Below are 55972 nucleotides of genomic sequence, written 5' to 3' on the forward strand. Positions count from 1 at the left end.
TTCGGCAGGCTCAAGGATTGGAGACGCGTGGCAACCCGCTACGACCGATGCCCGAAGGTCTTCCTGTCAGCCATCGCTCTCGCCGCACTCGTCATTTACTGGCTATGAGTCCTGACCCTAGCATTGCCCAACCTTTTGCTGACCTATTTTGACCCAACTCATCTTCGACAAATCTGTTGAAGTCGCGAAAGAAAGCGTCAGCGAACGCATCATTGTCAGGCGAAAACTTCCGATGTGCGTTCCAGCCTACTAGGAACAAAAAAAGCGCATCAATTGATCTACTCCCAATCACATTCGCAGGGCGAACTTTAAGAAGTTGCAAAGTCTCGTATAGGTTAAGCATACGCTACCTTATTTCAATATCGATACCTGGGTAGCCCTCCCCGATATCTATTCGCCAAGAACCAGCAGGCAGTCCGCCAGGAAAGTTGTTGTCGAAAATAGTGTCGCCAACCTGCACCGCCTCATGAACACCTGTTTTCGATACTATCCCCAACTGTTCTGATTCTAGAAACGGAGCAATGCGATTGCGCACGTAGACTTCATCGAAGTCAATACCTGCTTCACGAAGCCTCTCTCAATTCACGAGCAAAATCATGGCATTGGAATGGTTGCGCCGCGCATTGGGCTGCTAGATCGCGCGCGATATCAGCTGGATTCGGTGGCTCATTCTCAGGTTGCTGACCACCATCTCCACCATCTCCACCGTCACCATCGCCGCCCGGATCATCCGTTCCGTCCCCATCACCCCATCCGCCTGATTGAGCACCGCGTCCAACGCAGTATAGCTGGTCATGTAGCTGGCGATCGCAGTGGCCACGCCCAGCACTCCCATGCCGATGTTTCTGATGGCATTGGCGTCCATCGCGCGGGTTCCGGCACTCAAAACGCTCCCGTCCACTGCCATCAACCCGCTCGGATCCGTCCAGTTGTTGGGATCGTTCTCCACATAGGCGTAGAGGTTCAGGTCGCCGCTCGCGAAGCCGATGGGATCGCGCTGCAGGAACTGGCCGGTGAGCGGGTCATAGGCCCGCGCGCGGTAGTGGATCAGTCCCGTCAGCGCATCGTGCTCGCGGGAGGTGAAGCCGTAGCGGACCTCCTCCGTCCCCTGCACAAGTGTCCGCTGCCCGAAGCTGTCGTAGTCGTACTCCGCCGCCACCGCCCCGGTCGCAACCGACATCGCCAAGATCACCGAGCCCAGGCGGTTGCGGAACAGCTCCAGCGCCGTGCCGGAGGCACGCTTTTCTATCTTGGAAGCAGACCCTGGCGCAGGCGCAGCGAAATGGCGCACCGTCCCGCAGAGTTTGAGTTCGACATAACACGGATTTTGCATTCATGACGAATGTCAGCAATGCGGGCTGCGGGTGCAGCATCTCGGCTATGTGATAAACGGTAGCTTCGGGCCGAGCACTCCGAACCTGTGGCCTCCAAGGTTGCTCACCCCACCCTCTTTTTAAGGCCTCAATGGAAATCGCGGCTCGGGAACAGGCGTTTGGCCTGCTCGCGGGGATGGTGAGCTGTGGGGCGCGGACGGGGCGTGTCGTCGGCTTGTGGCATGGTAATGCCCACCGCGCCATCAAGCGGGTGGCCAAGATCCGAGAGGCGCTGCGAGAGGTCGTCGATCCGTTCGGCAATGAGATGCACAACGATCCCCTCGCGTTCAAGCCGCCCCGTCACGCGCAAGAGCCGCCCGCCCATCACCGCGCGGCGGAATCGCTCGTAGATCTTTGGCCAGACCACGATATTCGACACGCCGGTTTCATCCTCCAGCGTGAGAAATATCACCCCCGAAGCAGTGCCGGGGCGCTGGCGCGTGATGACTAGGCCACAAACAGATGTGCGTTTGAGGGGGGCGGTGACAAGCTGATCGTGGCAGGTCAGACCGGGGATGGAGGGGCGCAACAGTTCCATTGGATGCGCGCGCAGGGTCAGGCGCATCGCGACGTAATCCTCGACCACCTCTTCGCCCAGGTGCATGGCTGGCAGGGTAACGGCAGGCTCGCGCAACCCCTCCCCATCCAGCGGATCGGCAAAAAGCGGCAGCGGTGCGGGGGCGCGAATGGCCCGCACCGCCCAAAGGGCCGCCCGCCGCGTCAAGCTCTGGCCGGTAAAGGCATCGGCTTCGGCCAGCCGCTCAAGCGTGGCGGGCGCGATACCCGCACGCAGCCACAGGCTCTCGGGATCGGGGTAGCCATTGCCACGCGCCGCTACGATCCAGCCCGCATCCTCTGCGCGAAACCCCTTGATCTGCCGGAACCCGAGCCGCAGCGCGTGTCCACCGTCAGCGCGGCGTTCAAGCGTATTGTCCCACTCCGAGCAGTTCACGCAAATGGGCCGAACCTCCACCCCATGTTCGCGCGCATCGCGCACGATCTGCGCAGGCGCATAAAACCCCATCGGTTGGCTGTTGAGCAATGCGCAGGCAAAGACCGCCGGATGATGACATTTAAGCCAGGACGACACATAGGTCAGCATCGCGAATGCGGCGGCGTGGCTTTCTGGGAAACCGTAATCGGCGAAGCCCTCGATCTGGGCGAAACAGGCCTCAGCCAGCGCCTGCGTATAGCCGTTGGCCAGCATTCCCGCCACAAAGCGGTCGCGATGCGCGCCGATCGTGCCCATACGCCGGAAAGAGGCAAGCGAGCGGCGGAGCTGGTCGGCCTCTTCCGCCGAATAGCCCGCGCCCACCACGGCGATCTGCATCGCCTGTTCCTGAAACAGCGGCACTCCGAGGGTCTTGGCCGTGACCGCGGCCAGCGCGGGGCCGAAGGGCTCGGGCGCTTCCAGCCCCTGTCGACGGCGGATATAGGGCTTGACCATGCCGCCCTGAATGGGACCAGGGCGCACGATGGCGACCTCGATCACAAGATCGTAGAAGGTGGCGGGCTTCATCCGGGGCAGGAAGTTCATCTGCGCACGGCTTTCGACCTGAAACACGCCGACCGCATCGGCGCGTTGCAGCATGTCATAGGTGGCTGTGTCCTCTTGAGGCACGCTGTCGAGGGTGAGCCGCGGGCCTTCATGAGCCTCCAGCAGATCGAAGCTCTTGCGTAGGCAGGTGAGCATTCCAAGGCTCAGGATGTCGACCTTGAGAATGCCAAGCGCATCGATGTCGTCCTTGTCCCATTCGATGCAGGTGCGCCCCTCCATCGCGGCATTTTCGATCGGGCACAGCGCGTCTAGCCGCCCGCGCGTGATGATGAAGCCTCCGACATGTTGGCTTAGGTGGCGCGGAAAGCCGATGATTTCGCGGATGAGGCGGATCGTCAGCGACAGCCGTGGATCCTCGGGGTTGAGGCCCATCTCGCGCATCCGAACGGGATCGGCCCCCTTGTTCGACATGCCCCAGATCTGGCCGGAAAGGGCTGCGGTCACATCGGCCGACAGACCCATCACCTTGCCCACCTCACGGATGGCGGAGCGGGTGCGGAAATGGATCACGGTGGCGCAAAGCCCCGCCCGCTCGCGGCCGTATTTTTCGTAGATCCATTGGATCACCTCCTCGCGCCGTTCGTGCTCGAAATCGACGTCGATATCGGGCGGTTCGCCGCGATGGCGCGAAAGGAAACGCTCGAACACCATGCCGATCATGTCGGGCGATACATCCGTGATGCCAAGCAGGTAGCACAGGATCGAATTGGCGGCCGAACCACGCCCCTGACACAAGATGTCGCGCGAACGGGCCTCGGCCACGATGTCGTAGACGGTCAGAAAATAGGGCGCGTAGCCGAGTTCCGCGACCAGCTCGAGTTCCTTCGACATCAGCTTGTAGACCCGCTCCGAAGCGCCCTGAGGATAGCGTTGCGTCAACCCCTCGCGCGCCAGCCGGTCGAGCCGCACCTGAGGAGCTTCGCCCTCGGTGCTTTCGTCGGGATATTCGTAGCTGAGCTCCGACAGGTCAAAACTGCACCGCGCGGCGATCTCCAACGTGCGCCGCAGCGCTGCCGGATGATTGCAGAAAAGCCGCGCCATATCGGGCCTGCCCTTTAGCCGCCGCTCGGCATTGGGCAGTGCGCGGGTGCCGATGGCGTCAATCGTGATCCCCTCGCGCAGACAGGTCAGCACATCGGCAAGCGGGCGGCGCGCGGCGCGGTGCATCAGCACATCGCCCAACGCGACCATGGGGGTGGAACATCGCAACGCCAGAGCCGCACAGGCAGAAAACCACGCCTGATCGGAGCCGTCATAGCGCGGTGCCGCCCCCAGAAACACATGACCCGGATAGCGCCGTGCAAGGCGCTGGAGAGGGGCTTGCGCCTTGTCCAGCGCGGGTGGCATGGCAATCAGAATCATGCCCTTACAGCCCGCCTCCAGATCTGCCAGATCAAAGTGACATTCAGCCTTGCCTGCGCGACGTTTACCAAGGGTCAAAAGCTGTGAAAGGCGTTCATAGGCGTCGCGGTCGGTGGGCAGCGCGACCCACTCGACCGGGCAATCGCGCAGCACAAGGCGCGCCCCCACGATCAGTTTGGGGAGCCCGTTACCACTGGGGCGATGCAGCGTTTCGGGAGGGGCGGTTTCTCGCTGCGAACTGAGGTCGCGCTGCTGCGTGGAGCGTATCGGTACGCCTGCCTGCGCCTCTTTGCGCAAGCTGCGTAAAGCCGACCACGCCCGCATCACGCCAGCCAGCGAGTTCCGGTCGGTGATGGCGATGGCCGCAAGCCCAAGTTCCGCGGCGCGCAGCACGAGTTCCTCAGGATGCGACGCGCCGGTGAGAAAGGTGAAATTCGAGGTCACGCAAAGCTCGGCATAGCTCATGCGAATTCCCCCTGCACGAACCAGCCGGGGTTTTGCGGCGTATAAAACAGCCACAGCCGCCGCCCCTCGCATGTGTCGATCTTCCAGTAATCGCGCAGTCCCCTGCGCCATGCCTCGTCGGGCAACCACCACTCGGGGGCGATCCGCTCGGGGCCAGTGGCGCGCTCGGTGGTCAGGTCCATACGCCGCCAGCGGAAGCGTTCTGGCGGGGTGGGACCGGCGGCAAGGATCGGTTCGGGCGTGAACAGCCGGATCGGGCGCGGGCGCGCCGCATGAAAGCCGCTCTGCGGCTCGCTGAATGCGGCGGGCGCGATCAGAAAGCTGCGCTCGGGAATATGGCTGTCGGCGGGTAAAAACCGCTGGATGTTTTCAAGTCCGATCCGTGTACCTATGCGAGTGATCAGGTCCGCCAATTGCTCCGGGCGGTTGGCCTGGTTGCCCATTTGCTGCACGGGTGAGTGTTCGACCTGCGTCGCCTCCAGCCGGATCTGGTCGATGCCAAAGCCGGCATCCACCTCGGATACGCCTCGCTGGAAAAGCGGCAGAATGCGCGCGGGCTCGCGCATCGGCGCGGCAAGGCGCAGTTCAACCTGCTGGCTTGCCTGATCGACGCGGCGCAGCGTGAGGCATAACTGTCGCGCGCCCATTTCCTGCGCGGCGAGCTTGGCGCAGAGAGACGAAAGCAAGCGCTCGGTTGCCGCCATCACATCGGCCTCAAGGCCGATGGGCTCCGGCAGGCTCAGGCGCACGCTGAACTGCGGCGGCTCGACCTCGGGGGTCACAGGTTCGGGCTGGGCGCCAAGGGCTTGATCGAGCCGCAGGAGAAGATCGGGGCCGAAACGGCGCGCCAACGGCGCGCGGGGACTTGTCGCGAGCTCACCGATAGAGCCCAGGCCCAGACGTTGCAGCGCGGTGACGGTCTCGGGCGCAAGGCGCAGCGCGGCCACGGGAAGCGCAAACAGCGCTTCCTCTATGCCGCCAAAATGCGCGAGCGCCCATGCGGCCCCCCGCGTGCTCGCCGCTGCCAGCCGCACCGAGAGATGCGCCCGCTCCAACCGTGTGCGCATATCGGTCAGCATCGCCGCCTCGCCGCCCCAAAGGTGTGCCGATCCCGTGATGTCGAGCACCAGACCATCGGTGTCCTCGACCCCCACCCAGGGGCAGAACCGTTCCGCCCACCGTCGGAGGCTGCGCTGAAACCGCGCATCGCGGCGCGGATCGGCGGGACGGCTGATCAGATCTGGGCAAAAGCTGCGTGCATCGGCCATGCGCATCCCACGATGCAGACCTGCGCGCTCGGCGGCGGTGTTCAGGCAGTGGATCAGCTCGGTGCTGCCCGCCCGCGCAGCAATGACAAAGGGCGCCTCACTCGGGTCTCTGCGCAGAACCCGGTCGCTCGCCAACCGGGGGAACCACATGCAAACGATGCGTCTGTGCGTTCCAGAAAACATGCAATCCGCCAGTTGTTCCTGATTTGTTCTTAATAATTTCCCACCGCATCAGAGTCGAGTCATCTCGCGCCGGATCATAGACTGGCCCGGCCCGCCAGCGCGTTTCAGTCGCGTTCGAGCCCATGCCCTCTGGAATGATACACAGCCCCGTCGTCTGGCCCGCGCGTGCCGCAAGCTGCAACCGCCGCCCTTCGCGCAGATAGAGGGGGCGCGTCACCTCAAGCACGACAACAGGAAGGCTGCCGTCTTTGAGCGCCTCTTCGGCAACCGCCAGAGTGTCGATCTGATTTTGCGTTCTGGCCAGCAACAGGTTGGCAGGTTCGATGAACGGCATCATACCCTCAGGGATCAGCATATCCACAAGCCACGCTTCCTGAACCCAAAGCGCCCGCGCTCCCGCAACCGCCGCGGCAATGGCAGCAAACCCCGTCGAGGCAGCGCCGCAGACCTCATGCACGCGCCCCGCGCGCAGGGGAAAGAATGAAGGCAGATGAAGCGACATCCCCGAAACCTATCGCATTGTCGGGCGGTTTCAAATGGCTCCCGCGAGTCGTGAGTCATCTCAACGCTCTACAGATCCATGGCTTCAGCAATGGCCAGCGCATCTTCCAGATCGACGCCCGGATACCGCACCGTCTATCCATCCTTGTATGGCCAAATAGCAGTTGCACAGCCCGCAGGCTCACGGTTTGCGATATATCTGAGCGACCTTGGTGCATCGCATGGAATGCGTACCATAAGCGCTTGGTTCCAGCCCGATTGACAACACCCAATCGCGCACATACGCGCATATTGCCGTGTCGAGATGTGCAGCCGTTCATGAAAACGACCCGGCCAGAGATGCTCTAACCCAATCACAAACGGGTCCTCTAACCGCCGGCGCAAAAACTCACGTATCCCTTTGGTGATCTCAAACCAGACCGGCTTTCTTGGTTTGCTTTGCATGATCGAGGCGTACTGCTTCACCTGACCCGCAGCAAAAACGTCTGCGACCTTGAGCCTGACGAGATCGCAGCCCCGCAGCTTGCAGTCGATTGCCATATTGAAGAGCGCCAGATCACGCGGCTTCGCATCAATCTCAAGCTGGACACGGATCGCCCGGATATGTTTGGCCAGCAAAGGACGCTTCTGGTCGATAATTCACCCCTTGATCAAGACGGGGCGACGGGCACGAATGGCCAGTAAGTTTTCTATATGCATGAAGGTTCCTCCGATCCGCCACGCCCGGCCACAACGTCAACATGCGTCGACGTATCAACCTACCACAGCAGCGGCCAGCACCGTGAATACAGGAGGCCATCAGACGTTGATGATCTGCGCAGATACCATAGAGCAGCCGAACTTGATGAACGCCGGCAAATGGCAGGCCTAGTCAGACAGGCACAGCTTGTTCCTATCCAAGTCCCTGACATAGGCGGAAAAGCGGGGGCCGCGTTGTTTCGGCTCGCCCTCGCATGTGCCGCCGAGGCGGATCGCCAAGGCGTGAAGTCTTTTGACCTCTTCGGGTGACCCAACACAGAAACCAACCATGGTTCCGTTGCCGTTGGTGGCGGGTTTCTCATCGAACGGGATAGCGGTCGCGAACGCAAAGTCGGTGCCAAGCCAATAAGTCATTCTATCGGTCGGTGAGATGCGGTTCACAGCTGATTGCGCAAAGAGTTGGTCATAGAACGGCATGGCGGCGTCCATATCGTTTGTCCCGACAACGAAATAGTTCATCTTCATGGTGCGTATCCCTTATGAATAGGCGTTTGGTTGAGTTTCCACGGTCGGCGTCATTGGCCCGTAGGCCTGAAGAACTCGATCAATTGGCCTTTAGGATTGGTGGTATTGAGCAAATGGAGCAGCGGCCTTGTCACATCGGTGGGGCGACGGTATCGAGCAGATTGCGATAGAAGGCTTCGGACCCTTCCATATTGTCGACAGTGACATAGGCGCTACGGCCGAGACCGGCGCAGATACTGGTTGTACCACCGTCTCGGCTGCCAGACTCATCGGCGGCAAAACAGCGATGGCAGTATTGGGTCCCATGATCTGATCTCCGTTCCGGTGGCTTTCTTTCTTCTATCGTCGCTATGCTGACAGCGTGGTGTCAGCATGCTGTCATTATGAACGCGATCGTTGAAAGGGGACCCCATGCGACGTGGTGACAGGCTGTTTGAGGTCATCGAGATACTGAGGCGCGCCAAGGCACCTATCTCGGCCCAGGCCATCGGAGCCGAACTGGGTGTTACCAAGCGCACGGTCTATCGCGACGTCGCGGCGCTGATCGGCCAGGGCGTGCCCATCAACGGCGAGGCCGGGGTTGGCTATGTCCTTGAACCCGGGTTTCACATGCCGCCGCTGATGTTGACCCCCGACGAAATTGAGGCGGTCATGCTCGGCAGCCTGTGGGCGCAAACACGGGGTGAGCCCGAACTGGCGCTGGCCGCCGAAAAGCTCATCACCAAGCTGGAAGCCGTCGCGCCCGAGAGGTACCGGATCTCATTCCTGGAACCGGTGGTCAGTGTCGAGCCGGTCAATCCGCCAAAAGAGGTGCTTGGTGCGTCTTCCATTCGCCTCGCCATTCGGCGCCGCAAAAAGATTGCCCTGACCTACGCAGATCACTTCGGTCAGAAAACGTCCCGGGTGATCTGGCCCATCATGCTTGGCTACAGGGACACGAGCCGCATTATCGCCGCTTGGTGCGAGCTGCGCGAGGGGTTTCGCTATTTCCGAACCGAGCGGATCGTCAAGGCCGAGGTGCTGGATGTTCCCATCCCGCGTCGGATGGACCTCCTGCGTGCCGAGTTGCGCGACGCCACCAACGCTGCACGGAAGCGCTATGAAAATGGGCTATGAAACGAGGTTCTGCTCGCAACGCGGCCCTTTATTGGCTGCACTAACTCGCGCGATGTCACGCCTGTGCCTTGCGATAGCTGGTTGGTGTCGTCCCAAACCGCCCATTTCTGCTACATTTTTTGTTGCGCAATCCGCAACACACGAAAATCCCGCGTCCAGCAAATTCAAACACTTAAGCATAAGATATTAAACACATTTCGGACTGTCTCTCCGCCACTTCTCTTTGACTGCATTCGGAAATCTGAAAATTCGCCGAGTTTAGCAAAAACCTGCCATCGCAATCAGGTTGGTTTTTCGCCGTCTTCCGGCCCCGGAGAATACCCGCAGGGACGCAAACGGTCTGACCTGCCGGCATCAATGCGACAGTTGGGATTAGGACCGTCACATTGCCGGAGGCAGAATGCGGCATCGAATTGCCGCATGTCGGGCTATTCCAAGCCGCGCGGCACCCCCCTCAGCGCCGCCAGATACTTCCGCGACCACCAGGTGATATCCTGCGTGAGCAGCCCCTCCATCAGCGCCTCGTGCCGCGCGCGGCGCTCGCCCTTGGGCATCTTCAGGGCCCGCGCGAGCGCCTCGGCGACCTGATCCAGATCGAACGGGTTCACCAAGAGCGCATCTTCCATCTGTTCGGCCGCCCCCGCGAAATCGGACAGAACCAGGACGCCCGGATCTTCGGTGTTCTGTGCGGCCACGTACTCCTTGGCCACGAGGTTCATACCATCGGCGAGCGGCGTGACCAGACCGACGGCCGCCTGCCGGTAAAGCCCCGCCAGCCGAGCCCTTGGCACCGCGCGGTGGATATACCGGATCGGGGTCCAGGTCAGATCGGCATAGGCGCCGTTGATCTGGCCCGAAAGCTGTTCCAGCTCGCTGCGGATATCCTGATAGGCTGCCACCTCTTCGCGCGTGGGGGGCGCGATCTGGAGCAGGCTGACCAATCCGTTCAACTCGGGATGAACCTCAAGAAGGCGCCTGAAAGCTTTGAAACGATTGGGGATTCCCTTTGAGTAATCGAGCCTGTCAACGCCGATGATCAGCCGCTCACCAGGTTCCAGCGGAACCCGCGGCTGCACTTCGAACGCCTTGGCCGCTTCCCGCGCGAAGGCGGCCGCATCGATACCGATCGGAAAGCTTCTGGCCTCCACCCGCTGCTCGCCCAGTTTCGCCGATCCGTCCGGCATCAGTTCCACATCCGGGCGCGACCGGAAAGCTTCCAGCAGCCGGGCCACATCGCGCCGCGCCTGAAGGCCCACCAGATCGTAAGCCGCAAGCCAGCCTATGAATTCCTCCGAATTGGGCAGTGCCATGATGTCGTAGAGCGCCGGGAACGGAATGTGCAGGAAAAAGCCGATCCGGTTGCTGACCCCCGTGGCCCGCAAGGCCTGCGCCAGCGGCAGAAGGTGATAGTCCTGCACCCAGATCACATCGTCCCGATGAACGACGCCGGCCAGCATCTGGGCCAGCCGTGCATTGACCGCGCGATAATCCGCGAGGAACCGGCTGCGGGTCTCCATCAGGTCCGCGCGCCCGTGAAACAGCGGCCAGAGCACAGAGTTCGAGTAGCCCAGATAGTAATGCTCGTATTCGGTCTTGGTCAGATCGAAGCTCAGCCGGTCGAACGGAAGCCCCGGATGGCTGTCGAACCGGGTTTTCGGGGTCTCGCTCTGGCGCCCCGACGTGCCGACCCAGATGCCGCCGGCCTCGTCGAACGCATCCCTCAAGGCCACCACCAGCCCGCCGGACGGATTGGGCCCGAGCGGGAGCCGGTTCGACACCACGACCAGTCGGCCCTTGCCCATCACGCCCTGCCCCATGTGCTGAGAACCTGCCGCACCCGGGACGGGTCCGCGAGACGGTGACGGGCGGCGGTCCTGCCGGACCCCACCTTAACCGAAACGCCCCCCCGCCGATTGGCGAGGGCAAAGGCGGGCTCATCGGTCAGATCGTCGCCGAACACCACCGGTTTTCGTCCGCGAAAGGGCGGCTCCGTCAGCAATGCGGCAACAGCCTGCCCCTTGCCGACGCCGTCGGGCCGCAATTCGATCAGCTGCTTGGACGGGTGCAAATGAAATCCGGGCGCGTCCTCGGCTATTCCGGACATCGCGTGCCCGGCCTTTTCGGCAAGCGACGGATCGGCGCGGTAATGCAGACCCACGGCAACCGGTTTGACCTCCACCAGAAAGCCCGGCGCAGTCCGGGCCACATCCGTCACCCGCTCGATTGCGCGGTCCAGAACGGTGCGATCGATATCGAGCCGCTCTACCCGCCCGCGCCGCCAGAGCCGTTCGGCCCCATGACTGCCGATCATCGGCACCACAAGGCCGGGGAGCATGCCCACCAGATCGGCGATCGCGCGGCCGGACACCAATGCCAGCGCACCGCCCGCGCGCCGGTGCAACCTGTTCAGGAGCGCCACAAGCCCGACCGGGACCACGACCGCATCGGGCTGGCGCGCAAGCGCAACAAGGCAGCCGTCGAAATCTAGGAAATAGGCCGCGCGGGCCGGGTGTGGGGGCATGGATAAGATCGGTCTTTGTCGCTGGATCGCAAGTCGTGGGGCCGTTCGATCAAGAGGTATCATACCCGCCTGCGGTGCACCACCGGCCCCGGGGCGATCATCTCTGGCGGCGCACGGCGTCGTTCCGCCATGCCGACAAGGCCGGGTTCTCATCCCGCACCGGATGCAGCATCGGCTCGAAGCTCGGCTCGGGCGCGCGCGGGCTGCGGAAGTAATGCAGTTCCCGAGCGCCGAAATAGAAGCTGACAATCGCGCCCAATAGCCACCATAGCGGCTCCGGCACCTCGGCAAGACCGACCATCCGCTCCGCAAAGCTGAACGGGTCGATCATCGCGTATATGAACAAGCCGAGCGTCCCGAGCGCCAGCATCGGGCGGGGCAACCGGTTCAGCCCGTTCACGAAACGGTCGAACAGACCCGGCCGCACGTATTGAAACTCTTCCGAATGACTGTCGAGAGCCGCGCGGTGCGCCTCCGCGCTCAACTCCATCCGCCGGGTGGCATTGGGCACAAAGACTTCCGCCACGCCTTCGGCGGCCTCCCCAAGGGCGCGCGCGGCCGCCGCGCCGCCAATGGCCCGACGGATCAATCCCATGCCGCCACCCGCGCCCGATGTTCCGCGGCACTCAGATGATAGCGGGGCGAGATGAACTCCTCAGCCCGGGTGATCCAGCCCCCTTTGCCACCATCGCGCCTGCGGGCATATTTGCGGCTGGCGGGCCGATGATCGGCCAGCCGGTAGTAATAATTCCGGCGGGCAATTCCATAGGCATCCACCAGATGCTCGGGCGCGTCCCGCTCTGCGGCGAAGGCGGCGCGTATGGTCTGCGGCCCGATCACCCCGTCAACGACAATATCGAGCCCCATGTCGCGCAGCAATCGTTGCAGGAGCGTCACCGCGTTCGACCCCGCATTGACATACATGTCGAACACCGTTGCATGCAGCGCCTCGGGCAGCATGTCGATAGACGGCCGCTCGAAATAGTGCTCAACGAAGATGTCACGGGCCTGGTCGCGGTTCAGCGCCCGCACATCCTCGACCGAGACTTCGCCATCGCCGGTCAGATCCAGCCCAAGACGCCGCATCGTATGTATGGTGACGCCGAAATTCGTGGCGCCGCCCGGGTCATCCGGATCATTCACAAAGCCGCCTTCGCGGTCGAGGATTTCGGATGCAATCTGGTGAACCGACTGCATGGGTTCGCCCTCCATGCTCAGTGGTTCAACTGAGCTGAGGTAAACACAAAATTCCTAAAACTTGATTAAAAGCTGCCCGCGGAGTCCGTTTCGGCATCGCAGCCGGGCCTCACACGGCAGAAAACGCGCGCCTTCGACGCGGTCAGCTTGATCCCGGATCTCGGTAGACACCCTGGTCCTGCAATGCCTCGATCACCTCGGCAGGCATGTAGGTCTCGTCATGACGCGCGAGGATCTCGGTCGCCTGAAACACGCCATCCACATAGGATCCGGTGCCGACCATCCCCTCGCCCTCGCCGAAAAGGTCTGGCAGAACTCCGGTATAGGCTACCGCGACCGAGGCACCGCCATCTGTCACGTTGAAGGTGATCGTTTCACCCTGTCCGCGGACCAGCGTGCCCTCCTCGACCAGCCCGCCGATGCGGAACACCTCTTCGGGCGGCGGGGGCGCCGCCACCACGTCGGATGGCGGGCGGAAGAAATTGATCCCGTCGCGAAATCCGTAGCCGATAAGTGCGGCCGCCCCGGCCAGGCAGACCGTCGCCAGCATGATCACCTGAATACGGCGTTGTTTTTTCAGGCCTCTCATGGCCTCATCCTCCGTTTCACGGAAACAGCGGCGCCATGGTCAGGCCCGTCGTCTCCTCGATCCCCAGCATCAGATTGGCGTTCTGTGTCGCCTGCCCCGAGGATCCCTTGGTCAGATTGTCGAGCGCCACAAAGACCTGTGCCCGCCCCTCTCGCCGATCCGCCGCCACACCGACATGAACATAATTGGAGCCTCGCACGTCATGTGTCGAGGGGGCTGCGCCAAAAGGCAGCATCTGAATGAAGGGTTCCCCGGCATAGGCCGCGCTCAATGTGTCGTAAACGGTCTGCCCGTCGCCCCTGACATAGACGGTGGCGAGGATGCCCCGGTTCATCGGCGCGAGGTGGGGCGTGAACTGAACCTCTACGGGTCGTCCGGCCAACTTGCTGAATTCCTGGTCGAATTCTCCCAGATGCCGATGGGTGCCACCGATCGCATAGGCATTCGTACCTTCGGACAGTTCCGCGTGAAGCAGGTTTTCCTTCAGGCTCCGCCCCGCGCCAGATACGCCGGTGATCAGGTTGATGATGATCTCGTCGACATCGATCACCGAAGCCTTGATCAGCGGCACCAGTGCATATTGCCCCGTGGCCGCGTTGCAGCCAGTGCCGGCCACCAAACGGGCGCGACGGATCTGATCGCGGTAGAACTCGGTCAGGCCATAGACCGCCTCGGCCTGCAACTCCGGCGCGTCATGGGGTTTGCCGTACCATTTCCGATAGGCGTCCGCATCGCGGAGCCTGAAATCAGCTGACAGATCTACAACTTTAAGGTCAGACGGCAACGCTCTGATAACGCTTTGCGACGTGGCATGTGGCAAGGCGCAGAACGCCAAGTCTATCCCGCCGAAATCGACCTCATCGATCCTTTGGAGGAGAGGCAGGTCCAGATGCCGCAGGAACGGGAACACCTCCGCCATCGCCATTCCGGCCTTGCGGTCGCCGGTCAAGGTCTTGATCTCCATGTCGGGATGGGTGGAGAGCACCCGGACAAGCTCCGCCCCGGTATAGCCCGACGCTCCGAGGATCGCGATGGAATGGGTCATGGTTCTCGCCTCGCAAGTCTGCCTGCGCGGCTTAGGCGAAATGCGGAGAGGTTTCAAATCAAGATCGCTACTGAAACCTCACCAATCTTCATGGATGCCGGTCGCGCTTCCGTATCATGGGGGCTCACCGTCGCGCAGGTCATTCCGCAGGTTGGAACGGGATTTCACGCCGCAGAAACCGCGTGGCCTTCGCGCCCACCGTCTTGGGGTTACCGGTGGTCAGAAACCTGCTCTCCACCCCCGCTCCAAGCTTGTCAGGATGCCGGTCCAGATAGTCGGCGAGGCTCTCCGCCACCAGATTGGCCTGGGAATAGACGGCAACATCGGGCCCGAGCGCGTCGCGAAAAATCTCTTCCATGATCGGATAATGGGTACAGCCCAGGATCGCCGCTTGCGGCTTTGGCATCCGCCGTTGCAGCGCCTCTACATGGGAGCGCACCAGGGCCTCGGCCAGGATCATGTCGCCATCCTCGATCGCATCCACAACCCCGCCGCAAGGCTGAGCTTCAACGTCTACCCCTATGGCACGAAACGCCAATTCCCGCTGAAAGGCGCGGCTGGACACCGTTGCCGGGGTCGCAAACAGAGCCACATGCTTCACCGCCACTTCGCGCGGCGGAGAGTTGTCACCCCAATTGCGTTCGGTCAGCGCCTCGATCAGGGGCACGAACACGCCAAGTACGCGTTTGTCCGCCGGCACCCAGCCCTCCTGCATCCGGCGAAGCGCCGCCGCACTGGCTGTATTGCAGGCAAGGATCACCAGATCGCAGCCCGCATTGAACAGTTGCTGCACGCCTGCGGTCGTCAGGTTGTAGATATCGTCGGCGTCGCGCACGCCATAGGGGGTATGCGCATTGTCGCCGAAATAGACAAACGGCACCTCCGGCAGCCGTTTGCTCGCCGCGTCCAGAACGGTCAGGCCGCCCAATCCGCTGTCGAAAATCCCGACTGCCATCTGTTTGTCAGTACCTTTCCCGGGGACCGTCCCGATGCCGTTCCTCGAACTCGAACCCGATCTCGTTCGGGTTCAGAGGATTCGGGCTCAATCCATAGGTCGCTTCGCGCAGGAAATCCATCATTGCCCGGGTATCTTTTGCGAAAGGCTGCAGATCCGAGCGCGGGATCGGCGCGCCGATAGCCACACGCACCGGCGTGTTGATGCGTGCCCGGAACTCCTTGATGAGCATACCCATCCGCAAGGTCGAATGCAGATGGCTCATCAACTGGAACAGGCGCGAGTTGTGGCCCTCGAAAAAGATCGGCACCACCGCGGCGTCGGATTTGGCGATCATCCGGGCGGTGAACCCGCGCCAGTTCGGATCCATCGGCTGGCCGAAGGGTTTGCTGGCGGTGGACACGGTGCCGCCGGGGAAAATGCCGATGATCCCGCCTTCTGCCAGATACCGAAGCGCGGTCCTGCGCGTCTCGATATTGAGCTGCACCGCCTCCCTGCTCTCCTCGAAGGAGATCGGCAGGATGACCCGGTCCAGATCCTCGGCCTTGCGAAACACGCGATGGGCGAGAATACGGAAGTCGCCGCGCGCCTGACTGAGGATATGACCCATCATCAGCCCGTCGAGAATGCCGTAGGGATGGTTGGCGATCGCCACCACCGGCCCTTGGGCCGGGATGTTGGACAGGCTGCCGCCCACGATCTCCAGCTCCAGCCCGTAGCGGTGAACCATGACTTCCCAGAAATCCCGGCCCTGCCGGACGTCCTCGTCATAGCCTTCGGCCAGCCTGATCAGGCCAAGCCGTCCGGTGGCGTTTTCAAGGACGCGGATCATCGCGCGCCCGCCGCGTGACGCGGCGGAGGACGCGTAACTGATCTCCCGCGCGACGTGGCGGGATCGGGATGATTTCTGCCGTCCAGTCATGGTGCCGTCACGTCAGCTTCTGGATTTGGCTCTGCAATAGGCCGGGGCAGCGATTCTTTCCAGAGCTTTGGCGCGAGGCCGGGTACTCACCGCCGGGTCCAACCCCAAAGACACAGAAGTTCCATCGCCACATGAGCCGCCGCAACCGCGGTGACCCCGCCGGTATCGAAGGGCGGGGAGACCTCCACCACATCCCCGCCCACCAGATCGACGCCCGCAAGGTCGCGCAGGAAAATCGCCGCCTGCCCCGACGACAGCCCACCCCAGACGGGTGTTCCCGTGCCGGGCGCGAAGGCCGGGTCGAGCCCGTCGATATCGAAGCTCAGATAAACCGGTGCGTCGCCCACAACCGCCTTCACCCGCGCCGCCGCGGCTGCCGGCCCACGCTCATGGATCTGCCGGGCGTCGATGATCTCGATGCCCAGATTGTCCTCCACCACAGTCCGGATACCCACATGAACGGACCGGGCGACATCGATCAGCCCCTCGCGAACCGCCGTGTAGCAAAACGTGCCGTGGTCGATCCGGACCGGATCGTCATCGGGCCAGGTATCGGTGTGTGCGTCGACCTGCACCAGGGCCAGGGGGCCGTATCTGTCCGCATGGGCGCGCAGGATCGGCAAGGTGATCGAATGGTCGCCGCCAAGGGTGATCGCCGCGGCTCCCGCCTCCAGAATGGCGGCGATATGGGTCTTCACCAGATCCGGAAAACCGGGCGTATGGGCATAATCGAAAGCCATATCCCCGTAATCCGCGATGGCCAGCGCCTCCAGCGGCGAATAGCCGTCCCACCCATAGGGCGGATCGAAGACCTGCAGGCTCGACGCCTCCCGGATCGCGCGCGGGCCAAGGCGAGTGCCGGGCCGGTTCGTCACCGCCTGATCGAAGGGGATGCCGGTGATCGCCACATCGACGCCGGTCAGATCCTTGGTATAGCGGCGGCGCATGAAGCTGGGGACGCCGCCGAAGGCGTTCTCGAAGCTCAGCCCTTTCAGATCCGGCCGCGTGATCGCCTGATCCACCTGCTTTTTTGCGTCTTCCAGTGCCATATCACCTCCTCAACTTCACCCCATCTGGCAAGCGGCGCGGCAAAAATACAAGCTGCAATAATGATATCCGGCGGCTTGCACCTATGTGTCAGCCGGGGCATGCAGAAGCCCGAACCTTGGCGGGAGGGCCAGATGAGCGATCCAGACACATTGCGCGACAGTTTCGTCGAAGGCATGAGCCGCGCCGCCGCTTCGGTCAGCGTCGTCACCACCGACGGGCCCGCGGGCCGGGCCGGCGTCACCGTGTCCGCGATGACGTCGATCTCGGCAGACGGGGACCAGCCGACCATGCTGGCCTGTGTGAATGCATCCTCCAGTGCGCTGCCGCCGATCCTGCAAAACGGATGTTTCTGCATCAACGTGCTTCGGATCGATCAGAATGACGTGTCGGATATCTTCTCCAGCCGCCTGCCCGCACCCGGCGGGGACAAGTTCAACTGTGTGGAGATCACCGCCATGCCATCGGGCGCGCCCCGTCTGGTGGAAGCACTGGTCAGCTTCGACTGTACGCTGATATCGGCGGAAAAGCACGGCACCCACCACATCTGCATCGGGGCGGTGAACAAGGTCGTCACCGCGCCCGAAGGCAGCCCCCTGCTCTATGGCATGCGCCGTTACCTGCGCGCCGAGAAACACTAGGCGTCGCCGCGCGGCGCAGGCATCTCGCCGATGCCGGGCCAGCGCAAAACGGCGGGAAAAACCAGATCACTCCACCGGCTGAGCCGTTTCCACAAGACGGGCAAAGAAGCTGGCCCCGATCGGCGCGATCTCATCGTTGAACTCGTATTCCGGGTGATGCAGCCCGGCACTCTCCCCCTGTCCCAGGAACAGATAGGCCCCGGGACGTTCCTGCAGCATATAGGCGAAATCTTCGGCTCCCATCTCGCGACCGGCCGCGGCATCCACGTTGTCCTCGCCCACGACAAGTGCTGCCACAAGCGCCGCGAACTCCGCCGCACCCGCGTCATTGACCGTGGCGGGGTAACCGATCTGGTAATCAAGCCGCGCGGAGACGTCATAGGCCGCCGCCTGCCCCGCCACGATCTGCTCCATCCGGCGCATCACCATGGCCTGTACGTCCGGGTTGAAGGTTCGGACCGTGCCGCAGATATAGGCCTCTGCCGGAACGATGTTTTCGGCGGTTCCGGTGTGGATCTGGGTCACCGAAATCACCAGATCTTCGATGGCATAATGATTGCGCGACACGATCGTCTGGATCGCGGAGACGATTCCCACCGCCGCGACGACCGGGTCCTTGGTTTCATGGGGCATGGCCCCATGGCCGCCATGACCCGTTATCACAATCTCGAACGTATCCACCGCCGCCATGATCGGGCCGGGTGTGGTGACCATCTTGCCCTCGGGCAGACCCGGGGCGTTGTGCAGCGCATAGACCTGGTCAATATCGAAACGCTCCATGATGCCGTCGTCGCACATCACCTTGGCACCGCCGCCGCCCTCCTCCGCCGGTTGAAAGATCAGCGCGACACGGCCGGCGAAATTGCGCGTCTCGGCCAGGTACTTCGCCGCACCCAGCAACATCGCCGTGTGCCCGTCATGACCGCAGGCATGCATTTTTCCTGCGTTGACCGAGGCATGAGCAAGGCCCGTGGCCTCCATAATGGGAAGGGCATCCATATCGGCGCGCAGCCCGATGGTCGGGCCGGTGCCCTGCCCTTCGATAATCGCCACCAGCCCGCTGCTGGCGATGCCTTCATGGATTTCCGAGATCCCGAACTCCCGCAGCCGCTCCGCCACGAAAGCTGCCGTCTGGTGGCATTCGAACTGCAATTCCGGGTTCTGGTGCAGATGCCGCCTCCAGGCGGTCATTTCGTCGGCAAAACCCGCAATGCGGTTGATGACGGCCATGAACTTCCCCCCTTGATGCCCGCGTGCAACCCGGAAACAGTGTCGCAAAACCCGCGAGGCCGCAATGCGCGATGACAGCGACACCCTGATCCACGACCCCAACGGCGGCATGCCGCGCCTGCTGGCGATCATGCGCCGCCTTCGGGACCCCGACACCGGCTGCCCTTGGGATATCGAACAGACCTTTTCGACCATCGCCCCCTACACGATCGAAGAGGCCTATGAGGTCGCCGACGCAATCGAACGGGAAGCCTGGGACGAGTTGAAGGGCGAACTGGGCGATCTGCTGCTACAGGTCGTCTATCATGCCGAGATCGGCGCCGAGCGCGGGCTTTTCGATTTCCCCTCCATTGCCGATGCAATCTCGGACAAGATGGTGGCGCGCCATCCCCATGTCTTCGGGGCCGAAAGCCGCGAGAAATCGGCCGCAGAGCAAACCCGCGATTGGGAAACGATCAAGGCCGCGGAGCGGGCCGAACGCGCCCGCAGCGGCGTGCTGGACGATGTGGCGCTGAACCTGCCTGCCCTGATGCGGGCTGAAAAACTGCAAAAGCGCGCGGCCCGTGTCGGGTTTGACTGGCCCGGGGTCGACGAGGTTCTTGCCAAGATTACCGAGGAAGCCCGTGAGCTGGCCGAGGCGCGCACCCATCTGACCGCGCAAAAGGTGGCCGAGGAGATGGGTGATCTGCTGTTCGTGATGGCCAATCTCGCCCGCCATCTCCAAGTGGACCCCGAGGAGGCCCTAAGGTCCGCCAATCGCAAGTTCACCCGCCGCTTCGCCTATATCGAGGCGCAATTGGCCAGATCTGACAGACATCCGGAGGACAGCGATCTGGCCGAAATGGATGCGCTCTGGGACCGGGCCAAGGCGGAAGGGCTGTGATCCCAGCCTCGGACGCATGTTCCGGCGGATGTGAACGGCAAGGGCTCTGACAGACGCTGACCGCATGGCGGCCGTGCAACCGCCCACATGTGGGTCTTCAGCTGTCGAGGCGAAGAGAGCGGAGGGATTTGGACAGCGCGCGGGCCAGCAGATGCTGAACCGGCAAGAGCCCCGTCCGCGCCGAGATCAGCAGCCCCATCCGAAGCTCCCGCAGCAACGGCGAGTTTATCCCAACATAGCGCAGACGCCCGTCCTCGATCTCGTCGACGAAGCCGATCTTGGAATAAATGCCGACACCGCCGCCCTTCAGGATCATCGCCTTGGCCAGCGGCAGCGAGTTGGTGGACAATTGCGTGGAGATCTGCGCGCCCATGCCCCCGACCGCCTCATTAACGAAGGAGCGGTGGGACTGGGAATCGTATGAGCGGATCATCGGATAGGGGACGAGATCGTCGAATTCCAGAAGGTCGCGCTCCGCCAGGGGATGATCATGCGCCATGATCGCACCGATGGGCGTGGATTTCTCGGCCTGGCAACGGACATCGGGATGCAGATCGTTGCTGAATGACAGACCGATATCCGCCGTTCCATCGGCCACCGCCTGCATCACGTCATGGGGCTCGGCCGTCTGGATCGTATAGCCTACCTCAGGGTAGGAGGCCCTGAACGTGTCCAACACCTCGGGCAACACGCTGAGCGCGACGGAATCGAGCGTCGCGATGTTGATATGGCCGGTGCGCATATCGCGGATGTCTTCGACCATGTTGATGATTCTCTGATAGTCGAACAGCGTGTTGCGGCAGTGTTCCAGCACCACGACCCCGGCTTCGGTCAGCGCCACCCCGTCGGCATGGCGGTCGAACAGACGTATCCCCAGCTTGTTTTCCGTGCTGATGATTTTCCGGTTGAGCGATGACGACGACATGTTGAGCACCGCGGCCGCTTTTCGGATGGAGCCCTGCCGGGCCGTTTCGTCGAAGTAATTCAGAAACCTGTCATGCATCGCCCTGCCCTTCGGTGAACGGTTTCGGGAAGCGATGCAGAAAATGCATCACCATTCGCGCAAATTGAACCTATATGCAGCGCTTCGCCTGTGTCTAGAGTTTCCCAAACCAACGAAAAAACTCTTCAACCCACGGGAGCCCCTGATCATGTCTCACCCAATCAATCGCCGCTCATTCCTGCAAACCACCGGCGCCGCGGCGGGCCTTGCCGCAAGCGGCACCATGATGTCGGTGCTGCCCGCTCGTGCCGACGGGCATGCCTATACCATCCGGATGCAACTGGGCTGGCTCGCCTCCAACGGCATCATGGGCGAAGTCATGGCCGATCATCTGGGCTATTTCGAAGAGGAAGGCCTGGCGCTGGAAATCATTCCCGGCGGCCCGAACATCGATGGGGTGCCCTCTGTCGCCTCGGGCGTGAACAACTTCGGGTCCATCTCGTCCTCTCCCTCGCTGATGCTGGCGCGCTCCGCCGGGCTGCCGGTCAAATGCATCGCGGCCGGATACCAGCGCCACCCGTTCACCTATTTCTCCCTTGCCGGAAACCCGGTGCGGACACCGCAGGACCTGATTGGCAAGACCGTGGCCACGCAAGGTACCGCGCGTATCCTGCTTCGCGCACTTCTGGCCCATAACGGGATTGCGGAGGACGATGTGGAGGTTTCTGTCATGGGGGCCGACATGAACGCCCTGATGACCGGGCAGGTGGATGTCGTCACCGGCTGGACCACGAATGTGAATGCGCTGTCGATCCTCGGTGATCAACGGGTCGATCTTGCGCTCTGGGACGGCGGCATCCAGCTTTACGCGAACCCCTATTACACCACCGACGCCATGCTGGCCGAGCATGGCGACAAGATGCAGGCGGCCATTCGCGCGATCTCCCGCGGGTGGGGTGCGGCGCATGACGATCCGGAGGCCGCGGTGGAGGCGCTCGTGGCCCGCTATCCGAACCTCGATCGGGACAGTGAAATGCTGGCCGCACCGCTGGTGCTGGATTTCTCCTTCAACGCGCAGACGGCCGCGGGCGGTTGGGGCGTGATGACCGAAGAAAACTGGCAAGCCCAGATCGACATCTATGACCAGCTTGACCAGTTCGCGAACGGCGCCCCCGCGCTGGACGATGTGATGACGCTCGAAATCCTCGAAGCGACGGCGGACACCCGCCCGACCCACGGCTGACCCGATGGAAGGGATCGTGCAAGACCCGCAGGGAGGCCACCATATCGCGGCCGCCCTGTCGGGGGCCAGCGTAACGTTCGGGAGCTTCACGGCCTTGTCCGATATCTCGCTCGAAATCGGCGCGGGCGAGTTCTGGACCATACTGGGTCCGTCAGGTTGCGGGAAATCCACGATGCTGCGGCTGGTCTCCGATCTGGTGCCGCCCGCGGCCGGCACGGTGGAAATTCTCGGCAAATCGACCGAGGCCGCGCGGTTGGCGCGAGAATTCGCCTTTGTCTTTCAGGACGCGACCCTCCTGCCATGGCGCTCGGCGCTGAAAAACGTGGAACTGCCGCTTGAAATGGGCCGCAAGCGCGGGATCGACATTCCCCGCGGCGAGCGTACACCGCGGGAACTTCTGGAACTTGTGGGGCTGAAGGGACGCGAAGATGCGCTTCCCCATGAGCTTTCGGGCGGCATGCGCCAACGCGTCGCCATCGCCCGGGCGCTGGTCTGCCAGCCGAGACTGCTGCTGATGGACGAGCCGTTCGGTGCGCTGGACGAGATGACGCGCGACCGGCTGAACATGCAGCTTCTGGAAATCTGGCGGGAGACCGGTGTGACCTGCCTGTTCGTCACCCATTCCATCCCGGAGGCCGTGCTGCTGGGGCAGAAGGTGTTGATGCTGCGCGCCCATCCGGGCCGGGTGAAGGAGGTCGTGGAGATCGACCTGCCCGAGCCCCGGCATGTCGAGCTGCGCGAGACACCGGAATTCAACCGCTACTCATCCTATCTGCGCAAATCGCTGGAGGACTGCTGATGACCGTGATTGAAAGCCTGCCCGAGACGGTCGACGCCAATACCGCGCCGGAGCCGCGCGCGCAGTCTCTCCATCTACGCCGGCTCACCAACGCGGCCGTTCCCTTGGGTACTGCGGCGGTCCTGCTGCTGATCTGGCAGTTTGGCGTCCGGTATTTCGACGTGCCAACCTATATCGCCCCGGCACCCACAGATGTGGGCGCGGTCTTTCTAGAGGAACTGCCGCTTCTCATGCGGAATTTCTGGCCGACCTTCACGGTCAGCATCGTAGGGTTTCTTGCCGGCAATCTGGCGGCGATCCTGATCGCGGTGACCTTCGTCCACAGCCGGGTCATGGAGCGCGCCTTCTTTCCGATCGCGGTGTTCATAAATACCATTCCCATTCTGGCGATCGCACCGATCCTGGTGCTGATCTTCGGCCCGGGACTAACCGCGAAAGTGGTGATCGCTGGGCTCATCTGCTTCTTTCCGACGCTGGTCAACATGGTGCGAGGCCTGCAGTCGGTGAACCCGCAGACCCTTGAGCTGGCGCGGATCCTCTCGGCCTCGAAATCCGAGATCTTCTGGAAGATCCGCCTGCCCTCTTCCCTGCCGTTCCTGTTCTCGGCGCTGAAGATCGCCGCCACGACCTGCGTGATCGGGGCTATCGTCAGCGAATGGATCGGTGCCGATGTGGGCCTTGGCGCACTCATTATCGACAGCACGTTCAACTATCGCTCACCGCTTCTCTACGCCACCGTGTTCCTGTCCTCAGGTCTGTCGGTGCTGCTCTTCGCGTCGGTGACGATCGCCGAAAAACTCGTGGTGCGCTGGTAGCGCCCCAAACCCCTGAGGGAGGACTGAATATGGCAGATCGCCAGACAACATTCGTGAGCGTCGCGGGCGCTGAACTGCCTGTTGTCGCCGATTGCGACGTGGTCGTGGTGGGCGCGGGGCCGGCTGGGCATGCAGCAGCGGTTTCGGCCGCGCGCAACGGCTCGTCCGTGACGCTTCTGGAGCGCTATCACCATCTGGGCGGCATGGCGTCCGGCGGCATGGTTCTGGTGCTGGACGACATGGTGAACGAGGGCAACGAGATCGTCACCACCGGCATCGTCAACGAATTCGTCGCAAGGATGGAGCGGCAGAACGGTGCGGTCTACCCGCCCACCGAGGATTGCCAGACAAATTGGGAAATGTGGCAGAAATGGTCCCGCTGGGGCTGCATCGATTTCCACAAGGCGATGATGCCGCAACCGATCATCCATGCGGTGGCCTTCGATCCGGACGCCTGGAAGCGGGTGAGCCTGGACATGGTGAAGGAGGCCGGGGTGAAACTGCGCACCCATAGCTGGTTCTCCGACGTGCTGATGGAAGGCGGGCGCATCACCGGCGTGATCGTCCAGACCAAGGAGGGCCGTCAGGTCATCCGTGCGAAATACGTGATCGATGCGACCGGCGATCTGGACGTGGGCAAGGCTGCGGGCGCGGAATACACCGACGGGCAGTACATCGTGACGACAGTGTTTAGGCTTTGCGATGTTGACACCGACAAGGCGATCGCCTTCGAGTTCGCCGAGCCTGAGGAATACAAGAAGCTCGATCGCCAGGCGCGCCGCGCGATCGGCGGAGCTTGGGGCATGTGGTGGCTTAAGACGCCCCTGCCGGGCATCGTCTGGTGCAACTGTCCACACATGCCCGGCTATGATGGCATCTCTGTCAACGACATGGTCGCGGCCGAGTATGAAGGCCGCGAGCGGATGATGAACCTGCTGCATTTCGCCCGCGAGAACCTGCCCGGTTTCGAGAATGCCAAGATGCTGGGGGCCGCCGAGCAGATGGGCATCAGACAGACGCGTCTTCTGCGGGGCGAATACGTGGTCAGCAAGGATGACGTGAAATCGCGGCGTTATTTCAAGGATACTGTGTGCCGGGGTCGGGACTACTACACCCCCTACCGCGCCCTGTTGCCCAGAGGCATAGACAATCTGATCGTGGCCGGACGGCATTACTCCGTCGACAGCGACGCGCAGAAGATGAGCCGCGAGATCCCGCCCTGCATGGCGCAGGGGGAAGCGGCCGGTATCGCCGCGCATCTTGCGCTCGATGGCGACAAGGCCTTCCGCGACGTGGATCACAAGGCGATCCAGAAACAGATGCGCGCGCAAGGCGCCGATCCGGGCGACGTACCGTCGGCCAATGCGCTGATCGAAGATCCGGTCGCGGCAGAATAACCAGAGGCAAGAACCCATGTCAGAGACAGTCATGCCGCTTGGCGGCGTCAGAATAATCGACTTCACACAGGTGATGCTCGGACCCTGCTGCACGCAGATGCTGGGCGATTTCGGCGCGGATGTGATCAAGATCGAGCGTCCCGGCGCGGGCGATCTCAGCCGCTCCTTCTATGGTGAGCGCAGCGAGGAGGCGATGAACAACGCGGTCTTCGCCTCGCTGAACCGCAACAAGCGGTCGGTCACGCTGGACACGAAATCCGAGGACGGGCGCAAGGCAGCGCTCGACCTGATCAGGACGGCCGATGTGGTGGTGGACAATTTCCGCGCGGGCGTCATGGATCGTCTGGGCTTCGGGTATGACGCGCTGAGCCGGATCAACCCGCGGATCATCTGCGCCAGCGGCACCGGCTTCGGGCCCGAGGGGCCTTATGCCCACAAGGGCGGGCAGGATGTGCTGGCCCAGGCCATGACCGGGGTGATGGAAAAGACTCAGGACCCTTCGATCCCGAAATCGATCTATCCCACCACGCTTTGCGACTACTCGGCGGGCATGCATCTGGTTCAGGGCATCATGGCGGCCCTTCTGATGCGAGAGAAGACGGGCAAGGGCCAGAAAGTCGGTGTCTCACTTTATGACAGCATGATCGCGATGCAGATGCAGGAGGCCGCGCAATGGTCGAAACATCGCGAGGTGCTGAACTGGGCCGCGATGCCGCTGACCGGTGTGTTCGACACGACGGATGGCGCCATTGTGATTGTCGGGGCCTTCAAGACGAACCCGTTGCAGGATATCTGCACCGCGCTTGAGATCGCGGATCTGTCGCCGGAGTACCCGACCCTTTCCGACCAACGCGCAAACAAGCCGTTCCTGCAGGAGACATTCCGAGTCGCGATTGCGCAGAACACCTCCGCCTACTGGCTGGAGCGGCTGGAGGCGGTGGACCTGCTCTGCGCGCCCGTCCGCTCGCTTGGCGAGGCGCTTGAAGACCCGCAAACCCGGATCAACGACATGCTCTGTCCGGTCGATCACCCGGTGCTCGGTGAGGTCACGCTTGTGGGCAGCCCCGTGCATCTGAGCGCCGCACCGCTGCGTGTGCGTCATCTGCCGCCCCGACTGGGCGAGCATACCGAGGAGGTGATGCAGGACCTGGCCGCGCGGCTTAGGACCGAGGCTGCCGAATGAGCGTTGTTCTTGACGTGGACGGCCATGTGGCGCGGGTGACGATCGACCGCCCGGCGCGGATGAATGCCATCGACGCCGCGACCCATCGCCGTCTGGCGGACATCTGGGACGAGATCGAAGCGGATACAGAGATCCGCTGCGCCGTTCTCACAGGTGCCGGCGAGCGCGCGTTTTCCGCAGGCGCCGACCTGAAGGATGATACCGGCCTCTCCGGTGAGGAGTACTGGAAGGGGCTGAGCGCTGGCGGCTACCGCGGCATTTCCCTGCGGCAGATGTCGACCCCCGTAATCGCACGGGTGAACGGGCTGGCCCTTGGCGGCGGGCTGGAGATGGTTCTGGGCTGCGACATCGTGATTGCCGCGGATACCGCGCGCTTCGCCCTGCCGGAGGCCAAGGTGGGCCGGGTTCCGCTGGATGGCGGCATGGTGATGCTGCCCCGCCTTATCCCGCGCAATATCGCCATGGGCATGATGATGACGGGCCGTATGGTGCCCGCCACGGAGATGGCGGGATATGGCCTTGTGAATGCCGTCGTGCCCTTTGCCGAACTGGATGCGGAGGTGGACCGGTGGGTCACGGATGTTCTGGCCTCTGCCCCGCTCAGCCTTCGGGCGATCAAGGCGGTCGCGCGCCGGACAGCCGCGCTTCCGCTCCACGAGGCCTATGAGACAGGAGCGCCCGAACTCGCCGAGGCGCTGAGATCGGACGACGCCCATGAGGGTGTGGCCGCCTTCCGCGACCGGCGCGCACCGGTCTGGCGAGGGAGATAGGCATGGCCCTCGTGATCCTCAGCGCCTGCGTGGATGTGAAGGACGGGATCTGCACGACCTCCTGCCCCGTCGATTGCATCTATGAGGGCGAGCGGATGTTCTACATCCACCCGACCGAATGCATCGAATGTGGCATGTGCGAGTCGATCTGCCCGGTCGACGCGATCCGCTACGATGATGAGGTGCCCGAAGGTGAAGAGGCCTATGCCGAGATGAACACGGCCGTCTTTCTGGATGTCGACGGCAGGGTCTCCGAACCCGGCGGCTGGCACAGGGGAATGGAGCCGGTCCGCGATGCGCCCGATCTGGCCACTCTGTCGGCGGCCCGCGATATCAGGGAAGAGGTAAGTTGATGCAAGGCGTGATTGCGGCGGTGCCGACGCCGGTGGACGCGGCCGGAGCCCCCGTGCGCGATTTGTTCGCGGAGCATTGCCGGTGGGCGTTGGCCAATGGCTGCGACGGGCTGAACATTCTCGGCTCCACGGGCGAGGCGAATTCCTTCGACACAACAACCCGCCGCGCGGTGATGGGTTGGGCGACGGAGGCCTGCCCGGCGGAGCGCCTGATGGTCGGGACCGGCACGCCCTCGCTTGCAGAAACGGTCGCGCTGACGGAAGCTGCCGACGATCTGGGCTATGGCGTGGCACTTGTGCTGCCACCCTATTACTACAAGCCCGCAAGCGAGGCCGGACTGATCGCGTGGTACATGGCGCTTCACGCGGCGCTCGGGGGTCGGCCGATCCGGATCCATTTCTACAACTTCCCGCAAATGACGGGGCTGAACATACCGGTCCCGGTGATCGCTGCGCTCGCAATGCGGGCCCCCGAACGCTTCACCGGGATCAAGGACAGCTCCGGCGATCTGGCCTATTGCGCCGGGATCGTGGCGCTTGGGCGCGATCTGGCGGTTTTTCCAAGCTCCGAAACGGTACTTCCCCATGCCCGGCCGGACGGGTTCGCGGGCTGCATCTCCGCCACGGTGAACGTTACCGCACCGCTTTGCGCGCAAGTCTGGGCGAAGAACGGGGAAGGCACCGCCGATCTTTCCGAAGAGATCGCCCGCCAACGCGCGGCAATGGCGGGACCGAGCCTGATCCCGGCCGTCAAACACATGGTAAGCCGCCGCACGGGCGATCCGCGCTGGCGCCACACTCTGCCCCCCTTGCGGCCGCTGCCGGACGGTGCGGCCCGTGATCTCGAAACCGTTCTCTCTCATCCCTAACCAACGGAAAAACAATGCCCAAGCACATGTCCCTGATCGATGGCCAATGGGCCGATTTCGGCAACTACCATCCCGATATCAACCCGGCCAATACGGACGAGGTGGTCGGGGAGTTTTCTTATGGAAATGCCGATGCGGTAGATCAGGCCGTGGCCGCGGCCAAACGTGCCGCGCCGGGTTGGGCCGCGACAACGCCGCAGGTGCGCCATGACCTGTTGGCCGCCGTCGGCAATGCACTGGGCGCGAATGCCGAAAACTACGGGCGCATTCTGGCCCGCGAGGAGGGCAAGACGCTTGCCGAGGCGACCGGCGAGGTCGGGCGCGCCTCTCAGGTGTTCAAGTTCTTCGCCGGTGAGGCGCTCCGGCTTGGGGGGCAACTGCATCCATCCGTCCGGCCCGATATCGATATCGAGGTCACGCGGGAGCCCATGGGCGTCGTCGGTCTGATCACGCCCTGGAACTTTCCCATCGCGATCCCGGCCTGGAAAGCCGCGCCCGCGCTGGCCTTCGGCAATTGCGTGGTCATGAAACCCGCCGATCTGACCCCGGCCTGCGCCCATATCATCGCCAGTCTTCTGAACGAGAACGGCTGTCCGCCGGGTGTGTTCAACCTTGTCTACGGGCGAGGCTCCGTCGTGGGCGAGGCGTTGGTCAACCACCCGGATGTGGCGGCGATTTCCTTTACCGGCTCGGTCGCGGTGGGCAACCGCATGGCGGAGACCTGCGGCAGGCTCCGCAAGAAGCTTCAACTTGAGATGGGCGGCAAGAACCCGATGGTGGTGATGGACGATGCCGATATGGACACCGCCGTCTCCGCCTGTCTGAACGGCGCGTTCTTTTCCACCGGACAGCGCTGCACGGCGTCCTCCCGGCTGATCGTGGAGGCCGGGATACACGACGCCTTCGTCGACAAACTCCGGGCTGCGATGACCGCGCTGAGTGTTGGGGATCCGCTTGACGCGGCGACGCAGATCGGCCCGGTAGTCGATGAGAAGCAACTGGCCTCCAACCTGAAATACGTGGATCTGGCCTCGCAGGAAGCCGCTGAGGTGATCGGCGGGGAGCGGCTGGAGCTTGCGACGCCCGGCTTCTTTCAGGCACCGGCGCTCTTTCTCGGCACCACCAACGACATGCGGATCAACCGCGAGGAAATCTTCGGGCCCACCGCATCGGTGATCAGGGTGGAGGATCTGGAGGAAGCCATCACGGTGGCCAATGACACCGAGTTCGGCCTGTCTTCCGGAATCTGTACCAGCAGCCTGAAGACGGCGCGGGAATACCGGCGCCGCGCGCAGGCGGGGATGGTGATGGTAAACCTGCCGACCGCGGGCGTGGATTACCATGTACCCTTCGGCGGGCGGAAAGGGTCCAGCTACGGGCCGAGGGAACAGGGCAGCTTTGCGGCCGAATTCTACACCACGGTCAAAACCGCCTATGTCTTCGCGGGGTGAGCGCATGACCACAGACGCAATCTGGACGGCACGGTTCATGGGTCTTTGCGACCACGTTGCCTCCTGGTCCGAGGACCGGGACCGCCATGTGGGCTGCGTCATCGTCGGCCCCAAAGGCCAGGAGGTGCGCGCGACGGGCTACAATGGCCTGCCGCGCGGCGTCTCGGATGCCGACGAGCGGCGGTTCGACCGGGTGAGCGGAGAGAAATTCTTCTGGGGCGAACATGCGGAGCGGAACGCGATCTACAACGCCGCCCGCATCGGCGTTCCGCTTCAGGGCTGTACGCTCTACGTGAACCGTTTTCCCTGCGCCGATTGCGGGCGGGCGATCATCCAGTGCGGGATCGTGCGGGTGGTAAGCCCGCCGATCCCCGAAAACGACGGGGCGCTCGACCACAGTTTTCAGGTCTCAAGGCAGATGCTGGCCGAAGCGGGAATTGAGGTGGTGCACCCCTGACGGCGCGTCGGCTTCAGCCTTCCCGCAGCACCAGATGGCCGGGTCCGACCGTGTCGTAACGTGACGGTTCGGGCGTGTAGCTCAGCGGATGCATCGGCGATGGGATCGGTTTGAAGTTGAGATCCCCGATCTGCTTGCGGTCGCGCGGATTGGCAATCGGCACCGCCAGCATCAGGGATTTGGTGTAGCTGTGCTGGGGGTTCTCGAAAACCGCGGCCCGGGGCCCGATCTCGACAATCCGGCCCAGATACATCACCGCAACGTTGTGGCTCACCCGTTCCACGACGGCCATATCGTGACTGATGAACAGAAACGACAGGCCCAGATCGGCCTGCAGCTCCATCATCAGATTCAGCACCTGCGCCTGCACCGACACATCGAGCGCCGAGACAGCCTCGTCCGCGATGATCAGCTTGGGCGACACCGACAGCGCGCGGGCAATCGCGATCCGCTGGCGTTGCCCGCCGGAAAGCTCGTGCGGAAAGCGGCGCATATAGGCGCGCGGCAGTTCAACCCGGTCGAACAGGGCCGCAACCCGGTCCTGCAACTCCGATCCGCGGGCCAGATCGAAATTGCGCAAGGGTTCGGCCACCTGCGCCGAAAGCCGCATGTAGGGATTGAGCGAGGCAAACGGGTCCTGAAAGATCATCTGCATGTCGCGCCGCAGGATTCGCAGGTCGCGATGGCTGGCGGCCAGAACATCCTTGCGGTCAAGAATGGCCGAACCGGATGTCGGTTCGACCAGCCGCAGAATGGAGCGGCCGCAACTGGACTTGCCGCAACCGGATTCTCCCACCAGCGACAGCGTTTCGCCCTTGTTCAGCGTGAAGGACACATCCTCCACCGCGTGGACGTTGGCCACATGACGCCGCAGAGGGCCGCCCTTGACCGGGAAATAGGTGGTCAGGTTGCGCACCTCCAGCAGAAGCTCGGGCGTCTCACGCGGTGTGATGGGTTTCGGCGGCGCGGTGTCGCCCACCAGCCGAAGGGGTTCCGGCGCTGCCTTGCCCCGCATCTCGCCAAGGCGCGGAACGGCGGCCAGCAGCGCTTTGGTGTACTCCGCCTTGGGGTTGGCGAATATCTCCTCCACCGGCCCCTCTTCCACAACATCCCCGCGATACATCACCACGACCCGGTCGGCGATCTGGGCCACGACCGCCATGTCATGGGTGATGAACATCACCGCCATGCCGGTTTCCCGCTTCAGCTGATTGATCAGAGCAAGGATCTCGGCCTGTATCGTAACGTCCAGCGCGGTTGTCGGCTCGTCCGCGATCAGCAGGCGGGGGTGGCATGCCATGGCGATCGCGATCACCACGCGCTGCCGCATGCCGCCCGACAGTTCATGCGGGTATTGCTTCAGCCGCCGCTCCGGCTCGGGGATGCGCACCTCTTTCAGCAATTGCAGGGCCCGCTTGGTGGCCGCCTGCCCGGTCAGCCCGCGATGCACGCGCAACCCGTCGGTCAACTGCCGTTCGATCGTGAAGACCGGGTTCAGCGACGTCATCGGCTCCTGAAAGATCATCCCCATTTCGTCGCCACGAATGTCCCGCATCGTGTCGGCATCCGCCTGCGCGAGATCGATGGCGCCGTTTTCCCCTGCCAGGGTCATCCGGCCATCGACGATGGTTCCGCCGCCGAATTCCACCAGCCGCATCAGCGACAGAGAGGTGACCGACTTGCCGGACCCGCTTTCGCCGACGATACAGACCGTTTCGCCGGGATTGATCGAGAAGCTGACATCCTTGACGGCGGTGACCTCCTCGTCGCCCTTGCCGAAGGTGACGCGCAGCTTCTCGATATTGATGATCGGGGTCATGACTGGGTCCTCGGGTCTAGCACGTCGCGCAGGACATCGCCGAACATGTTCAGGCCGAGCACAGTGATCGCGACGGCCGCTCCGGGGACAAGGGCGGTCCATGGCGCCACGTCCAAATAGTCGCGGCTGGCCTGGATCATCAGCCCCCAGCTAGCGTCGGGCGGCTGTGTCCCCAGCCCGAGGAATGACAGCCCCGCTTCGGCGAGAATGGCGAAGGCAAGGCTGATCGTGCCCTGTACGATGATGGCGGGCATGATGTTCGGCAGGACATGGCGGATGATCATCTTGAGATCCGAGGTGCCCGCGGCACGGGCGGCTTCGACATAGGGCATCTGCGCCACGCGCAGCGCCTCCCCCCGGATGATACGCGCCAGAAACGGTGTGAACGCGATGCCGATAGCGATGATCGTATTGGTCAGGTTCGGACCCAGAACGGCGCTGATCGTCAGGGCCAGGAGCAGGGCCGGAAAGCTCAGCAGCGTGTCGACCAGCCGCATCAGCACATTGTCGATCACCCCGCCGTAATAGCCAGAGATTATGCCGAGCGGCAGGCCGATCACCACGCTCATCAGCACCGCGGCGCCCGCGATCATGACCGAGGTTTGCGCCCCGAGCACGACCCTGTAAAAGAGATCCCGCCCCAGTTGGTCGGTGCCGAAGATATGATCGAGCGAGGGGCCCGACAGCCGCGCACGCATGTCCATTCTGGTGGCGAATGTATCGGGGATGAAGATCGGCGCAAGTATCGCGACCAAGAGCATCGTGATCACGATACCCCCGCCGAGCAGCCCCTTGCCTGTCATGAAACTGCGCATCAGCTCAACCGGATCCGCGGGTCGATCACCACATAGAGCAGATCGACGAGAAGGTTTGTCAGCATCACGACCGCGGCGATGACGAAGACCGAGCTCTGGATCAGCGGGATATCCCGGTTCAGAAGCGCCTGATAGGTCAGCCACCCCATGCCGGTGTAGTTGAAGAGGCTTTCCACCACGATGATCGAGCCGAAAAGATACCCCACCTGCAGCCCCGCCACCGTAAGAACCGGACCGATGGCATTGCGCAGCCCGTAGCTCCAGACGACTTCCCGCTCGGCCAGCCCCTTGGCGCGGGCGACACGGATGAACTCCTGTTGCATGATGCCGATCATGGTGGAGCGGGTCATGCGCGTCAGATGCGCCATCAGCCCGAGACCGAGGGCGAGCGACGGCAGAAAGGCGTGACGGATGGCGCCAAGCAAATCATCGGCGGGATGGACGAAGCCGCTGGACGGGAACCACCCCAGAGCGCGTGCGAAAAGCAGGATCAGCATGATGCCCCAGAAAAAATCCGGCAGGCTGACACCGACCAGAGCCGAGGTGCTGGCGGTGCTGTCCTGCCAGCGGTCCCGATGGATCGCGGCCCATACGCCGAGCGGGATCGCGAAAAGCAGGGCGATGGTCATCGACATAACAACGATCACGCCGCTGGCCACGACCTTTTGCGCGATCAGCGGTGCGATCGGCTCCCTGAAGACAAGGGAATGGCCCCAGTCGCCGGTCAGAAGCCCGCCGATCCAGCGGCCATACTGCACGATCAGCGGATCGTTCAGGCCAAGGCTCTCCCTCAGGCCCGCCAGAGCCTCCGGGTTCGATTGCGTGCCCATTATCATCATTGCCACGTCGCCGGGCAGGATGTTCGTGACCGCGAAAGTGATCACCGAAATCAGGAACAGTGTCAGCAACACGGACAGCACGCGGTTGATGATGTAGGCCATGGGCACCCCGGGTGTTCAGCGAAAGACCCGGGCGACGTGTCCGCCGCCCGGGCGGGTTGGATCAGGCGTTCAGCCAGACCTTGTGGAAGTTCAGGTTGGACCCGTTGGGATGCACGATGGTGTCCAGTCCGCCCACGGACGGCTGTGCGCCGATACTTCCGTTACGGAACCACAGCATGATGTCATGCGCCTCGTCGAAGAGTCGCTGCTGCACGGCCTTGTAGATCTCGGCGCGTTCCGCCGGATCGACGGTGATGCGCGCCTCTTCCGTCAGGGCGTCGATCTCGGGGTCGCTGATGCTGCGATAGTTGAATGCGCCGACGGTGTTGAACAAGCTGTAATACAGGAAATCGGGCTCCCACAGCGTGAAGAAGTTCATCATCGTCATCTGGAAGTCCCGATCGACCCAGCATTGCGACAGCCAGTCGGCCCAGGTCAGCTGCTCGATCGTCAGGTTGACCCCGGCCATCCGGAACCATTCCACCAGGATTTGCGCGCTTTCGATATGGTAGGGGTAGTTCGTCGTGGCCTTGAACACGATGTCGAGGCTGCCGGGCGGATAACCTGCCTCCTCCAGAAGCGCGCGGGCGCCGTCGATATCCTGCGGCCGCTGAACGAGATCGGCGTTGAAGCTTGCCGATGTGGGATAGCTGGGCGAGGCGGTTACCGCGCCCTGCCCCCAGAGCGCACCTTCCAGCAGCACTTCCTTGTCGATGATCATGTCGAAGGCCCGCCGCACCCGCGCATCCTGAAACGGCTCGAACGTATGGTTCAGGTTGACGAAGTCCCAGTTCAGCGGGAACCACTTGACCACCTGCAACTCGCCCGCATCCTCGATCTCTCCGATCCGGTCGGCGGGGATGTCGTTGATCATATGCAGCTCGCCCGTGCGCAGCCCGGTCAGGCGCACCGTCGGCTCCGGGATTTCACGCGCGATGACACGCTCCAGATAGGCCGGCCCGTCCCAGTAATCGTCGAACCGCTCAAGTTCCACCTCGTTCCCGAATTCACGGCGCACGAAACGGAAGGGACCCGCCCCGATCGGGGTTTCGCCCTGCACATCGCCGGAGCCTTCGGGCATGATGACGCCCGCGCCGTTTTCGGCCAGCCGGGACAGGAAGGGCGCGTTGATCTGGTTGAGCGTCACGACCACCGTCAGCGGATCGGGCGTGTCGATGCTTTCCACCGCGTTGAACACCTCGAAATTCACGGCGCCCGTATCGGGGTTCGCACAACGCTCGAACGAGTATTTCACATCCGCCGACGTCATCTCGGATCCGTCGTGGAACTTCACTCCCGGCCGCAACCTGAACGTGTAGGTCAGCCCGTCATCGCTCTGCTCGAAGCTCTCGGCAAGCATGGGAATGACGTTGAGATCCTGGTCCACCGTCACGATGGAGTTGTGTACGTTTTGCAGCACCCGCCCGGTGGAGGCCGTGCCGGTCTGGTGCATGTCCAGGTTTTGCGTGGTCTCCGAATGGCCCCAGATCAGGGTGCCGCCGCTTACGGGTTGGGTCTGCGCCGAGGCGATCCTCGGGGCCGCGCCGGAAAACAGCGTTGCCCCGAAGACGGCGGTGGTACTCGCCAGAAAGCTTCTGCGTTTCATCGTGTCATCTCCTTTTTGGTGGCCGCGGCTTCGGCGGCCCTGTCACGCATGAGATGCCCGCATTTTGCGGGTCGTTATTGCTCGTCCGTCCTCAGTTCGGGAAGGTGGGCCGCCGGTCGGCGACCCCCAGTTTCTTCTCCAGCGCCATGCCGAGATTGAGCAGCGGCCCCTCGTCAAACAACTGCCCCCAGAGCGAAATGCCCTGCGGCACGGTAAAGGTGGTCTCGCCGGCGGCGTCCCCTGTGGTCAGCTTGCCCGCGCCAAGCGACGCCATCGACCGGCTCGCGATATCCTCGAACCCGGCGCGCAGATGCAGGCAGGGATGCCCTGTGAAATTCGACGCGACCAGCATCGGGCCGGTGGAAAACGGCCCGATCAGCGCATCAACGCCGCTCATCATCTCTCCCAACGCCTGCATAACGCGGTAGCGCAGCCGGTCGGTCTGAACCAGATCCACAGCCGAGACGAAGCGCGCCTTGCGGAACGTGTTGGGCCAGGCCCCGTCATCCTGCCAGCGCAGGGTATCGTCCGTATCCTCCAGCGTCAGTGCCTCGAACGCGGCGGCCGCCTCGGCATAGACCACGGTCATCAGGGAGGCGTAGGGGAGATCTTCAAGGGTGACTTCCTTCACCTTAATCCCCAGATCCTTCGCCGCCGCCAGCGCCGCGCGGTCGACATCGGTCGCGCCGTCCTCGAACGCTTCGGGAAGATAGCCAAGCGTCATGCCCTCGATCCCCGCCCGCGCATCGAAATGGAACGGCGCCGCAATCGACCCGCGGTCGCGCACGTCGCCGCCATTGATTGCAGCCAGCACCAGAGCCGTGTCTTCTACCGACCGGCAGATAGGCCCCACCTTGTCCAGTGACCAGCAAAGGGCCATGGCCCCTACCCGGCTGACCCGCCCGAAGGTAGGCCGCAAGCCCGTTGTCCCGCAGCGCTGCGAGGGCGAGGTGATCGAGCCAAGCGTCTCCGTCCCGATGGAAAACCCGCACAGCCCCCCCGCCGTCGCGGAGGCCGAGCCCGCGCTTGACCCGCTTGAGCCTTCGTTGAGGTTCCATGGGTTGCGGGTCCAGCCGCCGTACCACAGATCGTTATAGGCAAGCGCGCCCACGGTCGTCTTGCCAAGCAACACGGCGCCGGCTGCCCGTAGGCGTGTCGTGACCGCGGCGTCGCTGTCCGGGACGCGGTTCTGAAACGGCTCCGCCCCCCAGCCGGTCGTGATCCCCCTGGTATCGAACAGATCCTTCAGGCCATAGGGAATGCCATGCAGCGGGCCCAGCCAGACGCCCGCACCCAAAAGCGCATCCATGGCGTCCGCCTCCGCGCGTGCCAGATCCGGCGTGACCGTCGCAAAGCATTCCAGCCTGGGATTGAGAAGCTCGATACGCGCCAGATAAAGATCGGTCAGCGCCCGAGAGGAGATCTGCCCGCTCCGCACCCAATGCGACAGATTGGTGAGCGGCGCAAAGGCGATATCCTCGGGCTCGGAGGGCAGCGGCGCCGTGATCTCCGACGGGTGCAGCGCGTCGATCCCGTGGGGCATCGCAAAGCCCGGCAGGCGCGGATCGAACCGGCAGGCCATCGGGGTGCCATTGTCCAGCCGCAGATCCCGACGCGCGATCATCAGATCGCGCTGGCCATCCAGATTGCCCACCATCTGCGCCCGCTCCTTCGCGGTATAGGCAAGGCCCAGAAGGCGCTCTGCCCCGGCGATATCGGCTTCGGTGATCGTTTCGACCATGTCATGTCCCCCGTTCAAGTCCTGCGCCCGTCCCATCTCCGGTCCGGGGCGCGGTCAGCTTTGCGTCGGCTGACCTCTCGTCATTTTTTCAAACGCTTTTTCGATAATTTGTCCGTGATCCGTGCTTCCGTGGCAAAGGAATGCACTTCGCCCGTTTCTCTCATCGACCGGCTCAGATCATCCGTCAGTGTCTGCAGGTGATCAGTCATCGCGGCCCGCGCCGCATTCGCATCCCGTGCGTCGATCGCGTCTATGATCCGCTGGTGCTGCTCGTGATAGACAACTTTCGTCTTCAGTGTGCGGGCCAAATGCCGGTCATGTTGCCAGTTCTCGTCCATCCGCACCGTATCGAGCAGATCGAATGCCGCCGACAGGATCGGATTGTCGGGGATCCGGGCGATCAGACGATGCAGGGCGCCGTCCCATAACTCCCAGTAATCTGAATCCGATGCGCCATGGGCCCGTTCGGCCAGAAGGCGCAGCCGGTCGACATCTTCGGCCGTGGCCCGGCGGGCGCAAAGAGCGGCCAGTTGCGGTTCCACCCCCATCCGCGCCTCCATGATGGCGAGCGTGTCGACCTTGTCGGCGATCGTCGCCGCCATCTCGGTCGCGGGGCGCCTTGGCTGGCCCGCGAAAGTGCCCTTGCCCTGCCGCCGCCACAGCAATCCCTCGGCCTCCAGCACTTCAAGGGCGCGCCGAACCTGGCGTCGGCCGCAGCCCAGTTTCTCCGACAGTTCGCGTTCCGTCGGCAGCCGGCCATCTGAGGGCAGATTGCCCTTTTCGATCATGCGCCTGATCTGGTTCAGCGCACGCGTCGTGTTGTCCGTAAAGTCGCCGTCGCTGGTCACCGGAACTGGCCTTTGCTTGGATTTGCAACGAATCTATCATTCGTTGGTGCGTACCAAATGTAAAATGGTTCGTCTCATCCCCGTCAACATTCCAGTGTCGCCAGATTGCCCCGATGCCGCCAAAACTGCGCCGATGCTCATGAAACGCGCAGCTCATGATCGGCCGCGTCTGCCGCAAGATCACAGGGGCGAGACGCTCTAAGGGACAAGGTTTTCCATCTGCCTGAAATCGGAGCGACCGCCCGGACATCATGCCGCGATTTCAAGCAGCGTATGCGCACTGTGCAACGCCGGATCGGCGCATTCCGTGGTATGTACGCGATCCGATTCCTGATGCCCGGTCAATGCGGTTCCCCCTGCGCTCTCAGCCGGGCGTAGATGTCTCCGGAGTTTGCGGCGGCGGGCAGGCGCAGGATTTCGGCGCATATATCCGGGGCGCCTGTCCAGCCAGACTGGCGCAGGCGGTGGTCTTCGCCAAGGCTGATATTGAACTCGTAGGAACCAAGCTCGCACAACCGGCCGATACAGGCGCAGGCCATGTCGCGCTGAAGCGTGGTGACTTCGAATGACAGCGCCGGGACCGCCTGAGCAAGGCCGTTCAGCACCATCAGTTCGTGGCCTTCCACGTCGATCTTCACGAAATCCGGCACGCCATGCCGGGCAATGAGCTGATCAAGGGTTGTGACCGGCACGCGGATTGTCCTGTCCCAGACCTCGTTTTTCCATGCGCGGGCGGAGGATGCGGCGGCGACGAGATCGGCCGAGGCGGTGGAGACGGTCGGGTTGCCGGAGTTGAGAAACATCTCGATCTCCCCATGCCCTTCACCCGCGGCCATCTGTTCGAGAACCGCGCGCGACTGGCGACCGTGAATGAGACGGAGCGCGCGAAAGACGTGCGGCTGAGGCTCCAATGCGACGACGCGCGCGCCCAACCGCAGAAAGCTTGCCGTCCGGTCACCGACATGCGCGCCGATATCGAAGGCAAGCCCGCCATCCGGCACGAAAAGCGCGTTCAGGCGATCCATCCGGCTCGTCCGCGCCGCATCGCGGTAATAGATATCCAGCGACCGCCCGATCGCCGCCGCCATTCCGCGTGATCGGGGGACGGCAGCTTCCGCCGCTCCGGCGCGCTTTCCTGTCGGTTTCATCCTGCTCGCTCCAATCGCGCAACATCCTCTCTCGCCGGGCCTGCCCCACTCACCTCCGGGGTTTCAGTGCGTTCAGGACCTGACCGGCGATGCGAGCCGTGTCCTGCCATTTGGGCCGTGCAGTTCCCGCACGTTTCGCGCAGGCCTCCATGTCCTCGCGCAGGGTTTTGTCCGTCAGAATGCAAGCAATCGCATCGGCCAGGTCTTCGGGCGCGTCGGGCGGAACAAGAAGGCCCGCACCGGAAGGGACCGTGTGGGGCACCGCGCCGGTATCGCAGGACACGATTGGCAGACCCCATGCCAGCGCCTCGTCGAACACCATTCCGTAGCCTTCGTAGCGGGTGGCGAGCGCGAAGAGCGAGGCCTGACCGAATAGCGCGTCGAGATCCGGCTGCGGGATGCGGCCGGCAAAGGTCACCCGGTCTCCAAGCGCGAGTTGATCCAGCAGCCGCGCCAGATCCTCCGCGCAGGCCGCATCATGGGCCGAACCCACGATCACCGCGCGCCAGCGGAGATCCCTAAGCCCAGCCAGCGCGCGCAGAAGAACATCGTGCCCCTTGCGCGGATGCTGGATGCCCACCGACAGGATCAAGGGCGGATCGGCCGGCACACGGATGCCGGTCGGCCGCTCGCTTCCCGGCTGCGCGATGGTGATCCGCTGCGCGGGAACGGCATATTGCGTTGTCAGGATATGGGCGGTGTGGCCGCTTGGCACCAGAACCTCCTCGGCGAGCGCCAGATTGGCGCGCTCGGTCCGGAACAGATGGTCGCGCAAAGCGGGGTCAAGACCGGTTTCCAGCGCCAGCGGATGATGGATCATCGCCACGATCGGCGCGCGCACCTGCGCCAGTCCGGCGGTGTCGACAGCGCCATAGACCAGCCCGTCAAGGATCAGGGCCCGTTCGGGGTCGAGCGACCGAAGGGATGTCACGGCATGGTCCATATCGGCGGGCGTGGGCTCGGGGAAGGACGCCCCGAGTTGCAGATGCGTCACGTCATGGCCCAGTGCGCGCAGCTCTTGCAACAGACGCCGTTCGTAGATGTACCCGCCGGTTACCGTGGCGATGTCGCCCGGGATCGCAAAGGCGGCGGCGCGCGGGGTCATTGCAATTGCTCCGGCGCGTAGACGCGAAACACCCGCCTTTCCAAGAGACCGACCCCTGCATATCCGAGCGCGGAAAGGATCGAGACGAGAACCACCGAACTCCACAGCATGTCGTAGTCCGACAAGGACGCGGAAAGCGCCATGAGACTGCCGATGCCGTTGCCGGTTGCCAGCCATTCCACGACCGTGACCGCCAGCACCGAGGCTGGCACGTTCATCCGTGCCGCCGCGAAGAAGGCCGGAAGCATCGCCGGAATGCGCACCCGGATCAGTTGCTGGAGCGGCCCCGCGGCATAGCTGTCAAGCACATCGATGATCCGCCCGGGAGCCTGTCGCAGCCCGTGCAGGCAGGCCACGAATGTCGGGAAGAAGACCATGATCGCGACCAGAACCACAGTGCCGAGCGCGCCGCGCCCGAGGATCAGGACCACAAGCGGCGCCGTCGTGATGATCGGAACCGAACGCAGCGCGATGGCCAGCGGCATGGCCACCCCCGCGACCCGCGGGACAAGGACGATGAGCATGGCGAGCAGCGCCCCCGCGGCGAGGCCCGCCAGATAGCCCGGAATGAGGAATATGGCCGTTTGACCAAGCGCCTCGGCCAGGGCGCTGCGCGTGGCCGCCGCATCGGGCGCCAGAACCAGTGCGGAGAAAACCTCCCACGGGCCCTTCGCGAAAAACGGGTTGAGGTCCAGAAGCGTCAATGCCCCCCACCAGAGCAGAAGCGCGGCGGCCCCGGTCAGCAGCACGCCGCGCAAGGCGCCCTGCCCCCGGCCCGCATTCCCCGCCCCGGCGGGCGTGGCAAGGATCACCGGCGGCTCGTGATGCAGAAACCGTCTCGCAAGCCAGCCGATTGCCAGATAGCTCAGCACGGCCACAACGGTCGCGACCGTGGCCAGCGCCCATGTCATGTCGACATTCATGGACCGCATGGCGCGCAGGGTCAGCACGCCCATGCCCCGTTCCGCCCCGGTAAACTCCCCGATCATTGCGCCAAGAAAGGCGGCGGGCGCGGCGATCTGCAAACCGGCGACAAGATAGGGCAACGCCGCCAGCGCGCGCACATGCAACAGCGCGGCCAGCCGCCCGCGGCCATAGCTCTGCACCAGATCGAGCCAACCCGCAGGCACGGCCCGGAGCCCGACAAGAAGGGGGATCAGCGTCGTGTAGTAGACTGCCAGCGCCGCCAGCACGATCTGCGGCCAGGGCCCTGGCCCGAATACCACGCGCAGGATCGGCCCCGTCGCCACCAGCGGCAGGCAGAAGACCAGAAGGGCCAGCCCGCGCACTACCGCGTCGCTTCGTGGCCAGGCACTGGCGAGCACGGCAAGAGCGATGGCCGCAAGGTTGCCGATGACGAACCCGGCCGCCGCATTGGTCAGGGTCACGGCCAGCGCGCGGCCCATGAGCCCGAGATTCTCATAGAGGTAGACAAGGATCGCCGAAGGCGGCGCCAGAACGAAGGCGTCGGCCAGCGCATGGCCCAGGATCTCCCACAGCAGAAGGGTCAGCAGCGGCCCTGAGAGAAGACGGCTCAGCCCGCGCAGCGGGCTGTTTTGCGCCGGCTGGTCGGCGCGCAGGGGACGGGCGAGGATCATTGTGCCGCTTTCGGCAGGTTTCGGGCCATGCCGTGGGACAGGGCCGCAAAAACCCTCTCCACGATCCGGGCGAACTGCGGCTCCCTGGACAGGCTCTGCCTCCGCGGTCGCGGCAGGTCGACCGGGATATCGGCCACGATCTCCGCAGGGCGCGGCGACAGGACCACGATACGGTCCGCAAGCATCACCGCCTCGGTTACGGAATGGGTCACGAGAAGCGTCGTGGTTCCGCGCGCCTCCCAGATACCGGGCAGATCGCTGGCCAATTGCTTGCGGGTCAGCTCGTCCACGGCACCGAAGGGTTCATCCAGCAACAGAAGCCTTGGCCGGGTGACAAGCGCGCGCGCGATGGCGGCACGCTGGCGCATGCCGCCCGATAGCTCGGCCGGACGCGTATCGGCGAACCCTTCAAGACCGACCAGATGGATCAGCTGATCGATATCGGCGGCGTTTTTCGGGCGTCGTGCAAGCGCACAAGCCAGCTCGATATTCTGGCGAACGCTGCGCCATGGAAGGAGGGACGGATCCTGGAAGGCCACGGAGAGCGCCGCCTCCCGCAGAGTATGGGCGGGCGGATGCCCGTCAATAGTGACCTCGCCAGCGGTTGGCGCCTCCAGCCCCGCCACCATGCGCAATAGCGTGGACTTGCCGCATCCCGACGGGCCGACCAGCGCCGTCGTCTGACCGGCCGCGAATGTCAGGTCGACAGGGCTGACCGCCTCGACCGATCCGCCGAAGGTCTTGGCCAGCCCGCTGCAGACGACGGGAACCGACATCGCCCGCTCAGGCGCCGCGCACCTCTTCCAGGATGGAGCGGTCCCACATATCGGGCGTGACCGTCCGGCCCAGAAGGGCGAGCGTGTCGATATTCGCGGCAACGGTCTCGTCGGTCCACCAGCCGAAGCCGTTCGCATCGGTCAGGTCGGAGAACATCAGCGGCACCTGCCGGGCGGCCTGAAGCCGTTGGGTCTCCGGATCGAGCCCCGCATCCGGGAACATCTCCAGCGTCAGGGCGGCGGCGGCATCTGTGTCTTCGCGATAGGCCTCCCAGCCACGCACTTCACCGGCCATGAGCGCCACGATCTCCGCCCGGCGAGTGGCAAGACTGTCATCTGTCGCGATATAGGTCTGGGAATGGACCGCGTAGCCGTAATCGGCCATCAGCATCGTCACGTTCTCCACACCCTGAATGGTCATCGCCACTGGCAGGTCGGTTTCCCAGCACAGCAGGCAATCCACCTCGCCCGCGACCAGCGGCTGCGGCGAATACTGGGTCGGCACCACCTCGATGGCATCGATATCCACGTCATTGAGCCTGCACAGCGCCTCGAGAACCGGGGTGTTCGCCAGCGCCATGCCGATCCGCATGCCCTCCATATCCGACGGCACGTTCACCGGATTGGCCGCAAGGGAGGCAATGACGAACGGGTTTTTCTGCATCGCGACACCGATGATCCTGAAGGGCGCGCCCTGCTCCACGGCGGCGGCGGTGTAATCGGCGGCGGAAATGCCCACAAGCGCCGCACCGGAGACGACCGGCGGCTCCACCGGCGCGTTTGGTCCGCCCGCCACCAGCGTCACGTCAAGCCCGCCGTCGCGCCACCATCCGCGCTCAAGCGCGATATAGCTGCCGGCGAATTGCGTCGAATGCAGCCAGGAGAGCTGAAGGCTGACCGGAACCTGAGCCCACCCGCGGCGCGGGAAAACACCCATGGCTCCGACACCCAGAACCGCTCCGCCTGCGCCAAGAACGTGCCGCCGCGTAATCCCTGCTGCTTTCTTCATCGTACTTCCCCGCTTTCTGAAATGGTTTGATCCAGGCCTTTGAACCCATTGGATTTCGGTCGTTTCAATTGCATCATACTACTTAGGTCAGTGCCGCCCGGTGACAGGCGCATTTGGTCGCATCCAGGTCAGCATCATCCCGGGCAGGACCGTCGCCAGCAGGACAAGGCCAAAGGCAACGCTTGTCGCAAGCCCTTCACTCATACCCGCCCCGAACACGGGGAACAACACCGCCGCAGCGCCTTCCCGCAGGCCCCAGCCGCCGATCGACAGCGGCAGGACCATGGCGAAAAGGATCAGCGGCACGATGGTTGCCACCGCCAGAACCGGCACCGCCACACCAAGGGCCGCGGCGCAAAAGGCAAAGGCCACAATATTGCAAAGGGCCGTTCCAAGACTGAGCATCGCCTGTTGCTTCCACACATCGCGCGCCGCAACCGAGTGGATGAAGGCGCGCATGACCCGGTTCAGCCCCTGCGCAGACACGGGCCCCGCGCGCAGACTGATCGCGATGGCGGCAAAAAGACATCCCGAAGCGATCAACACGCCCCAAATCGGCACCATCGCGCCGGCTGGCCAGCCGAGACCGATCGGGAAAAAGACGCTTGCCAGGAGGCCTGCCAGCAGAATGGCAAGCAGACCGATCTGGCCCGCGATCCGCTCGAAAACAACGGCCTGGCCGGAGACGAACAGACCCGCCTGCCCCCGCGCCCGCACCGCGCGCCCCGCATCGCCAAGCACGCCGCCGGGCAAGGACTGGTTCACAACCTGCGACAGATAATATTCGCGCAGCGCGTCGCTGCGGGAGATCGCGATGCCGAGCCGCGCGGCGGTCAACCGCCAGCGCAGCGCCGACAGGAGCGTCTGGAGCGTAAGAGCAAGCGCCGCCGCCGCAAGCCAGTAGGGGTCTGCCGACCGCAACATCGCAAGCGCCTCCCCGCCATTGCCTGTCCGCCACAGCAGAACGGCAAGACCGGCGAGAACCGCGACCTGGGCGCCCCGGATCAGCATGGGAGAAATGAAAAATCGCAAATTCATGCTCAGTTGACCGCCCCGGTATCGGATTGCACAAAATAAGCGTTCAGCAGGATATCTCGCATCCTGTCCATCGGTATGGCCGTCGCGTCATCGGCGGGCCGCAGACCGGGATAGGGTGCGGCTTCGGTCAGCCGCGCGACCAGCGGTTCGGGTCCGATCACATGGATCGGAACATCGGGCCGTCCGTCCAGAGCAATGAATTCCGCCGCCTGATGATCGCCGACGATAATCATCAATGGCGGCTCGGCCGCATGGCGTAGGGCATATTCCAGAACCGCGCGCAGGGAATAGTCGACGGCCAGCCGGTACTGCGCCCGGACCCGCTCCCGATCCCGCCAGACGACCTCGGGCGGGTCGCCTGACGCCGCCACCGCGTTGAAGATCGTCCCGTCACCGATATCTTCCCAGGGAACGATATCGGGCACCGGCACCCATGGCGCGTGGGAGGAGACCAGCGCCACCTGCGCAAAAAGCCGCCGGGTGTCATCGCCGCTGCGCAGCAGCCGGTCCAGCGCGGCCAGCGTGAACTGATCGGGCATCGTCACCCAGTTGAAAGGCAGGCCGCGATAGCCGAGATCGGCCGCGACCAGAACCGTCTCAAACCCCATCCGGTCCGCCTCTGGCCAGTCAAGCGTGATCTGCGGCATAACGGTCGCGGTCCGGAACCCGCTATTCGCGGCATGGTGAAACAAGCTCTCGCGCCCGCTGGAAAGTGCGGCGCCATAGCCGATCTGATTGTTGATCCACAGCCCGTTGGCGAAGGTCGCATGGGCCAGCCAGCTTTGCCCGCCGCGGGTGGGCGATGTCAGATAGCCCGAGCGCATGGCCAGCCCAAGCCTCGCGAGGCGGGATTCGTACCCGGCCAGTGTTTGCCGGTGCAATCCGGCATAAAACGGTGTGTCGAAACTCGTTCTTCCATAGCTTTCGATGAAGATGACAAGCACGTCCCGGTCGATCGCACCGAAAAGACCGGGGGCGTCGACGAACGGGTCGCGGGCGGCTTCGGCGCGAAAGCTGCGCAACTCGGATAACGTATTCTGCGCCATCTCGATCCGTTCCACGCCCACCCGCGCGGTGAAGGCGGTTCCTGGCGGATCGAAGGGCAGCGTCCAGCGCCCCATGGTCTGTCCGATCTCGGCCGCCGCGATTACCGTGGACAGGGCCGCGGCTACGCCCGAGAGACCGGCGACAACCGGGCGCGCGTTCACCCGCGCCCAGACCCCCGTGGCCCACCAAATCAGCGCGGCCAGAAGCAGAAGAGACGCCACCGCTCCCAGAACTGCGGCAAGCGCCGCAGGCCAGCCGAACGTGCCCGTCAGAAGCCGCAGGAACGCATCAACAAGCGCCAGATCGGCCACCGGGTTGAAGCCCCGCGACAGCGCGCTGAAACTGATGAAATCTGCGGTCTTCAGAAGAACGATCAGGCAAAGGACAAGGGTCAGCACGGCCCGCAGCGGACCGGACATGCGGGTTTGCCCGAGGGCGATCAGCGCCAACAGGATCGCAGGCAGTTCCAGCGGAAACACGGACAGCGCCCCCCAGCTCATCGCATCGGGGTGGTTCGGCTGGATCAGGACAAGATGCAGGACAAGCGCGGCAAGCAGCAGATGAAGGGTCCTGCGCAGACCGGAATGGAGGAGGGTCATGACCGTCGCGCCCGCCAGAGCCAGCGCAGATCGCGCCAGAACGACCATGCAACCGCCGCCGCGGCCCCCCAGACCATCAGGTCGGATACCGGCCTGTCGATGACCGGCATCAGCACCAGAAGCAACGCCCCGATCTGGAGCACGCAAACGACCTTGCGGCTGAAGCGCGGGGGCAGATCGCCGCCCAGCCATGGCAGGGCGCCCTGCGCCGCGAGGAAGACGTAGCGCGGAAGGCCCAGAAGGATCACATAGGCCCCGACACTGCCGCTCTGATAAGCCAGAAGCGCGAGAAGCAGCGCCAGAACCGAGTCGACCTCCATGTCAAAACGGGCCCCGAAGACCGACACATAGCCCTCGCGCCGGGCCAGCCAGCCATCGACGCCATCCAGCAAAAGGGCCAGCGACGCCAGTGCGAAGACGGCCCACGGATGGCCGCCTGACGTGATCAGCGCGGCCAGAAGCACCGAGACCAGCATCAATCGAAAAAGAGTCACCGTATTGCAGAGCCCGATCCCGGGATGCGGGTAGCTCGCACGCAGCGCCAGAACCGCCACCGCAAGCGCCAGACCGTAAAAACCCGCGCCGACAAGCACACCTGCCGGCAGGATGTCGCCGACCAGCACTGAACCCACCGCCATGACGCAGGGAAATCCCACGATGCCCAGGGCCAGAAACTGTGCGGTCGGGCTCAGGTTCCTGATCGACGCCGCCAAACCGGGCCACCGGCTGTCCGCATGCGCCGCACCAGAGAGCTTATTCTGAAAAGCCATGTTTTGTTTGGGGACTATGCCCTTGCTCACTCTGGAATATTGGGATCAAGATGGCCCATGAAGGCGAATTGGCAATCGATAAACCATAGCGAGGTCGCTCGAAAATGACAATTCCGGCATCATCCTATCGGCCCCCTGCCCGATGGCTTCACTGGATCATGGCGCTTTTGGTCCTCCTCACGATCCCGGCGGGGATGCTGATGGTGCAGGAGGGGATCAGCCGGCCGCTTCAGAACACGCTGTTCGTGTTCCACAAAAATGTGGGGGTTTTGCTGGGCCTTCTGGTCGTGATCCGGCTGCTTTACCGCTGGCGTACCCCCCCGCCGCCCGAACCTGCGCATCTGCCCGCCTGGCAGGCAAGGATCGCGGGGCTGACCCATGCCCTGCTTTACGGGCTCTTGGTCATCATGCCGATTGCAGGATATGTCCGCGTGAAAGCGGGCGGATTTCCGATCGAGTCCCTTGATGCGATAGGCGTTCCTGCGCTTGTTCCGCGCTCCGATGCGCTGGCGGAGATTGCCAAATCCATACATTTCTATGGCGGTGTGGCCATCGCGATCCTCGTTGCGATGCATATCGGCGCAGCCCTGCATCACGGGATCATCAAGCGCGACGGCGTGTTTTCCCGCATGTGGCCGCGGACCGCCCGGTAAGCCCCTGACGGGCCTGATCCCAAGCCTCCGAATGGACCGTGCCTAGGGTCCCAGTCTGACCCGCACCCAGAGCGGCCGGTGGTCCGAGGCCATCCGGATGCCGGGCCCATCCAGCACCCGCAGATCCTCCACCCGGCCCGGCCTATTGGTCAGAACGCGGTCAAGCGGCAGCCATGGCCTGCGGATCGGAAATGTGGCGCGCGCCGGGCCGTGAAACGCCTGCCCCAGTATCGGTTTCGACAGGGCAAAACCGCCCCATGGACGCCATTCGTTCAGATCGCCGCACAAGATGACGGGCCGGGTATCGTCCCCCCCGAGATGCTGGCCGATCCTTCGCATCTGAACGATCCGCAGCATCTGAGACAGCGACAGATGGGTGACAACGAAGCGCAGGCGGCGGCCGTCACGGGCCGCATCCACCATGACCGCCCCCCTTGGGCAGACCAGTCGCGGAAGATCGATCAGGCGCACGGATTCCACCAGGATATCCGGGTGCAGATAGACCACGACGCCCAGAAATCCGTGACTGTCCGGTCCGGATCTGCTGGCCGGGTCATCCTGCACATGGCGCAGACCGGTGATCGCCTCGATCTCGGAGGTGTTCAGGACACCGTGATGGGGCGGCGCCTCTTCATCGGCTTCCTGAAGAAACAGCGCGTCGGTACCGGGATGCCAGACCTCGTTGCGCAGCACGTCGAGCGTGCGGTCCGGATCGACCCGGCCGTCATTGCCCCGGCCACGATGGATGTTCCAGCTGATGCAGGCAAGCGTATCGGGCATCGGGGTCGCCATGGTCTCGCGCTCCGCATCAGGGGCCTCACCGCGTCTCATCGTTGGACAGAAAAAGCCCGCGATCTTCAAGCCGAAACGCGGATGGTCCCGCATCTTGCCCGGCAGGTGCGCGGGTCGAGTGGCAGGCTGCGATTCCCCCGGAAGGTGCATGCGCTTGCCGGGACCGACCCTGGCGCGCGATCTCTATGGCCATTGCGGAGGTGTTCTTGGCCGGGCGGGGCAAATGATCGCCACAGTATCACCGAACACCACCTCTTTTCCCAGATTTTCCCTGTATTGTCATGGAGCTGCATGCTGTGCTTCACATCTTGAAGTGGCACATATCCTGCCGACTGATCTCAACCGGCACCCATCACTATTTTAATTGGGCTAAAAATTCCTTGACTAACGCCCTCTCGATCCACCACCGTTTTAGTCATGCTAAAACTACAACCCTTCGAAGAAGCCCCCTCGAACCTCGGTCCGGCCCTCCGCGCCCGTCGCAAGGAACTCGGGATGACGATGCAGGCGGTGGCCGACGCCGCCGGATTGTCGGTCGGCTTCATCAGCCAGATCGAGCGCGGGCTGGCCGCGCCGTCGCTGTCCTCACTGGCAGGTCTTGCCGAAGTCCTGCAACGGCCGATCAGCGACTTTCTCGTCCAGCCCGGGGCAGACGGGAACACGACCCGCCAGAACCGGCGCGTGACCTATTCGGTAGACACGTCCGGCCCGTCCTACGAGCGTATCTCGACCAAGTTCAGCGGCTCTCAGCTGACCTCGGTGATCGTGCACGAACCGCCGGGCCGCCGCAGCGAACCGATCAGTCATCGCGGCGAAGAGATGTTTTTCGTGCTCGCCGGCGAAGTCACGGTGGAGATCGAGGGCCAGGCCGAGATTCTGGGCCCCGGGGATTCGATCCATTTCGACAGCAATCGCGTTCATTCCACCTGGAACCATACCGATCGGACGGTCTCGCTGCTCTGGTGCGGGACGATGGACATGTTCGGCGACGCGCCCTCCCCCATTCACAAGAACGCTCCGGATAACGGGGCAGGCATCCCCAACCCAACAGGAGATACCCCATGACGACGAAACGGATGTTGCTGGCCGCGGCCCTTGCGGCGGCCACCTCACTCACCTCCCCCGCCTTTGCGCAAAGCGTGCTCAGGCTCGATGAGGTTGCGGTTGGCGAACTGGACCCGGCCAAGGCGTCAGACTATGCCGACTCGATCCTGATGTTCAATGTCTACGACACGCTGGTCCTGCCGCGGCAGGGCGGTCCCGGCCATGATCCGCATCTGGCCACGGCGTGGGAGGTGGATGGCTCCAGCTACACGTTCACCCTGCGCGACGATGTGACATTCCAGTCGGGCAACCCGCTTCGCGCCGCCGATGTGGTCTATTCGCTGGAGCGGATGCAGGCCATGGGTCAGGGCCTGTCCTATCTCTTCTCCGGTGTGACCGCCGAAGCGGTGAGCGAGCACAGCGTACGCTTCACGCTGGAAGAGCCCTATGCGCCCTTCGTGGCCTCGCTGGTGCGCCTGCCGATCGTCGACCAGATGCTGGTGGAGGAAAATGCAACCGGGGACGACCCCTGGGCCGAGGCGTTCCTGTCCGCCAATGGCGCGGGCACCGGCGCTTACATGGTCTCCTCCCACAATCCGCAGTCGGAAACCGTGATGGCGGTCAACGACGGATACTTCCTGCCTATCAACGATGCCGCGCCGGATCAGGTGCGCCTGCGCTATGGGCTGGAGGCCGCCACGGTCCGCACCCTTCTGGCCCAGGGCGAGCACGATATCGCGAGCCAGTGGCTCCCGCCCGAGGTGATCCGCGCCCTGGCCGCGGACGGCGCACAGCTTCTCACCGAAAGCGGCACCGGCGCATTCTATGTCAAGCTCAACACGACCCGTCCGCCGCTCGATGACGTGAATTGCCGGCGCGCGCTCAGCCACGCGTTCGACTATGGCACCGCGATGCAGATGATCGCCATCACCGACGAGATCAGCCAGGGCAGCCCGGCAACCGGCGCGATCCCGGTGGGCATGTTCGGCGCAAACGGGCCCGAAATGTCGCTCTCCCGCGATATGGCGGCGGCAGAGGCCGCAATGGAGGCCTGCCCCTATGCGCCCGAAGACTGGAACCTTGAAATCACCTGGATCGCAGAAGTGCCGATCGAGGAGCGCTTCGCATTGCTCATGCAGGCGAATTTCGCGGAACTGGGCATTTCCTCCTCGATCGAGACACTGCCCTGGGCCTTGTTCACGGAACGGGTAAGCACCCCCGAAAACACTCCGCATATCAGCCAGATCTTCGTCAACGCGGTCACCGGCGATCCCGACACGCTGCTTTACGGCATGTACCATTCCTCCGTACCGGGAACATGGCAGTCGCCGGAGTATCTCGATGATGCGGCGGTCGATGCGGCATTGGAGGCCGGACGGGTCGGTGCAACCGATGCAGAGCGTGAGGCGGCTTACGGCCAGCTCAACGCCCGGCTGATGGAACTGGCGCCCACGATCTACGGCTTTGACCGGCAATCGGTCTTCGCCGCGTCGGATCGCGTGCGCGCCCCGGCGCTGAGCGATCCCGACATGGCCTTCGGCCTTGACGGCATGGGCTTCAGCTTCCGCCTGATGGAAATGGTCGAGTAACCAGTTTCTCTCTCTCCCTGCCCGGGCTCCTTGATGGCGCCCGGGCGTATCCGGATCCTGCCCATGCTCCCCGTCCTGCGCATTCTTCTGCGGCGGCTTGGCATCTCTGCCGTCGTGCTTGTCGGCGTCTCGATGCTGATCTTCGCCATCGCCCGCGTCATTCCCGGCGACCCGGCGCGCATCGCCCTGGGGCCAAGCGCCTCTGCCGAACAGGTGACCGCGCTCCGCGCCGAGATGCATCTCGATGAGCCGCTGGTGGCGCAATACGGCCATTTCGTCTCCGACGTACTGCGCGGCGATCTGGGACAATCGCTCTACACCAACCGCCCCGTCACCCGTGACATCGCAGAATTCCTGCCCGCCACGCTGGAACTGGTGATCTTTGCCGGCATCCTGATGGTGGCGCTCGGCCTGCCGCTCGGCATACTCGCCGCACGTCATCGGGGCCGCTGGCCCGATCATCTGATCCGTGTTCTGACGCTTCTGACGGTGTCTGCGCCAAGCTTTGTCTGGGCAGTGATCCTGATGCTGCTTTTCGCCTTCTACCTGCCGCTGTTTCCGGTGGCGGGGCGGATCTCCGATATCTACGAGATCGAGCGGATCACCGGCTTTCTGACTGTCGATACGCTGCTGGCGGGCAACTTCGCCGCCTTCGCCGATGCGCTGCATCATCTGGTCCTGCCCGCGGTGGCGCTTGCGCTTTCAGGGATCGGACAGGCCGCGCGGCTGACCCGCGCCAACATGGTCGAAACCTATCAGAAACCATATATCGAGATGGCGCAGGCTTACGGTTTCTTTCCGTCCCGGATCGCGCGCAGCTATGCGTTCAAACCCTCGCTGATCCCCTCCCTGACCATCATCGGGCTCGACTTCGCGGCAATGCTGGGCAACGCCTTTCTGGTGGAGGCGGTCTTCGCCTGGCCGGGGCTGAGCCGGTATGGCGTGAACGTGATCCTCAGAAAGGATCTCAACGCGATCATGGGAACCGTGTTGATCATCGCGCTGACATTCCTGATCGTGAATATCATCGTGGATCTGCTGATCGCCTTCCTGAACCCGCGCATCCGCCACTCGACAAGGGCCGCGTCATGATCCGGAGCCTGCGCATCATCGCGGCCAATCCGCTCTCTCTGACCGGGCTGATCCTCGTGCTCCTCGTGGTGCTTGCGGCAGCCCTCGCCCCGTGGATCGCGCCATTTCCGACCCATAACGGCGCGATTGTGGATTTCGCCTACGCCAATCAAGCCCCGAACGCGCGAAACTGGATGGGCACCGATCTGGTGGGCCGCGATATCTTCAGCCGCATCCTCTACGCCTATCAGATCAGTCTGCTGCTCGGTGTCGTGGTACTGGCCATCGCAACCCCGATCGGCACCGTCGTGGGTCTGCTGGCGGGCTATCTCGGCGGTTGGGCCGAAGCGGTGCTGATGCGGATCGTCGATATCTTTTTGTCGATCCCGCCGCTGGTGCTGGCCATCGCGGTGATGGGAGTGCTGGAGCCGACGCTGACCAACGCCATGATCGCCGTCACCGCCATGTGGTGGCCGTGGTACGCGCGGCTGGTCTACTCCATCGCCCGCTCGGAACGGGAGGAAGGCTATGTTCTGGCCGCCGAGGTGATCGGCGCGCCCACGGCCCATATCACCTTTCGGGAGATCCTGCCCAATTGCCTGCCTGCGATCATCACCAAGATGACGCTCGACATGGGGTTCGTGATCATCATCGCCTCCTCGCTTTCCTTTCTCGGTCTCGGCGTGCAGCCGCCCACGCCCGATCTGGGCTCGATGGTGGCGGAAGGCGCGCGCTATCTGCCCGACAGCTGGTGGCTGACGGTCTTTCCAGGCCTTGCCATCCTGCTCGCCGTCTTCGGCTTCAACCTGCTCGGCGACGGCTTGCGCGACGTTCTGGGGGTCGACGAATGAGTGACATTCTGGACATTCGCGACCTGACGCTTGCGTTCAAGGGACATCGCGGCCTGACGGAGGTTCTGCACGGCATCTCGCTCAGGATCGCGGCGGGCGAGCGCGTGGCTCTGGTCGGCGAAAGCGGCTCGGGCAAATCGGTCACGGCACGGATCATCCTCGGCCTGCTGCAGGAAACCGGCAGCGCGCGCGTCGCCGGACAGGTGGCCTTCGACGGGCGCGATATCATGGCGATGCACCCGCGCGACCGGGCCGCGCTCCGCGGCACCGAGATGTCGATGATCTTTCAGGATCCGACCTCCTCTCTCAATCCGACCTTCACGATCGGGCGGCAATTCGCCGAGGTGATGCACAGGCGCGCGCCCCGATTGAGCCGCACCGCCTGCAATGCGCGCGCGACGGAGATGCTGGAAGAGGTCTCGATCCCCGATCCGGCAAGGGTGCTCGACGCCTATCCCTTCCAGTTGTCCGGCGGCATGAACCAGCGGGTGATGATCGCCATGGCGCTTGTCAATCACCCCAAGCTGCTGCTGGCCGATGAGCCCGGCACCGCGCTTGACGTCTCGGTTCAGGCCCAGACCCTGCGGCTGATGCATGATCTCGTGGAAGACCATGGCACCGCGGTTCTGTTCATTTCGCACAATCTGGGCGTCGTCCGGGAGTTCGCCGACCGGGTTTATGTGATCTATCGCGGCCGGATCGTCGAGGAAGGCGCCACGGATGCCGTTTTCCACGCACCCGGCCATGCCTATACCCGCGCGCTGATGGATGCGGTGCCGCGTATCACCGGCGTGGGCCTGCCCGAAGTGCCCGAGGTCAGCGACGCGTTTCTCGCCCCCATGGTCCGGCACGGGAGTGCATCATGAGCCTTTTGCGGATCAATGGTGTCTCCAAGACATTCCAGACCGCGGGTGGGCCGGTCCATGCGGTGCGCGACGTCTCGCTTGAGGTCGCGCAGGGCGAGTGCCTCGCCGTTGTCGGCGAAAGCGGTTCGGGCAAGACGACGCTCGCCAACATGATCCTCGGCATTCTGGCGCCGAGCGCAGGGGAGATCGTCTTCGGCGGCACGCCGTTGACCGACCGGCGCAGCCCGGCGCAGCGCCGCGCGATCCAGCTTGTGCAGCAAAACCCGCTTTCGGCGCTCAACCCGAAGCGAAGCGTCGGCGGCTCCGTCCGGCTGGGGCTCGACGTCTATGGCATCGGAACCCGGGCCGAACGGTGGGCCCGGGTCGAGGCCGCGCTGGAGGAAGTGGGCCTGCCGGCCGACATGCGCCGGCGCGGCCCCGCCGCCCTGTCGGGTGGGCAACGCCAGAGGGTCGGCATCGCCCGCGCGCTGGCCTGCGAGCCGGATCTGGTGGTGCTTGACGAGCCCACATCGGCACTTGATGTGCTGGTTCAGGCCCGTGTCCTGCGGCTTCTGAACGACCTGCGGCGCAAGAAGGGGCTGACCTATGTCTTCATTACCCATGATCTTGCCGTGGTCCGAAACGTGGCCGACAGGGTCGCGGTCTTCAAATCCGGTCGGCTGGAAGAGATTGGGCCCACCGAACGCATATTCTCCGCACCCGAGCAGCCCTACACCCGCGCCCTGATCGGTGCGGTGCCTGTGGTGGACGACGCGGAACTCAAGCTCAGAAACACATTGGCGGAGGCACCATGACTGACCTGACCGCGGCATTCGCCGCATCCGATCAACCGAGCGCAAGCTTCGATGCGCTGGCGCGACTGGTGGAGGAGACCGTGGGCGCCCGTCTCTTCACGTTGCTGGAAATCGACCATGCGCGCGGCGTGGCGCGGCGCAGCTACTCCAACATGCCCGAGGCCTATCCGGTGTCGGGCGAGAAGGAGATCGAGCTGAACCGATGGAGCGAGACCGTCAGCGGCCGCCATGAAACCTTCGTCGCCAATTCGATCGAGGAGATCGCCGAGGTCTTCCCCGATCACGCGCTGATCCAGTCGCTTGGATGCGAAAGCTGCATTAACGTGCCCGTGGTCGTGGGCGGGCGCGTGATCGGCACGCTCAACTGCCTTCATGCCGCCGGCCATTACACACCCGAGAAGGTGGCCGCGGCCGAAACCCTGAAACTGCCCGGCGCGGCGGCATTTCTGCTGGCCGCATCGATCGAGAAAGGAGCCTGAGATATGTCCGAAACGATCGTTCGTGTGGCCACGGATGTGGGGGGCACCTTCACGGATCTGGTGGCATTTGAAACCCGCCCCGACGGCACGATGGACATCGTGACCGCCAAATCGGACACCACGCCGCCCGATTTCGAAACCGGCGTACTGAACGTGCTGAAAAAGGGCGGGATCGCACCGGAAGACGTGGATTTCATGGCCCATGGCACCACCGTGGTGATCAATGCCCTGACCGAACGCAAGGGCGTCAAGGTAGGTCTGATCACCACCGAAGGCTTCCGCGACGTGCTGGAGATCGCGCGCGGCAACCGGCCCGATTTCTTCAACCTGCACTACGTTAAGCCCGCGCCCTTCGTGCCACGCCATCTTCGTGCGGAGGTGCCGGGCCGCATGACCTATCGCGGGGCGGAGCGCGCACCGCTCGATCTTTCGGGGCTTCCCGATCTGCTTGATACCTTCCGCGCCGAAGGCGTCGAGGCGGTTGCGATCTGCCTTCTGCACGCCTATGCCAACACCTCCCACGAAGAGGCCACCCTTGCCGAGGTCCGCCGGCTCTGGCCCGAGGTCTCCGTCGTGGCCAGCCATCAGATCACCCGCGAATGGCGCGAATACG

The 55972-nt window shown here is 63.7% G+C and carries 54 protein-coding genes and 2 pseudogenes (1 of these 56 cut by a window edge); 23 read left to right on the forward strand and 33 right to left on the reverse strand.

Translation table 11 applies throughout. The annotated features are described in order from the left end of the window. Window positions 1-108 (forward strand): annotated as a pseudogene (locus D9R08_RS08860) (IS5/IS1182 family transposase); the annotation flags it as partial. Between the two features lie 238 nt (window positions 109-346). Here D9R08_RS08860 and D9R08_RS19620 read toward each other — a convergent pair. From D9R08_RS19620 to D9R08_RS08895, 7 genes and pseudogenes are all read right to left on the reverse strand, one after another. Beyond that, complete coding sequence (locus D9R08_RS19620) at window positions 347-535, reverse strand: papain fold toxin domain-containing protein (protein WP_158598962.1); 189 nt, start codon at window positions 533-535, stop codon at window positions 347-349. A 96-nt stretch (window positions 536-631) separates the two neighbouring features. Continuing rightward, a complete protein-coding gene (locus D9R08_RS19210; RefSeq protein WP_199709308.1) occupies window positions 632-1333 on the reverse strand; it encodes an RHS repeat-associated core domain-containing protein in 702 nt (233 codons plus the stop codon). A gap of 128 nt (window positions 1334-1461) precedes the next feature. Then, on the reverse strand, window positions 1462-4758 hold the full coding sequence (locus D9R08_RS08875; protein WP_121897707.1) for an error-prone DNA polymerase: 3297 nt from the start codon (window positions 4756-4758) through the stop codon (window positions 1462-1464). Then, window positions 4755-6209 (reverse strand): Y-family DNA polymerase, encoded by a 1455-nt coding sequence (locus D9R08_RS08880; protein WP_121897708.1) that lies wholly within the window; start codon window positions 6207-6209, stop codon window positions 4755-4757. The genes D9R08_RS08875 and D9R08_RS08880 overlap by 4 nt, the downstream gene beginning before the upstream one ends. Continuing rightward, window positions 6124-6711, reverse strand: coding sequence for an ImuA family protein (locus D9R08_RS08885; protein WP_121897709.1), 588 nt, complete (start codon window positions 6709-6711; stop codon window positions 6124-6126). Before D9R08_RS08885 ends, D9R08_RS08880 begins: the two co-directional genes overlap by 86 nt. Before the next feature lie 68 nt (window positions 6712-6779). Continuing rightward, window positions 6780-7250 (reverse strand): annotated as a pseudogene (locus D9R08_RS08890) (tyrosine-type recombinase/integrase). Window positions 7251-7577: 327 nt separating this feature from the next. Next, window positions 7578-7934 (reverse strand): VOC family protein, encoded by a 357-nt coding sequence (locus tag D9R08_RS08895; RefSeq protein ID WP_121897710.1) that lies wholly within the window; start codon window positions 7932-7934, stop codon window positions 7578-7580. Between the two features lie 411 nt (window positions 7935-8345). Between D9R08_RS08895 and D9R08_RS08900 the strand changes: the two genes are divergently transcribed. Next, window positions 8346-9050, forward strand: a complete 705-nt coding sequence (locus D9R08_RS08900) for a helix-turn-helix transcriptional regulator (RefSeq protein ID WP_121897711.1) — start codon at window positions 8346-8348, stop codon at window positions 9048-9050. Between the two features lie 428 nt (window positions 9051-9478). Here the strand turns inward: D9R08_RS08900 and D9R08_RS08905 are convergent, their stop codons facing one another. The 9 genes from D9R08_RS08905 to speB all read right to left on the reverse strand — a co-directional run bounded on the left by D9R08_RS08905 (window position 9479) and on the right by speB (window position 17328). Next, complete coding sequence (locus D9R08_RS08905; protein WP_233557374.1) at window positions 9479-10867, reverse strand: alpha,alpha-trehalose-phosphate synthase (UDP-forming); 1389 nt, start codon at window positions 10865-10867, stop codon at window positions 9479-9481. Next, window positions 10852-11571, reverse strand: coding sequence for a trehalose-phosphatase (gene otsB / locus D9R08_RS08910; RefSeq protein WP_158598963.1), 720 nt, complete (start codon window positions 11569-11571; stop codon window positions 10852-10854). The genes D9R08_RS08905 and otsB overlap by 16 nt, the downstream gene beginning before the upstream one ends. A gap of 97 nt (window positions 11572-11668) precedes the next feature. Then, window positions 11669-12166 carry a holin family protein gene (locus D9R08_RS08915; protein WP_121897713.1) on the reverse strand — a complete coding sequence of 166 codons (498 nt, stop codon included), beginning with the start codon at window positions 12164-12166 and terminating at the stop codon, window positions 11669-11671. Then, window positions 12157-12768: a holin-associated N-acetylmuramidase gene (locus D9R08_RS08920; protein ID WP_121897977.1), complete on the reverse strand. Its 612-nt coding sequence runs from the start codon at window positions 12766-12768 to the stop codon at window positions 12157-12159. Before D9R08_RS08920 ends, D9R08_RS08915 begins: the two co-directional genes overlap by 10 nt. 142 nt (window positions 12769-12910) lie before the next feature. Continuing rightward, window positions 12911-13357, reverse strand: a complete 447-nt coding sequence (gene ccmE / locus D9R08_RS08925; RefSeq protein ID WP_121897714.1) for a cytochrome c maturation protein CcmE — start codon at window positions 13355-13357, stop codon at window positions 12911-12913. 16 nt (window positions 13358-13373) lie between these two features. Next, the gene (argC, locus tag D9R08_RS08930; protein WP_121897715.1) at window positions 13374-14402 is read right to left on the reverse strand and encodes an N-acetyl-gamma-glutamyl-phosphate reductase; all 1029 of its coding nucleotides are present in this window, start codon (window positions 14400-14402) and stop codon (window positions 13374-13376) included. Window positions 14403-14541: 139 nt separating this feature from the next. Then, window positions 14542-15357 (reverse strand): glutamate racemase, encoded by an 816-nt coding sequence (locus D9R08_RS08935; RefSeq protein WP_121897716.1) that lies wholly within the window; start codon window positions 15355-15357, stop codon window positions 14542-14544. A 7-nt stretch (window positions 15358-15364) separates the two neighbouring features. Beyond that, window positions 15365-16279: a lysophospholipid acyltransferase family protein gene (locus tag D9R08_RS08940; RefSeq protein ID WP_121897717.1), complete on the reverse strand. Its 915-nt coding sequence runs from the start codon at window positions 16277-16279 to the stop codon at window positions 15365-15367. A gap of 86 nt (window positions 16280-16365) precedes the next feature. Beyond that, entirely contained in the window at window positions 16366-17328 is a 963-nt protein-coding gene (gene speB, locus D9R08_RS08945; RefSeq protein WP_121897718.1) for an agmatinase, read from the reverse strand. 132 nt (window positions 17329-17460) lie between these two features. Between speB and D9R08_RS08950 the strand changes: the two genes are divergently transcribed. Continuing rightward, the gene (locus D9R08_RS08950) at window positions 17461-17967 is read left to right on the forward strand and encodes a flavin reductase family protein (protein ID WP_121897978.1); all 507 of its coding nucleotides are present in this window, start codon (window positions 17461-17463) and stop codon (window positions 17965-17967) included. Window positions 17968-18033: 66 nt separating this feature from the next. Here D9R08_RS08950 and D9R08_RS08955 read toward each other — a convergent pair whose 3' ends face one another. Then, a complete protein-coding gene (locus D9R08_RS08955) occupies window positions 18034-19197 on the reverse strand; it encodes a M20 aminoacylase family protein (protein WP_121897719.1) in 1164 nt (387 codons plus the stop codon). Window positions 19198-19261: 64 nt separating this feature from the next. Here D9R08_RS08955 and mazG point away from each other — a divergent pair, with 64 nt between their 5' ends. Beyond that, complete coding sequence (mazG, locus tag D9R08_RS08960) at window positions 19262-20080, forward strand: nucleoside triphosphate pyrophosphohydrolase (RefSeq protein ID WP_121897720.1); 819 nt, start codon at window positions 19262-19264, stop codon at window positions 20078-20080. Window positions 20081-20177: 97 nt separating this feature from the next. Here mazG and D9R08_RS08965 read toward each other — a convergent pair whose 3' ends face one another. Beyond that, window positions 20178-21083, reverse strand: a complete 906-nt coding sequence (locus D9R08_RS08965) for a LysR family transcriptional regulator (RefSeq protein WP_121897721.1) — start codon at window positions 21081-21083, stop codon at window positions 20178-20180. Window positions 21084-21231: 148 nt separating this feature from the next. Between D9R08_RS08965 and D9R08_RS08970 the strand changes: the two genes are divergently transcribed. The 10 genes from D9R08_RS08970 to D9R08_RS09015 are packed head-to-tail and all read left to right on the forward strand — an operon-like array spanning window position 21232 to window position 30360. Then, complete coding sequence (locus D9R08_RS08970; RefSeq protein WP_121897722.1) at window positions 21232-22266, forward strand: ABC transporter substrate-binding protein; 1035 nt, start codon at window positions 21232-21234, stop codon at window positions 22264-22266. Window positions 22267-22282: 16 nt separating this feature from the next. Beyond that, a complete protein-coding gene (locus D9R08_RS08975) occupies window positions 22283-23065 on the forward strand; it encodes an ABC transporter ATP-binding protein (protein ID WP_233557376.1) in 783 nt (260 codons plus the stop codon). Beyond that, window positions 23065-23880, forward strand: coding sequence for an ABC transporter permease (locus tag D9R08_RS08980; protein ID WP_121897724.1), 816 nt, complete (start codon window positions 23065-23067; stop codon window positions 23878-23880). Before D9R08_RS08975 ends, D9R08_RS08980 begins: the two co-directional genes overlap by 1 nt. A 29-nt stretch (window positions 23881-23909) precedes the next feature. Beyond that, on the forward strand, window positions 23910-25277 hold the full coding sequence (locus tag D9R08_RS08985) for an FAD-dependent oxidoreductase (RefSeq protein ID WP_199709309.1): 1368 nt from the start codon (window positions 23910-23912) through the stop codon (window positions 25275-25277). Between the two features lie 16 nt (window positions 25278-25293). Continuing rightward, window positions 25294-26460, forward strand: a complete 1167-nt coding sequence (locus tag D9R08_RS08990; RefSeq protein WP_121897725.1) for a CaiB/BaiF CoA transferase family protein — start codon at window positions 25294-25296, stop codon at window positions 26458-26460. Further along, window positions 26457-27230, forward strand: coding sequence for an enoyl-CoA hydratase-related protein (locus tag D9R08_RS08995; RefSeq protein ID WP_121897726.1), 774 nt, complete (start codon window positions 26457-26459; stop codon window positions 27228-27230). Before D9R08_RS08990 ends, D9R08_RS08995 begins: the two co-directional genes overlap by 4 nt. 2 nt (window positions 27231-27232) lie before the next feature. Continuing rightward, window positions 27233-27583 (forward strand): indolepyruvate ferredoxin oxidoreductase subunit alpha, encoded by a 351-nt coding sequence (locus D9R08_RS09000; RefSeq protein ID WP_121897727.1) that lies wholly within the window; start codon window positions 27233-27235, stop codon window positions 27581-27583. Beyond that, window positions 27583-28452, forward strand: a complete 870-nt coding sequence (locus D9R08_RS09005) for a dihydrodipicolinate synthase family protein (protein WP_121897728.1) — start codon at window positions 27583-27585, stop codon at window positions 28450-28452. The genes D9R08_RS09000 and D9R08_RS09005 overlap by 1 nt, the downstream gene beginning before the upstream one ends. 14 nt (window positions 28453-28466) lie before the next feature. Continuing rightward, complete coding sequence (locus D9R08_RS09010; RefSeq protein WP_121897729.1) at window positions 28467-29903, forward strand: aldehyde dehydrogenase family protein; 1437 nt, start codon at window positions 28467-28469, stop codon at window positions 29901-29903. 4 nt (window positions 29904-29907) lie between these two features. Then, window positions 29908-30360 carry a deoxycytidylate deaminase gene (locus D9R08_RS09015; RefSeq protein ID WP_121897730.1) on the forward strand — a complete coding sequence of 151 codons (453 nt, stop codon included), beginning with the start codon at window positions 29908-29910 and terminating at the stop codon, window positions 30358-30360. A gap of 13 nt (window positions 30361-30373) precedes the next feature. On the opposite strand, the gene D9R08_RS09020 is transcribed toward D9R08_RS09015, so the two are convergent. The 14 genes from D9R08_RS09020 to D9R08_RS09085 all read right to left on the reverse strand — a co-directional run bounded on the left by D9R08_RS09020 (window position 30374) and on the right by D9R08_RS09085 (window position 47220). Then, window positions 30374-32179, reverse strand: a complete 1806-nt coding sequence (locus D9R08_RS09020; protein ID WP_121897731.1) for an ABC transporter ATP-binding protein — start codon at window positions 32177-32179, stop codon at window positions 30374-30376. Beyond that, the gene (locus D9R08_RS09025) at window positions 32176-32994 is read right to left on the reverse strand and encodes an ABC transporter permease (protein ID WP_121897732.1); all 819 of its coding nucleotides are present in this window, start codon (window positions 32992-32994) and stop codon (window positions 32176-32178) included. The genes D9R08_RS09020 and D9R08_RS09025 overlap by 4 nt, the downstream gene beginning before the upstream one ends. Further along, entirely contained in the window at window positions 32994-33935 is a 942-nt protein-coding gene (locus D9R08_RS09030; protein WP_121897733.1) for an ABC transporter permease, read from the reverse strand. Before D9R08_RS09030 ends, D9R08_RS09025 begins: the two co-directional genes overlap by 1 nt. 61 nt (window positions 33936-33996) lie before the next feature. Beyond that, window positions 33997-35541 carry an ABC transporter substrate-binding protein gene (locus tag D9R08_RS09035; RefSeq protein WP_121897734.1) on the reverse strand — a complete coding sequence of 515 codons (1545 nt, stop codon included), beginning with the start codon at window positions 35539-35541 and terminating at the stop codon, window positions 33997-33999. Between the two features lie 91 nt (window positions 35542-35632). Continuing rightward, the gene (locus D9R08_RS09040; protein ID WP_121897735.1) at window positions 35633-37282 is read right to left on the reverse strand and encodes an amidase; all 1650 of its coding nucleotides are present in this window, start codon (window positions 37280-37282) and stop codon (window positions 35633-35635) included. Window positions 37283-37362: 80 nt separating this feature from the next. Further along, window positions 37363-38130: a FadR/GntR family transcriptional regulator gene (locus tag D9R08_RS09045; RefSeq protein WP_199709310.1), complete on the reverse strand. Its 768-nt coding sequence runs from the start codon at window positions 38128-38130 to the stop codon at window positions 37363-37365. Window positions 38131-38471: 341 nt separating this feature from the next. Beyond that, window positions 38472-39278: an FkbM family methyltransferase gene (locus D9R08_RS09050; protein ID WP_233557378.1), complete on the reverse strand. Its 807-nt coding sequence runs from the start codon at window positions 39276-39278 to the stop codon at window positions 38472-38474. Window positions 39279-39327: 49 nt separating this feature from the next. After that, window positions 39328-40383, reverse strand: coding sequence for a glycosyltransferase family 4 protein (locus D9R08_RS09055; RefSeq protein ID WP_121897737.1), 1056 nt, complete (start codon window positions 40381-40383; stop codon window positions 39328-39330). Beyond that, on the reverse strand, window positions 40380-41981 hold the full coding sequence (locus D9R08_RS09060; protein WP_121897738.1) for an ABC transporter permease: 1602 nt from the start codon (window positions 41979-41981) through the stop codon (window positions 40380-40382). The genes D9R08_RS09055 and D9R08_RS09060 overlap by 4 nt, the downstream gene beginning before the upstream one ends. After that, entirely contained in the window at window positions 41978-42757 is a 780-nt protein-coding gene (locus D9R08_RS09065; protein WP_121897739.1) for an ABC transporter ATP-binding protein, read from the reverse strand. Before D9R08_RS09065 ends, D9R08_RS09060 begins: the two co-directional genes overlap by 4 nt. A 7-nt stretch (window positions 42758-42764) precedes the next feature. Then, window positions 42765-43766 carry an ABC transporter substrate-binding protein gene (locus tag D9R08_RS09070; RefSeq protein WP_199709311.1) on the reverse strand — a complete coding sequence of 334 codons (1002 nt, stop codon included), beginning with the start codon at window positions 43764-43766 and terminating at the stop codon, window positions 42765-42767. An 87-nt stretch (window positions 43767-43853) separates the two neighbouring features. Next, entirely contained in the window at window positions 43854-44804 is a 951-nt protein-coding gene (locus tag D9R08_RS09075; protein ID WP_121897740.1) for a lysylphosphatidylglycerol synthase transmembrane domain-containing protein, read from the reverse strand. A gap of 2 nt (window positions 44805-44806) precedes the next feature. Further along, window positions 44807-46498: an alkaline phosphatase family protein gene (locus tag D9R08_RS09080; RefSeq protein WP_233557380.1), complete on the reverse strand. Its 1692-nt coding sequence runs from the start codon at window positions 46496-46498 to the stop codon at window positions 44807-44809. Continuing rightward, the gene (locus D9R08_RS09085) at window positions 46447-47220 is read right to left on the reverse strand and encodes a CDP-alcohol phosphatidyltransferase family protein (RefSeq protein WP_121897741.1); all 774 of its coding nucleotides are present in this window, start codon (window positions 47218-47220) and stop codon (window positions 46447-46449) included. The genes D9R08_RS09080 and D9R08_RS09085 overlap by 52 nt, the downstream gene beginning before the upstream one ends. Window positions 47221-47324: 104 nt before the next feature. Between D9R08_RS09085 and D9R08_RS09090 the strand changes: the two genes are divergently transcribed. Next, window positions 47325-47873: a cytochrome b gene (locus tag D9R08_RS09090; RefSeq protein WP_121897742.1), complete on the forward strand. Its 549-nt coding sequence runs from the start codon at window positions 47325-47327 to the stop codon at window positions 47871-47873. Window positions 47874-47915: 42 nt separating this feature from the next. Here the strand turns inward: D9R08_RS09090 and D9R08_RS09095 are convergent, their stop codons facing one another. Continuing rightward, window positions 47916-48704, reverse strand: a complete 789-nt coding sequence (locus D9R08_RS09095) for an endonuclease/exonuclease/phosphatase family protein (protein WP_233557382.1) — start codon at window positions 48702-48704, stop codon at window positions 47916-47918. Between the two features lie 378 nt (window positions 48705-49082). Here D9R08_RS09095 and D9R08_RS09100 point away from each other — a divergent pair, with 378 nt between their 5' ends. The 8 genes from D9R08_RS09100 to D9R08_RS09135 form a co-directional block, all read left to right on the forward strand. Next, window positions 49083-49730 (forward strand): helix-turn-helix domain-containing protein, encoded by a 648-nt coding sequence (locus tag D9R08_RS09100; RefSeq protein ID WP_121897743.1) that lies wholly within the window; start codon window positions 49083-49085, stop codon window positions 49728-49730. Further along, a complete protein-coding gene (locus tag D9R08_RS09105) occupies window positions 49727-51298 on the forward strand; it encodes an ABC transporter substrate-binding protein (protein WP_121897744.1) in 1572 nt (523 codons plus the stop codon). The genes D9R08_RS09100 and D9R08_RS09105 overlap by 4 nt, the downstream gene beginning before the upstream one ends. 63 nt (window positions 51299-51361) lie before the next feature. Continuing rightward, window positions 51362-52390, forward strand: a complete 1029-nt coding sequence (locus D9R08_RS09110) for an ABC transporter permease (RefSeq protein WP_121897984.1) — start codon at window positions 51362-51364, stop codon at window positions 52388-52390. Then, entirely contained in the window at window positions 52387-53220 is an 834-nt protein-coding gene (locus D9R08_RS09115) for an ABC transporter permease (protein WP_121897745.1), read from the forward strand. The genes D9R08_RS09110 and D9R08_RS09115 overlap by 4 nt, the downstream gene beginning before the upstream one ends. Then, complete coding sequence (locus D9R08_RS09120; protein ID WP_121897746.1) at window positions 53217-54086, forward strand: ABC transporter ATP-binding protein; 870 nt, start codon at window positions 53217-53219, stop codon at window positions 54084-54086. Before D9R08_RS09115 ends, D9R08_RS09120 begins: the two co-directional genes overlap by 4 nt. After that, window positions 54083-54880 carry an ABC transporter ATP-binding protein gene (locus D9R08_RS09125; RefSeq protein WP_121897747.1) on the forward strand — a complete coding sequence of 266 codons (798 nt, stop codon included), beginning with the start codon at window positions 54083-54085 and terminating at the stop codon, window positions 54878-54880. The genes D9R08_RS09120 and D9R08_RS09125 overlap by 4 nt, the downstream gene beginning before the upstream one ends. Next, a complete protein-coding gene (locus tag D9R08_RS09130; protein ID WP_121897748.1) occupies window positions 54877-55359 on the forward strand; it encodes a GAF domain-containing protein in 483 nt (160 codons plus the stop codon). Before D9R08_RS09125 ends, D9R08_RS09130 begins: the two co-directional genes overlap by 4 nt. A 3-nt stretch (window positions 55360-55362) precedes the next feature. After that, window positions 55363-55972 carry the beginning of a hydantoinase/oxoprolinase family protein gene (locus tag D9R08_RS09135; protein ID WP_121897749.1) on the forward strand. It continues 1466 nt past the right edge of the window, so the window shows 610 of its 2076 coding nt (coding positions 1-610); its start codon is at window positions 55363-55365; its stop codon lies beyond the right edge, outside the window.

The organism is Rhodophyticola porphyridii (assembly GCF_003688285.1).
GTDB lineage: Bacteria > Pseudomonadota > Alphaproteobacteria > Rhodobacterales > Rhodobacteraceae > Rhodophyticola > Rhodophyticola porphyridii.

What these genes read in the sequence shown, in the direction of transcription:
- D9R08_RS09055 (WP_121897737.1), bottom strand. Translation starts at nt 40,383, where the DNA reads ATGACCCCGCGCGCCGCCGCCTTTGCGATCCCGGGCGACATCGCCACG.
- D9R08_RS09100 (WP_121897743.1), top strand. Translation starts at nt 49,083, where the DNA reads ATGCTAAAACTACAACCCTTCGAAGAAGCCCCCTCGAACCTCGGTCCG.
- D9R08_RS09030 (WP_121897733.1), bottom strand. Translation starts at nt 33,935, where the DNA reads ATGGCCTACATCATCAACCGCGTGCTGTCCGTGTTGCTGACACTGTTC.
- D9R08_RS09120 (WP_121897746.1), top strand. Translation starts at nt 53,217, where the DNA reads ATGAGTGACATTCTGGACATTCGCGACCTGACGCTTGCGTTCAAGGGA.
- D9R08_RS09000 (WP_121897727.1), top strand. Translation starts at nt 27,233, where the DNA reads ATGGCCCTCGTGATCCTCAGCGCCTGCGTGGATGTGAAGGACGGGATC.
- D9R08_RS08965 (WP_121897721.1), bottom strand. Translation starts at nt 21,083, where the DNA reads ATGCATGACAGGTTTCTGAATTACTTCGACGAAACGGCCCGGCAGGGC.
- D9R08_RS09115 (WP_121897745.1), top strand. Translation starts at nt 52,387, where the DNA reads ATGATCCGGAGCCTGCGCATCATCGCGGCCAATCCGCTCTCTCTGACC.
- D9R08_RS09110 (WP_121897984.1), top strand. Translation starts at nt 51,362, where the DNA reads ATGCTCCCCGTCCTGCGCATTCTTCTGCGGCGGCTTGGCATCTCTGCC.
- argC (WP_121897715.1), bottom strand. Translation starts at nt 14,402, where the DNA reads ATGACCCATTCCATCGCGATCCTCGGAGCGTCGGGCTATACCGGGGCG.
- D9R08_RS08875 (WP_121897707.1), bottom strand. Translation starts at nt 4,758, where the DNA reads ATGAGCTATGCCGAGCTTTGCGTGACCTCGAATTTCACCTTTCTCACC.
- D9R08_RS08905 (WP_233557374.1), bottom strand. Translation starts at nt 10,867, where the DNA reads ATGGGGCAGGGCGTGATGGGCAAGGGCCGACTGGTCGTGGTGTCGAAC.
- D9R08_RS09060 (WP_121897738.1), bottom strand. Translation starts at nt 41,981, where the DNA reads ATGATCCTCGCCCGTCCCCTGCGCGCCGACCAGCCGGCGCAAAACAGC.
- D9R08_RS09020 (WP_121897731.1), bottom strand. Translation starts at nt 32,179, where the DNA reads ATGACCCCGATCATCAATATCGAGAAGCTGCGCGTCACCTTCGGCAAG.
- D9R08_RS08985 (WP_199709309.1), top strand. Translation starts at nt 23,910, where the DNA reads ATGGCAGATCGCCAGACAACATTCGTGAGCGTCGCGGGCGCTGAACTG.
- speB (WP_121897718.1), bottom strand. Translation starts at nt 17,328, where the DNA reads ATGGCACTGGAAGACGCAAAAAAGCAGGTGGATCAGGCGATCACGCGG.
- mazG (WP_121897720.1), top strand. Translation starts at nt 19,262, where the DNA reads ATGCGCGATGACAGCGACACCCTGATCCACGACCCCAACGGCGGCATG.
- otsB (WP_158598963.1), bottom strand. Translation starts at nt 11,571, where the DNA reads ATGCCCCCACACCCGGCCCGCGCGGCCTATTTCCTAGATTTCGACGGC.
- D9R08_RS08900 (WP_121897711.1), top strand. Translation starts at nt 8,346, where the DNA reads ATGCGACGTGGTGACAGGCTGTTTGAGGTCATCGAGATACTGAGGCGC.
- ccmE (WP_121897714.1), bottom strand. Translation starts at nt 13,357, where the DNA reads ATGAGAGGCCTGAAAAAACAACGCCGTATTCAGGTGATCATGCTGGCG.
- D9R08_RS09040 (WP_121897735.1), bottom strand. Translation starts at nt 37,282, where the DNA reads ATGGTCGAAACGATCACCGAAGCCGATATCGCCGGGGCAGAGCGCCTT.
- D9R08_RS09005 (WP_121897728.1), top strand. Translation starts at nt 27,583, where the DNA reads ATGCAAGGCGTGATTGCGGCGGTGCCGACGCCGGTGGACGCGGCCGGA.
- D9R08_RS08990 (WP_121897725.1), top strand. Translation starts at nt 25,294, where the DNA reads ATGTCAGAGACAGTCATGCCGCTTGGCGGCGTCAGAATAATCGACTTC.
- D9R08_RS08980 (WP_121897724.1), top strand. Translation starts at nt 23,065, where the DNA reads ATGACCGTGATTGAAAGCCTGCCCGAGACGGTCGACGCCAATACCGCG.
- D9R08_RS09080 (WP_233557380.1), bottom strand. Translation starts at nt 46,498, where the DNA reads ATGGTCGTTCTGGCGCGATCTGCGCTGGCTCTGGCGGGCGCGACGGTC.
- D9R08_RS09125 (WP_121897747.1), top strand. Translation starts at nt 54,083, where the DNA reads ATGAGCCTTTTGCGGATCAATGGTGTCTCCAAGACATTCCAGACCGCG.
- D9R08_RS09010 (WP_121897729.1), top strand. Translation starts at nt 28,467, where the DNA reads ATGCCCAAGCACATGTCCCTGATCGATGGCCAATGGGCCGATTTCGGC.
- D9R08_RS09050 (WP_233557378.1), bottom strand. Translation starts at nt 39,278, where the DNA reads ATGAAACCGACAGGAAAGCGCGCCGGAGCGGCGGAAGCTGCCGTCCCC.
- D9R08_RS08915 (WP_121897713.1), bottom strand. Translation starts at nt 12,166, where the DNA reads ATGGGATTGATCCGTCGGGCCATTGGCGGCGCGGCGGCCGCGCGCGCC.
- D9R08_RS08935 (WP_121897716.1), bottom strand. Translation starts at nt 15,357, where the DNA reads ATGGCAGTCGGGATTTTCGACAGCGGATTGGGCGGCCTGACCGTTCTG.
- D9R08_RS09130 (WP_121897748.1), top strand. Translation starts at nt 54,877, where the DNA reads ATGACTGACCTGACCGCGGCATTCGCCGCATCCGATCAACCGAGCGCA.
- D9R08_RS08955 (WP_121897719.1), bottom strand. Translation starts at nt 19,197, where the DNA reads ATGGCCGTCATCAACCGCATTGCGGGTTTTGCCGACGAAATGACCGCC.
- D9R08_RS09095 (WP_233557382.1), bottom strand. Translation starts at nt 48,704, where the DNA reads ATGAGACGCGGTGAGGCCCCTGATGCGGAGCGCGAGACCATGGCGACC.
- D9R08_RS09075 (WP_121897740.1), bottom strand. Translation starts at nt 44,804, where the DNA reads ATGAATTTGCGATTTTTCATTTCTCCCATGCTGATCCGGGGCGCCCAG.
- D9R08_RS09105 (WP_121897744.1), top strand. Translation starts at nt 49,727, where the DNA reads ATGACGACGAAACGGATGTTGCTGGCCGCGGCCCTTGCGGCGGCCACC.
- D9R08_RS08995 (WP_121897726.1), top strand. Translation starts at nt 26,457, where the DNA reads ATGAGCGTTGTTCTTGACGTGGACGGCCATGTGGCGCGGGTGACGATC.
- D9R08_RS09090 (WP_121897742.1), top strand. Translation starts at nt 47,325, where the DNA reads ATGACAATTCCGGCATCATCCTATCGGCCCCCTGCCCGATGGCTTCAC.
- D9R08_RS09025 (WP_121897732.1), bottom strand. Translation starts at nt 32,994, where the DNA reads ATGCGCAGTTTCATGACAGGCAAGGGGCTGCTCGGCGGGGGTATCGTG.
- D9R08_RS08950 (WP_121897978.1), top strand. Translation starts at nt 17,461, where the DNA reads ATGAGCGATCCAGACACATTGCGCGACAGTTTCGTCGAAGGCATGAGC.
- D9R08_RS09070 (WP_199709311.1), bottom strand. Translation starts at nt 43,766, where the DNA reads ATGAAGAAAGCAGCAGGGATTACGCGGCGGCACGTTCTTGGCGCAGGC.
- D9R08_RS09035 (WP_121897734.1), bottom strand. Translation starts at nt 35,541, where the DNA reads ATGAAACGCAGAAGCTTTCTGGCGAGTACCACCGCCGTCTTCGGGGCA.
- D9R08_RS09065 (WP_121897739.1), bottom strand. Translation starts at nt 42,757, where the DNA reads ATGTCGGTTCCCGTCGTCTGCAGCGGGCTGGCCAAGACCTTCGGCGGA.
- D9R08_RS08970 (WP_121897722.1), top strand. Translation starts at nt 21,232, where the DNA reads ATGTCTCACCCAATCAATCGCCGCTCATTCCTGCAAACCACCGGCGCC.
- D9R08_RS09015 (WP_121897730.1), top strand. Translation starts at nt 29,908, where the DNA reads ATGACCACAGACGCAATCTGGACGGCACGGTTCATGGGTCTTTGCGAC.
- D9R08_RS08880 (WP_121897708.1), bottom strand. Translation starts at nt 6,209, where the DNA reads ATGTTTTCTGGAACGCACAGACGCATCGTTTGCATGTGGTTCCCCCGG.
- D9R08_RS08940 (WP_121897717.1), bottom strand. Translation starts at nt 16,279, where the DNA reads ATGACTGGACGGCAGAAATCATCCCGATCCCGCCACGTCGCGCGGGAG.
- D9R08_RS09085 (WP_121897741.1), bottom strand. Translation starts at nt 47,220, where the DNA reads ATGGCTTTTCAGAATAAGCTCTCTGGTGCGGCGCATGCGGACAGCCGG.
- D9R08_RS08895 (WP_121897710.1), bottom strand. Translation starts at nt 7,934, where the DNA reads ATGAAGATGAACTATTTCGTTGTCGGGACAAACGATATGGACGCCGCC.
- D9R08_RS08920 (WP_121897977.1), bottom strand. Translation starts at nt 12,768, where the DNA reads ATGCAGTCGGTTCACCAGATTGCATCCGAAATCCTCGACCGCGAAGGC.
- D9R08_RS08885 (WP_121897709.1), bottom strand. Translation starts at nt 6,711, where the DNA reads ATGTCGCTTCATCTGCCTTCATTCTTTCCCCTGCGCGCGGGGCGCGTG.
- D9R08_RS19210 (WP_199709308.1), bottom strand. Translation starts at nt 1,333, where the DNA reads ATGCAAAATCCGTGTTATGTCGAACTCAAACTCTGCGGGACGGTGCGC.